At 66.8% G+C, this 57,671-nt stretch carries 52 protein-coding genes and 1 pseudogene (1 of these 53 running past the window's edge); 21 read left to right on the top strand and 32 right to left on the bottom strand.

Translation table 11 applies throughout. The features are described 5' to 3' along the window. Both AAFP30_RS00475 and AAFP30_RS00470 read left to right on the top strand, forming a co-directional pair. On the top strand, positions 1-51 hold the 3' end of the coding sequence (locus tag AAFP30_RS00475) for a sugar phosphate isomerase/epimerase family protein (protein WP_419227865.1). Its footprint begins 822 nt before the window's first position; 51 of the gene's 873 nt are visible here — the last part of the coding sequence; its start codon lies off the left edge, out of view; its stop codon occupies positions 49-51. Positions 52-314: 263 nt separating this feature from the next. Then, a complete protein-coding gene (locus AAFP30_RS00470) occupies positions 315-1,808 on the top strand; it encodes a CoA-acylating methylmalonate-semialdehyde dehydrogenase (protein ID WP_419227864.1) in 1,494 nt (497 codons plus the stop codon). Positions 1,809-1,941: 133 nt separating this feature from the next. Here the strand turns inward: AAFP30_RS00470 and AAFP30_RS00465 are convergent. The 3 genes and pseudogenes from AAFP30_RS00465 to AAFP30_RS00455 form a co-directional block, all read right to left on the bottom strand. Further along, positions 1,942-2,951 (bottom strand): annotated as a pseudogene (locus AAFP30_RS00465) (Gfo/Idh/MocA family oxidoreductase). Continuing rightward, the gene (locus AAFP30_RS00460; protein ID WP_419228622.1) at positions 2,948-3,979 is read right to left on the bottom strand and encodes a Gfo/Idh/MocA family protein; all 1,032 of its coding nucleotides are present in this window, start codon (positions 3,977-3,979) and stop codon (positions 2,948-2,950) included. The pseudogene AAFP30_RS00465 and the gene AAFP30_RS00460 overlap by 4 nt, the downstream one beginning before the upstream one ends. A gap of 111 nt (positions 3,980-4,090) precedes the next feature. Continuing rightward, positions 4,091-5,107 carry a Gfo/Idh/MocA family oxidoreductase gene (locus AAFP30_RS00455; protein WP_419227863.1) on the bottom strand — a complete coding sequence of 339 codons (1,017 nt, stop codon included), beginning with the start codon at positions 5,105-5,107 and terminating at the stop codon, positions 4,091-4,093. A gap of 114 nt (positions 5,108-5,221) precedes the next feature. On the opposite strand from AAFP30_RS00455, the gene AAFP30_RS00450 reads away from it, so the two are divergent. Then, positions 5,222-6,688 carry a sugar porter family MFS transporter gene (locus tag AAFP30_RS00450; RefSeq protein ID WP_419227862.1) on the top strand — a complete coding sequence of 489 codons (1,467 nt, stop codon included), beginning with the start codon at positions 5,222-5,224 and terminating at the stop codon, positions 6,686-6,688. Positions 6,689-6,767: 79 nt separating this feature from the next. On the opposite strand, the gene AAFP30_RS00445 is transcribed toward AAFP30_RS00450, so the two are convergent. Beyond that, complete coding sequence (locus AAFP30_RS00445; RefSeq protein WP_419227861.1) at positions 6,768-7,766, bottom strand: LacI family DNA-binding transcriptional regulator; 999 nt, start codon at positions 7,764-7,766, stop codon at positions 6,768-6,770. Between the two features lie 202 nt (positions 7,767-7,968). On the opposite strand from AAFP30_RS00445, the gene AAFP30_RS00440 reads away from it, so the two are divergent. From AAFP30_RS00440 to AAFP30_RS00430, 3 genes are read left to right on the top strand one after another with little or no spacing between them, the layout of a single operon-like run. After that, complete coding sequence (locus AAFP30_RS00440; RefSeq protein ID WP_419227860.1) at positions 7,969-9,033, top strand: Gfo/Idh/MocA family oxidoreductase; 1,065 nt, start codon at positions 7,969-7,971, stop codon at positions 9,031-9,033. Beyond that, entirely contained in the window at positions 9,033-9,812 is a 780-nt protein-coding gene (locus AAFP30_RS00435; RefSeq protein WP_419227859.1) for a TIM barrel protein, read from the top strand. Before AAFP30_RS00440 ends, AAFP30_RS00435 begins: the two co-directional genes overlap by 1 nt. 54 nt (positions 9,813-9,866) lie before the next feature. After that, on the top strand, positions 9,867-9,992 hold the full coding sequence (locus tag AAFP30_RS00430; protein ID WP_419227858.1) for a hypothetical protein: 126 nt from the start codon (positions 9,867-9,869) through the stop codon (positions 9,990-9,992). 35 nt (positions 9,993-10,027) lie between these two features. Here the strand turns inward: AAFP30_RS00430 and AAFP30_RS00425 are convergent, their stop codons facing one another. Then, positions 10,028-10,900, bottom strand: a complete 873-nt coding sequence (locus tag AAFP30_RS00425) for a LysR family transcriptional regulator (protein WP_419227857.1) — start codon at positions 10,898-10,900, stop codon at positions 10,028-10,030. A gap of 196 nt (positions 10,901-11,096) precedes the next feature. Between AAFP30_RS00425 and AAFP30_RS00420 the strand changes: the two genes are divergently transcribed. Both AAFP30_RS00420 and AAFP30_RS00415 read left to right on the top strand, forming a co-directional pair. Continuing rightward, positions 11,097-11,774 (top strand): hypothetical protein, encoded by a 678-nt coding sequence (locus tag AAFP30_RS00420; RefSeq protein WP_419227856.1) that lies wholly within the window; start codon positions 11,097-11,099, stop codon positions 11,772-11,774. 169 nt (positions 11,775-11,943) lie between these two features. Next, positions 11,944-13,215, top strand: a complete 1,272-nt coding sequence (locus AAFP30_RS00415; protein ID WP_419227855.1) for an MFS transporter — start codon at positions 11,944-11,946, stop codon at positions 13,213-13,215. 58 nt (positions 13,216-13,273) lie between these two features. On the opposite strand, the gene AAFP30_RS00410 is transcribed toward AAFP30_RS00415, so the two are convergent. Beyond that, on the bottom strand, positions 13,274-13,684 hold the full coding sequence (locus tag AAFP30_RS00410) for an Ig-like domain-containing protein (RefSeq protein ID WP_419227854.1): 411 nt from the start codon (positions 13,682-13,684) through the stop codon (positions 13,274-13,276). 163 nt (positions 13,685-13,847) lie between these two features. After that, on the bottom strand, positions 13,848-14,843 hold the full coding sequence (locus AAFP30_RS00405; protein ID WP_419227853.1) for a LacI family DNA-binding transcriptional regulator: 996 nt from the start codon (positions 14,841-14,843) through the stop codon (positions 13,848-13,850). A gap of 171 nt (positions 14,844-15,014) precedes the next feature. Between AAFP30_RS00405 and AAFP30_RS00400 the strand changes: the two genes are divergently transcribed. Both AAFP30_RS00400 and AAFP30_RS00395 read left to right on the top strand, forming a co-directional pair. Beyond that, complete coding sequence (locus AAFP30_RS00400; protein ID WP_419227852.1) at positions 15,015-16,433, top strand: sugar porter family MFS transporter; 1,419 nt, start codon at positions 15,015-15,017, stop codon at positions 16,431-16,433. A 35-nt stretch (positions 16,434-16,468) separates the two neighbouring features. Beyond that, positions 16,469-17,467 carry a sugar phosphate isomerase/epimerase family protein gene (locus AAFP30_RS00395; RefSeq protein ID WP_419227851.1) on the top strand — a complete coding sequence of 333 codons (999 nt, stop codon included), beginning with the start codon at positions 16,469-16,471 and terminating at the stop codon, positions 17,465-17,467. A gap of 89 nt (positions 17,468-17,556) precedes the next feature. Here the strand turns inward: AAFP30_RS00395 and AAFP30_RS00390 are convergent, their stop codons facing one another. The 6 genes from AAFP30_RS00390 to AAFP30_RS00365 all read right to left on the bottom strand — a co-directional run bounded on the left by AAFP30_RS00390 (position 17,557) and on the right by AAFP30_RS00365 (position 24,994). Further along, on the bottom strand, positions 17,557-18,756 hold the full coding sequence (locus AAFP30_RS00390) for a fatty acid desaturase family protein (RefSeq protein WP_419227850.1): 1,200 nt from the start codon (positions 18,754-18,756) through the stop codon (positions 17,557-17,559). A gap of 152 nt (positions 18,757-18,908) precedes the next feature. Beyond that, entirely contained in the window at positions 18,909-20,222 is a 1,314-nt protein-coding gene (locus AAFP30_RS00385; RefSeq protein WP_419228621.1) for a fatty acid desaturase family protein, read from the bottom strand. A gap of 304 nt (positions 20,223-20,526) precedes the next feature. Next, complete coding sequence (locus AAFP30_RS00380; RefSeq protein WP_419227849.1) at positions 20,527-21,630, bottom strand: GNAT family N-acetyltransferase; 1,104 nt, start codon at positions 21,628-21,630, stop codon at positions 20,527-20,529. Between the two features lie 47 nt (positions 21,631-21,677). Beyond that, positions 21,678-22,820: a ferredoxin reductase gene (locus AAFP30_RS00375; protein WP_419227848.1), complete on the bottom strand. Its 1,143-nt coding sequence runs from the start codon at positions 22,818-22,820 to the stop codon at positions 21,678-21,680. Between the two features lie 95 nt (positions 22,821-22,915). Continuing rightward, positions 22,916-23,482 (bottom strand): DUF6912 family protein, encoded by a 567-nt coding sequence (locus tag AAFP30_RS00370; RefSeq protein WP_419227847.1) that lies wholly within the window; start codon positions 23,480-23,482, stop codon positions 22,916-22,918. Between the two features lie 51 nt (positions 23,483-23,533). Next, complete coding sequence (locus AAFP30_RS00365) at positions 23,534-24,994, bottom strand: wax ester/triacylglycerol synthase family O-acyltransferase (protein WP_419227846.1); 1,461 nt, start codon at positions 24,992-24,994, stop codon at positions 23,534-23,536. Positions 24,995-25,140: 146 nt separating this feature from the next. On the opposite strand from AAFP30_RS00365, the gene AAFP30_RS00360 reads away from it, so the two are divergent. Beyond that, positions 25,141-26,217 carry a 2,3-butanediol dehydrogenase gene (locus AAFP30_RS00360; protein WP_419228620.1) on the top strand — a complete coding sequence of 359 codons (1,077 nt, stop codon included), beginning with the start codon at positions 25,141-25,143 and terminating at the stop codon, positions 26,215-26,217. 4 nt (positions 26,218-26,221) lie between these two features. On the opposite strand, the gene AAFP30_RS00355 is transcribed toward AAFP30_RS00360, so the two are convergent. From AAFP30_RS00355 to hpf, 3 genes are all read right to left on the bottom strand, one after another. Continuing rightward, positions 26,222-26,773: an Rv3235 family protein gene (locus AAFP30_RS00355; RefSeq protein WP_419227845.1), complete on the bottom strand. Its 552-nt coding sequence runs from the start codon at positions 26,771-26,773 to the stop codon at positions 26,222-26,224. A 158-nt stretch (positions 26,774-26,931) separates the two neighbouring features. Next, on the bottom strand, positions 26,932-29,799 hold the full coding sequence (gene secA, locus AAFP30_RS00350; protein WP_419227844.1) for a preprotein translocase subunit SecA: 2,868 nt from the start codon (positions 29,797-29,799) through the stop codon (positions 26,932-26,934). 136 nt (positions 29,800-29,935) lie between these two features. Continuing rightward, complete coding sequence (gene hpf, locus AAFP30_RS00345) at positions 29,936-30,733, bottom strand: ribosome hibernation-promoting factor, HPF/YfiA family (RefSeq protein ID WP_419227843.1); 798 nt, start codon at positions 30,731-30,733, stop codon at positions 29,936-29,938. A gap of 481 nt (positions 30,734-31,214) precedes the next feature. On the opposite strand from hpf, the gene AAFP30_RS00340 reads away from it, so the two are divergent. Continuing rightward, positions 31,215-31,889 (top strand): ComF family protein, encoded by a 675-nt coding sequence (locus tag AAFP30_RS00340; protein ID WP_419228619.1) that lies wholly within the window; start codon positions 31,215-31,217, stop codon positions 31,887-31,889. 31 nt (positions 31,890-31,920) lie between these two features. On the opposite strand, the gene lpqB is transcribed toward AAFP30_RS00340, so the two are convergent. Genes lpqB through mtrA form a run of 3 tightly spaced genes read right to left on the bottom strand, consistent with a single transcriptional unit; the run spans position 31,921 to position 35,976 of the window. After that, on the bottom strand, positions 31,921-33,660 hold the full coding sequence (gene lpqB / locus AAFP30_RS00335) for an MtrAB system accessory lipoprotein LpqB (RefSeq protein ID WP_419227842.1): 1,740 nt from the start codon (positions 33,658-33,660) through the stop codon (positions 31,921-31,923). Further along, positions 33,653-35,302 carry an MtrAB system histidine kinase MtrB gene (gene mtrB, locus AAFP30_RS00330; protein WP_419227841.1) on the bottom strand — a complete coding sequence of 550 codons (1,650 nt, stop codon included), beginning with the start codon at positions 35,300-35,302 and terminating at the stop codon, positions 33,653-33,655. The genes lpqB and mtrB overlap by 8 nt, the downstream gene beginning before the upstream one ends. Continuing rightward, positions 35,299-35,976, bottom strand: a complete 678-nt coding sequence (mtrA, locus tag AAFP30_RS00325; RefSeq protein ID WP_419227840.1) for an MtrAB system response regulator MtrA — start codon at positions 35,974-35,976, stop codon at positions 35,299-35,301. Before mtrA ends, mtrB begins: the two co-directional genes overlap by 4 nt. 81 nt (positions 35,977-36,057) lie before the next feature. Between mtrA and AAFP30_RS00320 the strand changes: the two genes are divergently transcribed. Together AAFP30_RS00320 and AAFP30_RS00315 are read left to right on the top strand one after the other, a co-directional pair. Further along, complete coding sequence (locus tag AAFP30_RS00320) at positions 36,058-36,693, top strand: dTMP kinase (protein WP_419227839.1); 636 nt, start codon at positions 36,058-36,060, stop codon at positions 36,691-36,693. A gap of 63 nt (positions 36,694-36,756) precedes the next feature. Next, positions 36,757-37,398 carry a hypothetical protein gene (locus tag AAFP30_RS00315; RefSeq protein ID WP_419227838.1) on the top strand — a complete coding sequence of 214 codons (642 nt, stop codon included), beginning with the start codon at positions 36,757-36,759 and terminating at the stop codon, positions 37,396-37,398. A 78-nt stretch (positions 37,399-37,476) separates the two neighbouring features. Here AAFP30_RS00315 and ahcY read toward each other — a convergent pair whose 3' ends face one another. The 10 genes from ahcY to AAFP30_RS00265 form a co-directional block, all read right to left on the bottom strand. Then, the gene (gene ahcY / locus AAFP30_RS00310) at positions 37,477-38,949 is read right to left on the bottom strand and encodes an adenosylhomocysteinase (protein WP_419227837.1); all 1,473 of its coding nucleotides are present in this window, start codon (positions 38,947-38,949) and stop codon (positions 37,477-37,479) included. Between the two features lie 127 nt (positions 38,950-39,076). Further along, positions 39,077-40,591 carry an amino acid permease gene (locus tag AAFP30_RS00305; RefSeq protein WP_419227836.1) on the bottom strand — a complete coding sequence of 505 codons (1,515 nt, stop codon included), beginning with the start codon at positions 40,589-40,591 and terminating at the stop codon, positions 39,077-39,079. Positions 40,592-40,710: 119 nt separating this feature from the next. Further along, positions 40,711-41,655 (bottom strand): LLM class flavin-dependent oxidoreductase, encoded by a 945-nt coding sequence (locus AAFP30_RS00300; RefSeq protein ID WP_419227835.1) that lies wholly within the window; start codon positions 41,653-41,655, stop codon positions 40,711-40,713. 28 nt (positions 41,656-41,683) lie between these two features. Beyond that, the gene (locus tag AAFP30_RS00295) at positions 41,684-42,613 is read right to left on the bottom strand and encodes a cation diffusion facilitator family transporter (RefSeq protein WP_419228618.1); all 930 of its coding nucleotides are present in this window, start codon (positions 42,611-42,613) and stop codon (positions 41,684-41,686) included. Positions 42,614-42,741: 128 nt separating this feature from the next. After that, positions 42,742-43,035 (bottom strand): WXG100 family type VII secretion target, encoded by a 294-nt coding sequence (locus AAFP30_RS00290; protein WP_419227834.1) that lies wholly within the window; start codon positions 43,033-43,035, stop codon positions 42,742-42,744. Between the two features lie 65 nt (positions 43,036-43,100). Beyond that, positions 43,101-43,415 (bottom strand): WXG100 family type VII secretion target, encoded by a 315-nt coding sequence (locus tag AAFP30_RS00285; protein WP_419227833.1) that lies wholly within the window; start codon positions 43,413-43,415, stop codon positions 43,101-43,103. Between the two features lie 141 nt (positions 43,416-43,556). After that, positions 43,557-44,939: a hypothetical protein gene (locus AAFP30_RS00280; protein ID WP_419227832.1), complete on the bottom strand. Its 1,383-nt coding sequence runs from the start codon at positions 44,937-44,939 to the stop codon at positions 43,557-43,559. Further along, positions 44,936-45,244 carry a type VII secretion target gene (locus tag AAFP30_RS00275; RefSeq protein ID WP_419227831.1) on the bottom strand — a complete coding sequence of 103 codons (309 nt, stop codon included), beginning with the start codon at positions 45,242-45,244 and terminating at the stop codon, positions 44,936-44,938. Before AAFP30_RS00275 ends, AAFP30_RS00280 begins: the two co-directional genes overlap by 4 nt. 76 nt (positions 45,245-45,320) lie before the next feature. Further along, the gene (locus tag AAFP30_RS00270) at positions 45,321-45,635 is read right to left on the bottom strand and encodes a YbaB/EbfC family nucleoid-associated protein (RefSeq protein WP_419227830.1); all 315 of its coding nucleotides are present in this window, start codon (positions 45,633-45,635) and stop codon (positions 45,321-45,323) included. A gap of 22 nt (positions 45,636-45,657) precedes the next feature. Then, the gene (locus AAFP30_RS00265) at positions 45,658-46,053 is read right to left on the bottom strand and encodes a hypothetical protein (RefSeq protein WP_419227829.1); all 396 of its coding nucleotides are present in this window, start codon (positions 46,051-46,053) and stop codon (positions 45,658-45,660) included. Positions 46,054-46,167: 114 nt separating this feature from the next. Here AAFP30_RS00265 and AAFP30_RS00260 point away from each other — a divergent pair, with 114 nt between their 5' ends. Both AAFP30_RS00260 and AAFP30_RS00255 read left to right on the top strand, forming a co-directional pair. Further along, complete coding sequence (locus tag AAFP30_RS00260) at positions 46,168-47,388, top strand: CaiB/BaiF CoA transferase family protein (RefSeq protein WP_419227828.1); 1,221 nt, start codon at positions 46,168-46,170, stop codon at positions 47,386-47,388. Between the two features lie 151 nt (positions 47,389-47,539). Next, positions 47,540-49,054 (top strand): MinD/ParA family ATP-binding protein, encoded by a 1,515-nt coding sequence (locus tag AAFP30_RS00255; protein WP_419227827.1) that lies wholly within the window; start codon positions 47,540-47,542, stop codon positions 49,052-49,054. On the opposite strand, the gene AAFP30_RS00250 is transcribed toward AAFP30_RS00255, so the two are convergent. Continuing rightward, positions 49,014-49,679, bottom strand: a complete 666-nt coding sequence (locus tag AAFP30_RS00250) for a DedA family protein (protein ID WP_419227826.1) — start codon at positions 49,677-49,679, stop codon at positions 49,014-49,016. The genes AAFP30_RS00255 and AAFP30_RS00250 overlap by 41 nt on opposite strands. Positions 49,680-49,871: 192 nt before the next feature. Here AAFP30_RS00250 and AAFP30_RS00245 point away from each other — a divergent pair, with 192 nt between their 5' ends. After that, the gene (locus AAFP30_RS00245; RefSeq protein WP_419228617.1) at positions 49,872-50,900 is read left to right on the top strand and encodes an alpha/beta fold hydrolase; all 1,029 of its coding nucleotides are present in this window, start codon (positions 49,872-49,874) and stop codon (positions 50,898-50,900) included. A 50-nt stretch (positions 50,901-50,950) separates the two neighbouring features. Then, the gene (locus tag AAFP30_RS00240) at positions 50,951-51,394 is read left to right on the top strand and encodes a TM2 domain-containing protein (RefSeq protein WP_419227825.1); all 444 of its coding nucleotides are present in this window, start codon (positions 50,951-50,953) and stop codon (positions 51,392-51,394) included. 12 nt (positions 51,395-51,406) lie between these two features. Here AAFP30_RS00240 and AAFP30_RS00235 read toward each other — a convergent pair whose 3' ends face one another. Continuing rightward, the gene (locus AAFP30_RS00235) at positions 51,407-53,344 is read right to left on the bottom strand and encodes a TIM barrel protein (protein ID WP_419227824.1); all 1,938 of its coding nucleotides are present in this window, start codon (positions 53,342-53,344) and stop codon (positions 51,407-51,409) included. A gap of 227 nt (positions 53,345-53,571) precedes the next feature. Here AAFP30_RS00235 and AAFP30_RS00230 point away from each other — a divergent pair, with 227 nt between their 5' ends. The 3 genes from AAFP30_RS00230 (at position 53,572) to AAFP30_RS00220 (ending at position 56,657) form a co-directional block, all read left to right on the top strand. Continuing rightward, positions 53,572-54,942, top strand: coding sequence for an MFS transporter (locus AAFP30_RS00230; protein WP_419227823.1), 1,371 nt, complete (start codon positions 53,572-53,574; stop codon positions 54,940-54,942). A gap of 75 nt (positions 54,943-55,017) precedes the next feature. Next, entirely contained in the window at positions 55,018-55,959 is a 942-nt protein-coding gene (locus AAFP30_RS00225) for a shikimate dehydrogenase (RefSeq protein WP_419227822.1), read from the top strand. A gap of 35 nt (positions 55,960-55,994) precedes the next feature. Then, positions 55,995-56,657: a TetR/AcrR family transcriptional regulator gene (locus tag AAFP30_RS00220; protein ID WP_419227821.1), complete on the top strand. Its 663-nt coding sequence runs from the start codon at positions 55,995-55,997 to the stop codon at positions 56,655-56,657. 124 nt (positions 56,658-56,781) lie between these two features. Here the strand turns inward: AAFP30_RS00220 and truA are convergent. Then, positions 56,782-57,671: tRNA pseudouridine(38-40) synthase TruA (gene truA, locus AAFP30_RS00215; RefSeq protein WP_419227820.1), on the bottom strand; the 890-nt coding region annotated here is incomplete at its 5' end.

Below are 57,671 nucleotides of genomic sequence, written 5' to 3'. Positions count from 1 at the left end.
TCGCGCTACCAACTCGCCACCATGAACGAGTACGTCAAGAAGTACAGCTGACCGATTCTGCCGCAAGTGATCTCGGTCAGAGGAAAGGCGACGCCGCACCCTTTTCCGCTGGTCGAGTAAGCCCGGCGACGAAGGAGCCGAGCGCATCGAGGCCACACAGTAACCCTTGCACCACAGGTGATCTCGATACACTCGTCGCTAGCGCTCCTCGCTACTCGATCAGCGGGAATGCGTTCGTCGCTAGCGCTCCTCACTTACTCGATCAGCGGGGGGCGACGCCCGCTCCTCCACCCAAACCCAACAGGAGAAACCCCATGTCCGACACCATCACCCACTGGGTCAACAACAAGGCCTTCCCCGGCACCTCGAGCAACACCGCTCCGGTGACCAACCCCGCCACCGGCGCTGTCACCGGCGAGGTCGCCCTGGCCAACGTCGAAGACGCCCGCGCGGTCATCGACGCCGCCGCAGCAGCCTTCCCGATGTGGCGCGACACCAGCCTCGCGAAGCGCACCGGCATCCTGTTCAAGTTCCGCGAGCTCCTCGAAGCCCGCAAGCCCGAACTCGCCGCGATCATCACCGCCGAGCACGGCAAGGTCCTCTCCGACGCCCTCGGCGAGATCTCCCGCGGCCAGGAAGTCGCCGAATTCGCCTGCGGTATCCCGCACCTGCTCAAGGGCGGCTACACCGAGAACGCCTCCACCAAAGTCGACGTCCACTCCGTACGCCAGCCGCTGGGCCCGGTCGGCATCATCTCCCCGTTCAACTTCCCCGCCATGGTCCCGATGTGGTTCTTCCCCGTCGCCATCGCCGCCGGCAACACCGTCGTCCTCAAGCCGTCGGAGAAGGACCCCACCGCCGCGATCTGGCTCGCCGAACTGTGGAAGGAAGCCGGACTGCCCGACGGCGTGTTCAACGTCCTGCAAGGCGACAAGACCGCCGTCGACGAGCTGCTCACGAACAAGGCCATCAAGTCGATCAGCTTTGTGGGCTCAACCCCGATCGCCGAGTACGTTTACGCCACCGGCACCGCCGCAGGCAAGCGCGTCCAGGCCCTCGGCGGGGCGAAGAACCACGCCATCATCCTCCCCGACGCCGACCTCGATCTCGCGGCCGACGCGATGGTCAACGCCGGCTTCGGTTCCGCCGGTGAGCGCTGCATGGCCATCTCCGTCGCCGTCGCCGTCGGTGATGTGGCCGACGACCTGGTCGCCAAGATCACCGAACGCGCCAAGACCATCAAGACCGGTGACGGCACCAAGAACTCCGACATGGGACCCTTGGTCACCAGGGTGCACCGCGACAAGGTCGCCTCCTACGTCGATGCCGGCGAAAAAGCCGGGGCCACTGTGGTTCTGGACGGCCGCACCGTTGAAGCTGATGGCGGAGCCGACGGATTCTGGCTGGGACCGACCTTGTTCGACAACGTCACCCCGGACATGAGCATCTACACCGATGAGATCTTCGGACCCGTCCTGTCCGTGGTCCGCGTGGAGTCCTACGACGAGGCGCTCGAGCTGATCAACTCCAACCAGTACGGCAACGGCACCGCGATCTTCACCAATGACGGTGGCGCGGCACGTCGTTTCCAGAACGAGGTCGAGGTCGGCATGGTCGGCATCAACGTCCCGATCCCGGTCCCGATGGCCTACTACAGCTTCGGCGGCTGGAAAGCCTCGCTGTTCGGCGACACCCACGCCCACGGCACCGAAGGCGTGCACTTCTTCACCCGCGCCAAGGCCATCACCACCCGCTGGCTCGATCCGTCACACGGCGGACTGAACCTGGGCTTCCCGCAGAACGCCTGAGCCCCAAGTTCTTCCCCCTGAAATCCAAAGATCCCCCGGTTGCACGCCGGGGGATCTTTGGGTTTGTGGGGGAAGAAGTTTCGTTGTCGGGGGCGCCCTTCGTGACGGCCCTCCGCTAGCGCTCCGGGCCTCCTCAGGGAGCAGAAGAGGGCACGAGGCCGTAGTCCACGCTCACCGTGCGGCCACCGTCGTTCATCGACTCGACGATGGCGTCGGCGACGAGCGCGGCGCGCAGGCCGTCGTCGGCTGTGGCCAAGGTCGGTGTGCGACCGACCGATAGCGCGTCGATCCACTCCGTCAGTTCCAGCCGGTAGGCGTCGGCGTACCGCGGACGCCAGTCGGCGGGATAGTCCACGGACCGGGTCCGCGCGGAGTCGATGACGACGGTCTGCGGCAGGGTGAGTGCGGCGACTCCGTCATCGCCGACGACCTCGCAGCGGGTGTCGTAGCCATATCCGGCGTTGAGGAACACCTCGACGGTGATCAGCACGTCGGAGTCGGTGCGCAGCAACATGATCTGTGGGTCGCGGCGGGGACCGCCGTTGCGGGAGGAGCGGCCGGCGTGCCAGCTGACTTCGGCGATCGGGAATCCAGCAGCCACGGCATGATGTCGAGTTCGTGGATAGCCGAATTGGTCACCGTGGCAGCGGAATCCCCACCCGGGCCGGCGGTCACAGTGCGACTGACGCAGTGCGCCACCAGGATCTCGCCGAGGTCTCCCCCGGAGACGGCGTGGCGGAGGTCAACGTAGGCCGGGTCGAAGCGGCGCATGAATCCGAGGGTGATCAACTGCCGACCCGTCGCGCGTTCCGCGTCGCAGACCGCACGCGACTCGGCAGCGGTGGGCGCCAACGGTTTTTCGCACAGCACCGGCTTCCCCACCGCGATCGCGGCGAGCGCCAACTCGGCGTGCGTGGAGTCGTGGGAGGCGATGATCACTGCGTCGACATCGTCGCTGGTGATCAGCTCGATGCCGTCCGTGCACACCCGCGCGTCCCGCATCTGCGCTGCAATGGATTGGGCAGCAGCCTGATTGACGTCGGCGACCGCGACCACTTCGGCGCCGTTGACCGACCGGTTGAGAGTGAGAGCGTGGTCGGAGCCCATGATGCCGACCCCGATGATTCCGACTCGGATGGTCATGACTGTCCCTCTCCGACGAAGACGATGTCGAGCTCGGACCGAATGGCGTCCATGGTGTGAAGGGTGGCCACAACGTTGGCGAGCGGGTGGGTCGTCGACTCAGTGTTGCCGGCCACGATCTCGCGGGCGGCATCGACGGCCGAGAAGTGCAGACCGGCCTCGTGGCCGCCGTGTTCTTCGATGTACCGCAACGTTTCACCCTTGCGTTGGCGAAGTTCGAACGGGCCCGGCTGATAAAACGGCCCGGGGATGGCGATGGTCGCGTCGACACCGCAGATCGCGGCGTCGGTGGGCGTATCGGACAGGATCGTGGTGTTGATCAGTGCCTGCGCGCCGGACGCGGTGCCGAGGATGGCCGAGATCTGGCCGTTCAGCTCATCATTGGCAGGTGTGCCGAGTGCCGCGACCCGCGTCGGGGAGCCGATGGTCCACTGCGCGAACGCGACCGGGTACGAGCCGAGGTCGAGCATCGGACCGCCGGCGAGCGCCGGGTTGTAGATGCGGTGATCGGTGGTGAAGAACTCGCCGTGATCGGCCATCACGGTGCGGATCTCGCCGAGCGCGCCGTCGTCGAGCAGTCGACGCAGCACGTCGAACTTGGGCAAGAACCGGGTCCACATGGCCTCGCCTGCGAACAATCCGGTCGCGCGTGAGCGGTCGGCGATCTCGCGTGCTTGAGAGGCATTGATACCCAGGGGCTTTTCCACCAGGACGTGCTTGCCCGCGTCGAGCACCGCGAGCGCGTTCGGCCGGTGCTCGGTGTGCGGGGTGCAGACGTAGATGATGTCGACCTGCGGATCGGCCAGCAGTTCCTCGTAGGAGCCGTGGGCCGCACCGATGCCGTGCTGCTGCGCGAACTCCTGTGCGCGCGGCAGCGACCGGGAGCCGACGGCGACCACCTTCTGTTCGGTGTGCGCATTCAGGGCGGCGACGAATCGGGCAGCAATCCAGCCGGGTCCGAGAATGCCCCAGCGCAGCACGGGCGCTGAACGCGGATCGGGAGTACGGGCGACGGGCAAAGTGGACAGCACGACACGTCCTTTCGACGCAGGGTTCGTGAGGCTTTCATCGTGTTACAGCCGACGCAGCAGTGTCAATAGTTTGTCTGGACATAAGGAGGAATCTGATTGCCGCGTCGGTTACAGCCGAACGGTGACCCCGTCGAGCGCACTCTCCCGCGCAGCGTCGAGTACTTCGAGCACGGCGATCGCCTCGACTGCCGGAACCGGCTGCGGCCCACCTCCATCGACCGCGGCGGCGAATTGCCGGTAGAACTCGTCGTAGCGACCCTGCGCCGACGGAATCGTTTCGACACCGGCGGCGGTGTGCAGCGTGCCCAACCGGCCGTCGCGCTCATAGCCCCAACCCGCGAGGTCATCGGCCGGACGTCGACCGGACTTGATCTGGTCGGTCTGCACGTCGGTGCCGTCGCTGACGTAGCTGCCCTCGGACCCGTAGATCCGCCACTGCCGCGCGGCGACGTGATTGATCTTGCTGGCGGCCACCGTCGAGTACACGCCGTTGCGGTGGGAGATGGAGACGGCGAAACCGCAGTCGGTGCGGCCTTCTGGCTGGTCCACAAAGTCCAGATGCGCACTCACCGACTTTGCCGGTCCGAAGGTCGTGAGCACATGGTCGACGAGGTGCGCCCCGAGGTCGCGCAGCAGCCCGCCCGACGGTCCGGCGTCGAGGCTGCCCGGCTCATCGAGATCGAACCGGGATTCGACCCGCCACACCTCTCCAAGTCGCGGCAGCACCTGTGCGATGGTCGCCACGTCGGTGTCCCAGCGTCGGTTGTGGAACACGCTGAGCAGCACGCCGGCCCGCTGCGCGGCGTCGGCGAGTTCCCGCCCGCCGGCGGCGTCCGGGGCGAACGGCTTGTCGGCGACGACGTGCACCCCGCGTCCGATCGCCTCGAGAACCAGATCACGTCGCGTGTCGGGCGGGGTGGTGATCGTGACCGCGTCGACGCCGGCGTCGAGCAGGTCGGAGAGCGAGTCGAACACCGGGGTGCCGGGCAGGTCGACGGCGAGTTCGTGGCGCCGTTGCGGGTTACGCGTCACCACACCCACCAGTTCGATCTCCTCCACCGCGGCGATGTACGGCGCATGGAAGAGACGGCCACCGGCGCCGTACCCGACGAGTCCGAGTCGCATGAAGTTCTCCTCAACCCTTGAAGTTTGTTAGGACATTATGACAGTATCGGGAAAGTTCGCGCGTGACCACCATCACGACGCCAACCGCAATGTAAGCCAACCCCGGGAGTGTCGATGTCCACAGCCGAGAGTTCGGAACTCGTCAAGGAAAGAAGGGCACTGCCACCACTGGGGCACGGACCTTTCCGGCGCCGCCTGCACTCGGTGGCCCTGATCGCAACCTTGGGCGGTTTGCTCTTCGGCTACGACACCGGCGTCATCAACGGCGCGCTGGAACCGATGAAGGAAGACCTCGGTCTGACCGCGTTCACCGAGGGCGTGGTGACGAGCTCGCTGCTGTTCGCGGCGGCCTTCGGCGCCATCTTCGGTGGCCGCATCGCCGATGTGCTCGGTCGGCGGAAGACAATCGTCGGGCTGGCGTTCCTGTTCCTCATCGGCGCGCTCACCTGTGTGTTCGCCCCCGGTTTCGAGGTGATGGTGCTCGGCCGCGTCATCCTCGGCCTCGCCGTCGGCGCGGCGTCGACCGTCGTCCCGGTCTACCTCGCCGAGGTCGCGCCGTATGAGATCCGCGGCTCGCTCGCCGGCCGCAACGAACTGATGATCGTCATCGGCCAACTCGCCGCATTCATCATCAACGCCATCATCGGCAATGTGTGGGGTGAGCACGAGGGCGTCTGGCGCTACATGCTGGCCGTCGCCGTGATCCCCGCCCTATGCCTCATGTTCGGTATGCTGCGGGTCCCGGAGTCGCCGCGCTGGCTGATCACTCAGGGACGCAACGACGAAGCGCGCGAAGTGCTCTCGACCATTCGATCGCAGCAGCGCGCGAAGGCCGAGATCGACATGGTCATCGAGATCCACGAGATGGAACAGAACCGCGTACAGGGCAGTTGGTCGGCCATCCGCGACAGTCACTGGGTCCGCCGCATCATCCTGGTCGGCATCGGACTCGGTGTGGCCCAACAGCTCACCGGTATCAACTCGATCATGTACTACGGGCAGTCGGTCCTGAAGGAAGCCGGCTTCACCTCCAACGCCGCACTCATCGCGAACATCGCACCCGGCGTCATCGCGGTGATCGGGTCGGCCATCGCACTCTGGCTCGCACAGCACATGAACCGCCGCACCACCCTGCTGATCGGCTACACCCTGACGACCGTCTGCCACTTCCTCATCGGCACCGCGTCGATCTTGCTGCCGGTCGGCAACCCGTTACGCCCCTACGTGATCTTGTTCCTGGTCGTGCTGTTCGTCGGTTCGATGCAGACCTTCCTCAACGTCGCGACCTGGGTGCTGCTCTCGGAGATCTTCCCGCTGCAGATCCGCGGCCTCGCCATCGGTATCTCGGTGTTCTGCCTCTGGATGGCCAACGCCTTCCTCGGCCTGTTCTTCCCCACCCTGGTGGACGCCATCGGCATCACCGGCACGTTCTTCATGTTCGGCATCGTCGGGATCTTCGCCTTGGCCTTCGTCTACACGCAGGCACCCGAAACCCGGGGTCGCACACTGGAAGAGGTCGAGGACGACGTCACCACCGGGCGCATCTACACGCATCATCTGCGGGCGAAGGCCGGACTCTGACCCTTCGAGGCTCGTCGCTTGCGCTCCTCGCACCTCAGGGAGCGGCAGGCCTCGTCGCTGTACGACGGCACCGCTCCGGTCATCGGGGCGGTGCTGTCGTTTCCCGCACGACGAGATGCGGACGACGCACGATCGCCGGTGGCGCACCACCGTTGATCATCGCCAGCGCGCCGATAACGGCATCTCGCGCCATCTCCCCGGCGTCCTGCGACACCGTGGTGAGCGGTACCGCCGCCGACGACGCCAGACGCGCGTCATCGTAGCCCACCACCGAGAGATCCTGCGGCACAGACAGTCCCGCACGAATCGTGGAATCGATGACGCCGGTGGCACATTCGTCGTTGAACGCGATAACGGCGGTTGGTCGCGTTGCGTCGGCCAGTAACTCACGCATCGCGCGGGCACCGTCGATCTGCCCGAGACCCCCGGCCACCACCCGGGGTTCGGCAACGCCATGGCGGGCCATCGCCGCCAAGAATCCCACCCGGCGGTCATCAGCGCCGGGTGCCGCGCCGCCGTCAACGTGGGCGATCGCGCGATGGCCCTGCTCAACAAGGTGATCCACCGCCTGAGCGACGCCCGCGGTGTCGTCGGAGCGGATGTAGCCCACCCCGTCGACCTCGGCCGCGCGGGCCACCACCAGCACCGGCAACCGACGCGCCAGCGCCGTCAGATCAGCATCGGGCATCCGGGAACCCAACAGGATTGCCGCTTCACACCGCTCACGCACCACCGTCTGCACGGCCGCGGACTCCGGGCGGCTCGGCGCGACGGCACTGATCACCACGTCGAAGTCGGAGTCGGCGGCCACCCGATACATCTCCTCGACGAGGTCGCCGTGAAACGGTTCACGCAACTCGAAGGTGACGCCGAGCAGCTTCGACGACGACTGCCGCAGTTTCCGTGCCCGCTGATCCGGGACGTACCCCATCTCGTCGGCAATGCGCAGCACCCGCTCGCGGGTCTCGTCGCTGGCGCCGGGCACCCCGCGCATCACGATGGACACGAGCGCCTTCGACACCCCGGCCTCACGGGCGACGTCGATCAGCGTCGGCCGCCCCCGCTTTGCGCTGCTCACCGCCCACCTCCGCTTCGACACCTCAGGGCTTGACCAGGTGTGGTCAAGCCCACTATCGTCATCGACTAGAACGTACTAGATGACCGGCGTTCCAGGCCAGCCGACTCGGAGCCACTCCTCCCCCGATTCGAAACCAACCTCACCGCCGCGTCACCTAGAACGTTCTACTAGAACGTACTACCAACATGTGACGGAGAACCTCATGACGATCAGCGCCTCCCCCGCACCTGTGGCGACGCGCGCCGATGCCGCTGCCCCGATCCGGGTGGCCACCATCGGCGCCGGCCGCATCGGCAGCAATCACACCGCCCTCATCGCCCGCCACGTGCCCGGCGCCGTAGTGGCCGCGGTTGCCGACCCGGTCGACGGTGCCGCCGCACGCCTCGCCGAGACTGTGGGCGCCGGATTCGCCACCACCGACATCGATGACGTGCTCGGCTCCCCCGACGTCGACGCTGTGCTGATCACCGCGCCGGCCCGTAGCCACAGCGAATTGGTTTGTCGCGCAGCCCAGGCCGGCAAGCACGTCTTCTGCGAGAAGCCGATGGCGGTCACCCTCGACGAGGCGGACCGCGCGATCGCCGCCGCGGACGCGGCCGGTGTGGTGCTGCAGGTCGGCTTCAACCGCCGCTTCGCGCCCGGTTTCGCGGCGGCACGCCGAGCGGTGGACGACGGTCGGGTCGGCACCCCGCAGTTGCTGCGGTCGTTGACGCGGGATCCCGGTCCGTGGCAGGCAGATCCGGCACGTGTCCCGCAGTGGACGATCTTCCTCGAGACCCTGATCCACGACTTCGACACCCTTTGCTTCCTCAATCCGGGCGCTCGACCGGTCCGGGTGCATGCGTTCGCGGACGCGCTCGTCCGCCCCGACGCGAAGACGAGCGGCCATCTCGACACCGCGGTCGTCACCATCACCTTCGACAACGGCGCCATCGCCACCGCCGAGGCCAACTTCTCCGCGCTCTATGGATACGACGTGCGTGGCGAGGTGTTCGGCTCCAACGGCATGGCGACCGCGGGCGACGGCCGCACCACCGACATGACGTTCTACGGTGCCGCGGGTGTCGAAATCGACACCGCGAGAGCGGATACCGTGCTCCTGCACTCGGCGTACGTCGGTGAGCTGACCGCATTCGTCGACGCGGTACGCACCGGCGGCGCGGCCGTGGTGGGCGGGGCGGATGCCCGCACGGCGTTGCAGATCGCGCTGGCCGCGATCCGTAGTGTGCAGACCGGCGCCACCGTCGAGATCGATGAGGTGCAGTGATGAGCGCCCCGTACTCGCTGGCAGCCAGCGCCGAAATGCTCTATCTGGAACGGCCTTTCGTCGACCGTGTCCGTGCCATCCATGATCGCGGCCTACAGGTGGAGATCTGGGACTGGTCGACCAAGGACATTGACGCACTCGTCGCAACTGGCGCCTCGTTCGTGTCGATGACCGGTTACCTCACCGGCAATCTCACTGAGTCCGAGGGCATATCCGCGTTCCTGGAGTCGGCCGAGGAATCGTTGAAAGTTGCGGCGCGACTGAACTGTCCGAGCCTGAACGTGCACGGCACCGGTCTCGGACCCGAGGGATTGCCGGTGCGGCCGGTCGAGGTGGTAACTCCCGAGATGTGGTTGACCGCCGCCGACACGTTGCGTCGTCTCGCCGAACTCGGCGAACGCCACGGACGGGTGTTCACGCTGGAGAACCTCAACCTCGCCGTCGACCACCCGGGCACCCCGTTCGCGACCGCGGCCGACACCATGGCGCTGGTGCGTGCGGTGGATTCACCCCATCTGCGGATGAACCTCGATCTCTACCACGCGCAGATCGGCGAGGGAAACCTGATCGAATTGACCCGCGCCGCATTGCCATTCGTCGGCGAGATCCAGGTGGCCGACGTGCCCGGACGTTGCGAACCCGGCACCGGGGAGATCCACTACCCCGCGATCGCCGCGGCGCTGAAGGACCTCGGATACACCGGCGTCGTCGGACTCGAAGGGTGGGCGCGATCGGACCCGGATGCGGCACTTGACGCGTTTATCGCTGCATTTGTGTGAGTTGTTTTTCGACGACGAGAACCCGATCCATCCTGCCAATGGCAGCATGGACGCATGATGGATGACGAGGTGCCGACAGTCGTCAATCGGGCCTTGCCGGCGACGGGCGAAGGCAAAGCAGATCTTCAGCTCACGTTGGCCGACTACGTCGCGCGTACCGTACCCGCGGCGGGCAGGTGATGATGGATCTCATCACCTGACCCGTCACAAATCGTTCACGAGGCAAACTGCAGCACCGCATCGAGCACGGCCCGCGCCGCATTCGACGGGGTGCGCTCGGAGGAGTGAGCGATCGAGATATCCCAGGTGAGTCGTTTGTCCGAGCACGGGATGATCGCCCCGTCGGACTGGGTGCGCGCCACCCCAACCGGCACCAGCGTGACACCGAAACCGTTGGCCGCCAGGCTCATCCCGAAAACCTGATCGGCCACCTCGATGACTGTCCGCCGGTGCGGGATCTCCCGGTCGACCACCGCGCGGGTACCCCAGCCGGGTGGATAGTCGATGACGCGCTCGTCGGCAAGATCGGCGGTGGCGAACGTGCCGGTCTCGGCGAACCGGTGATCGGGAGCGCACACCAGGACGAGCGGCTCGGACGCGAGCAGGTGCACGGTGATGCCCGGGATCGTCGTCGGGTAAGCACCCAGGAAGGCGAGGTCGAGGGTGCCGGATCGCACGCCGACGATGTTGCCTGCGCTGCCGCGCGGATTCTGGCGCATCGCGATGGTGATGCCCGGATGCCGACGATGCACTGCCGCGAAGGCGCCCGCCAGATCGATCGACACCACATTCACCAACGCGCCGACCGACACCTCGCCACGGATGTCGCCGCGCACGCCGGATATCGCGTCGAAGACGTCGGCGCGGGCCCGCTGGGCCGCCCGCGCCGGCTCGATCACCGCACGCCCGGCGTCGGTGAGTACCAGCACTGTCGACGTACGGTCGAAGAGCCGCTCGCCGAGTTCCTTCTCGAGCTTGGCCACCGCCGTCGACACCGCCGACTGAACGACGTGCAACGACCGCGCGGCTGCAGTGAACGTCCCGTGCTCGCAACAGGCGAGGAAGTAGTCGAGTTGTCGCAGCTCCACGCTCAGGAGTCTATTTCGCAGTTCGTCCGCCGGTTGCTCGTTCGTCGGCCACTTGCAGGTGACCGACGAACGGACAACAGGCGGAGGAACATTCGATCCACAGGTGGGGACGCGGGCCTGTGCATGGATTTTCGGCGACGACCCGGATCGGGGGCAGAATCCTCGGCATGGACGACTTCCACTGTTGGACCCCGACTTGTCCACCGTCCACTTCACCACCGCGACAACCGCCAAACGAACCGCGCATGGCATGGTGCATCAAGGAACGCTGAAGGATTCGGACCGCGTCACCATCGACGACATCCTGCTCACCTCGCGGTCGCGGTCAATCTGCGATACCGCGCGGATCGGGACCGTGGAGCAGGCGGTCTGCGCCCTCGATTCGGGATTGCACCTCGGGGTGCCGCGACACGAGATCGATGAGCAGGTCGAACGGCTGCGACGACATAATGGTGCGCCAATCCTTCGCGCGGCGATGCCACTCGTCGACGGGCGGGCCGAAAGCGTCGGCGAGACGGTGAGCAGGCTCGCCCTCGCGCAAGACCCGCAGATTCCGCCGCCCGATCTGCAAGTCGAGATATGGGTCGATCTCAATGGTCGGAAGCGGGTGCGCAGCGACTACGGGTGGCGCGACAAGTCGGGCAAGCTCTGCGTCGTCGGCGAGTTCGACGGACGGGTGAAGTACCACCGATCCAACCCGTTCAGTGATGAACTCCCCGAGGAAGTGATCTACCAAGAGAAACTGCGGGAGGACGCGATCCGCGACACCGGGCCTCGGGTCGTACGCTGGACGTGGTCAGAAGCCCGGCGACGACCCAGAACCCTCCACGCCAGGGTGCTCAGCGCACTGCGAGCCGAAGGCGTCATCCCATAGCGGCGCCACGCCACGTTCGTCCGCTACTTGTCCGTTCATCGGCCCCCAGCACGGGCCCGACGAACCAGCAACTGGCGGACGGACGAACCGAGGACTGCATCTCGAATAGTGATGCACACATCAAAATCTATCGCTTTTCAGAATGGACCGCGCCCGGCAGCATGGTCTCATGGCAATTTCTGCACCCACACCCACCGACTCCCGGTATCGGCTCAGTCGGTTTGTGGTGTTCCTGTTCGCGGTGACCGCCGGGTCGTCGGCGGGCTGCCTCTACTACCTGCAGCCGCTGCTGCATCAGATCAGCGTCGACTTCTCGATTTCCACGACCACCGCGAGCATGCTGGTCGCGGTCACCCAGGTCGGCTACCTGCTCGGTCTCGCGTTCATCGTCCCGCTCGGCGACTTCCTGAATCGTCGACGACTCGTCGTCACGTTGCTCGCGGTGTCGTGTGTCGCGCTGATCGTCGCCGGGCTGATGCCGACCTATGCGGGTCTACTGATCATGGTGTTCGCCGTCGGGATCTCCGCGTCGGCGGCGCAGATCGTGGTGCCGTGGGCGGCTGCGATTGCCGGGCCGGGCGAGCGTGGGACGGTGGTCGGCACCGTGATGAGCGGTCTGTTGATCGGCATCCTGTTCTCGCGGGTGCTGTCCGGGCTGGTCGCCGACGTCGGCGGCTGGCGCGCGATCCTTTTCGTCGCCGCCGCGCTGCAACTCGCGATGGCGGCCGCAGTGTGGTTCCGCGCGCCGGGCGGTGAGGTACACCCGTCCGATCCGTCGCAGACCTACCCGCAGGTGCTCCGATCCATCCTCACGCTCGTCACCCAGCAGACGGTGTTGCGGCACCGAATGGTGTTGGGCGCGTTGAGCATGGCTGCGTTCAGCGCCATGTGGACTGCGATCGCCTTCCTGCTCGCCGGCTCGGGCGACTCGCCGTATCACTTCAGCGAGGCCGAGATCGGACTGTTCGGTCTCGCCGGGGTGGCCGGCGCGCTCGGCGCACCCATCGTCGGCAAGCTCGCCGACCGCGGGTTCCTGCGGCACGCCCAATACGGTGCGTGGCTCACTCAGATCGCCGGTTGGCTGCTGCTGTGGATCGGTGGGCACAGCGTGGCCGCCCTGATCGTCGCGTTGCTGGTATTCGACTTCGGTGTCCAAGGTGTGCAGCTCGCCAACCAGACCGGGGTCTATTCGCTTGACGCCGAAGCACGGTCGCGATTGACGACGGCGTACATGGTGTCGTACTTCGCCGGCGGTGTCATCGGTTCGACCGTCGGCGGATGGGCCTACCAGACCGGCGGCTGGACGTTGGTGTGCGAGATCGGTCTGGGCGCAGCGATTCTCGGGCTCGCACTCTGGGCAACGTTCGCGTGGACCGAGCGGGATCATCCAGTCCAGGGGCGAGAAGCCCACCAGCACTTGCGCAATCTCGTGACCACCTGATCATCGCGACGGGTGGGGCCGACCAGGGGGAACGCCGGCCCCACCCTCGCGGTGTGGCTCAGAACACCAGGCACATACTGCCGAAGTTCATGCCTTGGCCGACCTGAACGGTCGTGGTGCGGGTCGGTCCGTTGCCGGTCCCCTGCTGTGCAGTGATGATGTGGGTGCCCGGGGTGGTGGGCGTCCATTTGACCGTGGCGGTACCGCCGGATACGGCGATGGGACCGCCACCGATGAGGACGCCATTGTCCTTGAACCGCACCGTGTTTGGTCCGGTCACCGCGGCGACGACGTCGTAGGTACAGGTGGTGCCGATCCGACCGCCCGGGCCTGGTGTGACCGAGACACTGGTGGCCTGGGCGGATGCGGGCGCGGCGAGTACTAAGGTGGCAGCGCCTGCTGCGGCGGCAAGGGTTGCGGCCGCAGCGGTTACGCGCGAGCGACGACGTGGGATCAATGACGTGGACATGGTTTCTCCTGGTGGGTGACTGTGCGGACCGGGGGGGGATTTCCACACAGGTCCAGGCTGGTCGGCGAGGGTTCGCGCGGCACGCGTATACGACTACGCGGGTTTCGGTCGACACTTACCCCCGTAGCGGAGCACCCCTACTCACCCGGCGCAGTGGCATGTCCTACACGGGCCGTGGAGCCCCCGTCGTCCCCCGCACCTTCAGCGACGGTTCCAGCACGATGTCGTAGCTGTCACGCGCGGTCTCCTCCAGCAGATCCACCGCGAAGTCGACTGCCCGACAAGCCAGTTCGTGCGGATCCTGGTGGATGGTGGTGAGATCGATGCGCGGGTTGTCCGAGAGCAGGCTGTCGTCGTAACCCATCAGGGAGATGTCGCCGGGGACGTCGAGCCCGCCGCGGGACAACACGTCCAGTAACCCGAACGCGCAGCGGTCGTTGCCGGCGAGGATGGCCGTCGGTAGCGCGGCTCCGGCCATGATCGCGCGACCGGCATCGGCGCCGGCGGCCTCGTTGTGCGCACCCGGTACCTCGGTGATGTGGTCGGCGAGGTCGTTGTCGCGCATGGCTTGTCGATAAGCGTCACGCCGATCGTCGGATCCGGGATCACCACCACCGTCGACGTGGGTGATGTCGCGGTGACCGAGTTCGACGAGATAGTCCACCGCCATCCGCATACCGGTGACATCGTCGGTACGCACCGTGGCCAGCGGGATCTCGGACGCACGTTCGGGCAGACGTTCACCGACGACGACCGTTGGCGCGCGCTGGGACAAGTCGCTCAGATACTCTGACGACGACCCGGGACCCAACAGGATCAGCGCACCACAGCGATGCGCGAGCAGCGCATCGATCGAATGCGCCTCCGGTTTGTCCGGCAGGTTCGCCGACAGCAGCACCTCGTACCCACGCTTCTCCGCGGCCGGATAGATACTCGTCACCATCGCCGCCTGGTGCAGCTGTTGCACATCCATCAACACGCCAAGGGTCCGCGAACGCCCTTGGGCCAGCACCCGCGCGGCGGAGTCGGGCCGGTACCCGAGTTCCTCGGCGACGGCCAGCACCCGCTGCCGGGTCTCGTCACTGGCACCGGGTTTGCCGTCGAGGATGAACGAGACCAGCGTGCGCGAGACTCCGGCCCGCTCGGCCACCTGTGCCATTGTCGGCCGCCGTCGGGACCTGTTCACTGCTGAGCTCGGTGGCACCGGATACCCCTTCTGTCGAAAGTGACTGTTGACACAGCCACGGGTTACCCACATCATAGTCCTAACGCGCGTTACTAACGCGCGTTAGATGACCAAAGACTTTCCCGGCGGAAGAGGTCCACCGACATGACCACCACCCCAGTCCCGACAGCGTCGCACGGGCGTTTCCTGACCAAACTGACCGTGATCGCCACGCTCGGCGGTCTACTGTTCGGCTACGACACCGGGGTGATCTCCGGTGCCCTGCTCTACATGAAGGACGACCTCGCGCTGACGTCGTTCACCGAAGCGCTCGTGGTCAGCTCGCTACTGTTCCCCGGCGCCGCGTTCGGCGCACTGTTCGGTGGTCGCATCGCCGACCGACTCGGCCGCAAACGCACACTGCTGATGTGCGGCGCGATCTTCCTCGTCGGCGCGCTGGCCTGCGCGTTGGCGCCCACGGTCGCGGCGATGGTCGTGGCACGCATCATCCTCGGGTTCGGCGTCGGCGCCGCCGCGGTGACCTGCCCGCTGTATCTGGCCGAGATGGCTCCCGCCGACCGACGCGGACGCATGGTCACCATCAACGAACTCATGATCGTCACCGGCCAGATGCTCGCCTTCGCCATCAACGCCCTGCTCAACCACCTGATCGACGACCCGCACGTCTGGCGCATCATGCTCGCCGTCGCCGCGATCCCCGCCGTCACCCTGCTCGTCGGCATGCTGTTCCTGCCCGACTCACCCCGCTGGTACGCGCTGAAGGGCCGGATGGACGACGCCCGCTCGGTACTCAACCTGTCCCGCACCCCGTCCGAAGCCGCCGCCGAATACGCGATCATCGACGAGCACACCCACCACATGCTCTCCACCAAGCGCAAGCCGCTCACCATCCTGCGCGACGTCCCCTGGATTCGACGGATCGTGCTCATCGGCTGCGGGCTCGCCATCGTGCAGCAGGCCACCGGCATCAACACCGTCAACTACTACGCACCCACCATCCTCGAACAGAGCGGCCTGGGCGTGAGCGCCGCGCTCGTGGCCACCATCGCCGTCGGTGTCACCTCTGTGGTCACCACCATCATCGGGATCGTGCTGCTCGGCTACCTCGGTCGCCGCACCATGCTGCTCATCGGGTTCGCCGGCGTCGCCGCCTCCCAGGCCGCCCTCGCCCTGACCTTCCTGCTCCCCGAATCCACCACCCGCAGCTACGTCATCCTCGCCTGCATGGTGCTGTTCGTCGCCTTCGTCCAAATGTTCATCGGCACCTGCGTGTGGCTACTGCTCTCGGAGATCTTCCCGCTCAACATCCGCGGATTCGCGATGGGCATCGCGGTGTTCGTCCTCTGGTGCACCAACGCACTGATCTCGTTCGTGTTCCCGCTGCTGAACTCGTCGCTCGGCTCGACCGGCACCTTCGGCCTGTTCGTCGCCGTCAACATCGTCTCCTGGGTGTTCGTCTACCGCATGGTCCCCGAAACCAAGGGCACCACTCTGGAAGAACTCGAAGAGCGCCTCGAGGTCGAGCACACCGACCGCTTCGCCGCCATCCCCGAAACCGTCTGAAACAAGCTCTCTACCAACACTATTGGAAGGACATCATGAAACTCGGCGTCTACACCGCCATCCTGCACGACCGCCCACTGCCCGAGGCGCTGGAGGTCATCGCGTCGGCCGGTCTGACAGGCGCGGAGATCAACGCCGGCGGCTTCCTCGGCACCCCGCACCTGCCGGTCCAGGAACTGCTGTCCGGTGAGATGACAGCCGCCGACTACCTGAAGATCTTCGACGGCACCGGGGTCTCGATTGCCGGGCTCAACTGCAACGGCAACCCGCTGCACCCCGACCCCGAGGTCGGACCCGAGGACGCCGACGACCTACGCAACGCCATCCGCGTCGCCGGCCTCCTCGGCGTCGACCGCGTGGTCACCATGTCCGGACTGCCGCAAGCACATCCGGGCGGACAGTGGCCGGCCTGGCACGTGAACACCTGGGACTCCGGCTACCTCGACTCCCTCGAATACCAGTGGGACGAGGTCGCTGTTCCGTTCTGGGTGGAGATCGACGCCCTGGCCCGCGAGAACGGCGTCAAAGTCGCCATCGAAATGCACCCGCAGAACCTGGTGTTCAACCCGCCCACTCTCAAGCGGCTCGTCGACTTCATCGGCGCCACCAACGTCGGCGCCGAGATGGACCCCTCGCACCTGTTCTGGCAGGGCATCGACCCCGTCGCCGCCATCGACTGGCTCGGCCCGCTGGTCTATCACGCCGCCGCCAAGGACACCCGGATCAACAAGAACTGCCAGATCTACGGTGTCCTCGATGAACGCTTCACCCGAATCCCATTGAGCGACAACCCCACCGGACTCGGCGGCAAACACGTCGTGAACAAGTGGCCCGAGGACTCGGCCTGGGACTTCGTCGCCGTCGGCCGTGGCCACGACGTCGAGTTCTGGGCGCGTTTCCTGCAGGCACTGGAGAAGGTCGACCCCGACATGTGGGTCAACATCGAACACGAAGACGTCGAGTTCGGGCCGCTGGAGGGACTGCAGGTAGCCGCGGACAACCTCACCGCCGCCAACTCTGCGCCCGTCGCCTGACCACGAAAGTTCTTCCCCCGCAAGTGCAAAGATCCTCCGGTTGTGCAATCGGAGGATCTCTGTAATTCGGGGGAAGAACTTTGGCGAGATCAGCGACGACGCCGCTTGCGCTCGCGGAGCTCGGCGATCGCCGACTTGAGTCCGCGGGTCTTCGGCATGCCGGCGAACCGCCGCTCCGACGCCGTCTCCGGAGCGTCGTCTGCAGTGGCGCGCAGGAACTGATCCGGCAACGCCAGTTTGTTGATGGTGCGCAACGTCTTCAGGTACTGCATCAGCAGCGAGCCCGTGGTGTAGGGCAGGTCGTACTTGTCGCACAGTTCGCGGACCCGCACCCCGATCTCCGCGTACCGATTACTCGGGAGGTCCGGGAAGAGGTGGTGCTCGATCTGGTAGCAGAGGTTGCCGGACATGAACGCCATCGCCGGGCCGGCCTCGAAGTTGGCCGTGCCCAACATCTGTCGCAGGTACCACTGCCCCTGCGTCTCCCCTTCGAGGGATTCGGCAGTGAACTTCTCCGCGCCGTCGGGGAAGTGACCACAGAAGATCACCACGTAGGCCCACAGGTTGCGGACCAGGTTGGCGGTGAGGTTGGCGGTCAGCGTGTGCCGGAAGTTGGGTCCGGTCAGAGCCGGGTAGAGGACGTAGTCCTTGGCGACCTGCTTGCCGACCTTGCGCAGGAACAGCTTGAGCTTGGGAATCGTGACCTCACGCGGACGCTCGCCCGCGCGGTACTCACTCAGATCGAGGTCGTGCAGCCCAATCCCCCACTCAAAGGTCAAGGCCAAGAACACATTCATGAACGGCTGAAGGAGTCGGCCCGGCTCCCACGGCTCATCGCGGGTGACCCGTAGAACCTTGTAGCCGACGTCGTGGTCCATGCCGAGGACGTTGGTGTACTTGTGGTGGATGTAGTTGTGCGAGTGCTTCCAATGCGGCGACGCGCACACCATGTCCCACTCGTACGTGGTGGAGTGAACCTCGGGATCGTTCATCCAATCCCACTGCCCGTGCATCACATTGTGCCCGAGCTCCATGTTCTCGATGATCTTCGACAGCGACAGCGCTGCGGTGCCGAGCAGCCACAGCGGCCGTTTGTTGCTGCCGATGAGCGCGGCCCGGCCGACGACCTCGAGTGCCCGGTGCGCGAGGATCGTGCGGTGCAGATAGCGGACGTCGCGTTCACCGCGGTCTGCCTCGATGTCTCGGCGCAGTGCGTCGAGTTCGGCGCCGAGCGCCTCCACGTCGGAGGTGCTCAGGTGCGCGTACTCATTGATGTCGGTGATCGCCATTGGGTTCCATTATGCCTGCCCGCCGGTTGAGCAGCTGTCGCGTTGTGGTTTCGACGGACGCCGCCTCGGCTAGCGCCTCGGAGGCTGCTCAACCAGCGGAGACGTCGCGCCTCGGCTGGCGCGTCGGAGGCTGCTCAACCAGCGGGGGATGTTCAGGCCGCGCGACGCTCGTCGGCGTAGGGCTCGGTCCGCATGCCGTGGACGCGCTTGCGGCCGCGCAACGCCTTGATCGCCGACCGCAGTCCGCGGCGGCGACCCGAACGCGGATCGACCGTCAAGTGCAGGTGTTCGCCCTCCGGCAGACCGGTCGTGAAGCGACGCTCGGACGCAGTCTCCGGAGCGTCGTCGCTGGTCGCCTTGAGGTACTTGTTCGGCAGCGACAGCTTCGCGATGGTGCGCCACGACTTGGCGTACTGCACCGGGAACGACCCGGTGGTGTAGGGCAGGTCGTACTTCTCGCACAGCGCCTGCACTCGCACAGAGATCTCGGCCAGCCGATTACTCGGCAGATCCGGGAAGATGTGGTGCTCGATCTGGTACGACAGGTTGCCGCTCATGAAGGCGAGCACCGGTCCCGACCGGAAGTTGGCACTGCCAAGCATCTGCCGCAGGTACCACTCGGCCTGGGTCTCACTGTCGACGTCCTGCTTGGTGAACTTCTCGGCACCATCGGGGAAGTGTCCGCAGAAGATCACCGCGTTGGTCCAGAAATTGCGGATCACGTTGGCCATCAGGGTGGCGGTCGCCGCCTTGCCCCACGCCTTGCCGTACCCGACCTTGTGACCGGTGGCCGCGGAGACCACCGTCGGCTGGATCACGTAGTCCTTGAGGACCTGACGTCCGACCTTGTGGCCGACGTCGGCGAGGTCACGCTTGAACTGCGCCTTCGCCTCCGGCGTCTTGCGCTTCTTGCCGAGCTCGAGATGCTGTGCAGCAACGCCATATTCGAAGAGGGCGGCGAGCAGCGTGTTGTAAACCAGGTTGCCCAGGTAGAACGGACGCCATCGCTGATCGCGGGTCACGCGCAGCAGGCCGTAGCCCACGTCGTCGTCCATGCCGAGCACGTTGGTGTACTTGTGATGGATGTAGTTGTGGGTGTGCTTCCAGTGCGCCGACGGGTCGGTGTTGTCCCATTCCCAGGTCGTCGAGTGGACTTCCGGGTCGTTCATCCAGTCCCACTGGCCATGCATGATGTTGTGGCCGAGTTCCATGTTCTCGATGATCTTGGCCACGCCGAGGGTGCCGGCGCCGGCCCACCAGATCGGCCGCTTGGACGAGCCGAAGATCATGGCCCGGCCGATGGCCTCGAGGCCGCGGTGCAGGCGGATCGTGTTGCGGATGTACCGCACGTCCCGCTCGCCGCGGTCGGCCTCGATCTCGGCGCGGATCGCATCGAGCTCCGCGCCCAGCGCTTCCACGTCAGAGGGCGACAGATGCGCGTATTCGGGGATGTCGGTGATCGCCACGAGTGCTCCCATCCAGGGTTTCGGTATCGGGTTTCAGACGGTGTCGGGTGGGTCTCACGCCGACCTACCATTCCGTAACTTACGCAAGCGTAGGTTAAGGGGCGGGGTTCTGTCCACCCTTTTGACGTCTCGATCCTCCGGATGTGAGAGATGCCACGCGTTGCCCATGTGGTAGTGGCGGGTCGGCAGCCCTTCGTGGCTCGGCTAGCGCCTCGCACCTCAGGGATCGGTACGGACCACCCGGCGCCTCGCACCTCAGGGATCGATGCGGCTAGCGCCTCACACCTCAGGGATCGAGGAGTCTTCAGGGTGTGAAGGGTTCGCGGAGCAGCTCGAACCCGACGAGGTCCTCGTAGACGCCGTCGGAAAGGGCGGCCAGTTCCTGGGTGCCGTAGCAGCGGAAGCCCGACGCCTGGGCGAGCTTCATGCTGCCGGTGTTGCTCGACGCGGCGAGCAGGGTGAGGCGGCGGATGCCGAGAACGTCGAAGCAGTGCCGAACAGCGGCCGGCATGGTCTCCGACAGCACGCCGGACCCGCGAGCGTCGGGGTGGGTGTAGAAGCCGATCTCGGCGCCGGTGGTCGGGTCGATCTTGAAGAGACTGATGTCGGCGAGGTAGGTATCGTCGTCCTTCTCGGTGACCACCCAGGTGCAGGTCTCGCCGCGGGCGGCGGTCCACCATTTACGGGTGCGTTCGGCAGTGGCGGCCGACAGGTTGAGCGGCGATGGACGCTCGAACAGGTACTTGCGGGAGATCGGGTCGTCGAGGGTCTCGCGGATGCGTTCGTCGTCGGACTCGCGCAGTGGTCGCATCCGGAAGCGTTCGGTTTCGAAAGCGGTTGTCCGCCAGACTGTTTGCGGTCCGGGCGGATCGTCGGCGCGACGTGAGACCAGCCAGGCGTCGTGGATGGTGCCGTGCAGATCGAGGCGGTCGGGCGCCAGCGCATCCATGCTGAACCCGCAGGCATGCGCGACCCGCAGGCTCGCGATGTTGCCGACGGTGCAACTCCCCCGGATCACCTGCTTGCCCTCGGCGAACGCGTGGTCGACAGCCAGTGTCACCGCACGCTTCATCAGTCCTTTGCCGCGAGCGTCGGGATGCAGTGAGTAGCCGAGGTCGACGACCGACCCGCTGCCACTGATGTCGACGTGCCCGACGAAGCGGCCCTCGTACTCGATGGCCCACACCATGCCGATGCCCTGATCCCAGGTCCGCGGCACCATGACCATCGCATACGCCTGCGCGTCGGCGCGGCGATAGGGAGAGAAGATCGGCGTCCACCGCAGCATCTCGGGGTCGGTGGAGAGTTCGATGATCCGATCCACATCGTCGGCGGCGTGCGCACGCAAGGTGACGACGCCGTCGGTGAGGACAGGGACGTTCAGCGGCCAGGCGGTGTCGGGTCGCACGGTGTCAGCGTAATCGACCCGGTACGCCTACGGCGCCCCAACCCTCATCAGACGTCGAGCGTGCAGTCCCCGGCCGCGGCGCTGACACAGGTCTGGATGCGCTCGCCCTCGACGTGTTCGACACCGGATCGCAGGTCGCGGACCGCGCCCCGGTCGAGCATGACGACGCAGCTCTGACAGATACCCATGCGGCAACCGAAGGGCATGATGACGCCGGCCTCTTCCCCGGCCTCGAGGAGCGTGGTGGCGCCGTCGACCTCGATGGACCGGTCCGCTTTCGTGAAGGTGACGGTGCCGCCCTGGGCGCCGGTCGCGCCGCGTTCGAGCGCGAACCGTTCGATGTGCAGATGCTCGCCGACGCCGCCGTCGACGTACATGTGGTGCAGCGCGTCGAGGAACCCCGACGGGCCGCACGCCCAGGTCTGGCGGTCGCGCCAGTCGGGCACCAGGTCGGCGAGGACCTCGGGGGTGACCTTGCCGGGGTTGTCCGAGCCGGCCCGCGTGTACTGCACGTGCAGGTCGATGACGCCGTCGGCGGCCATCTCGGCCAATTCGTCGGCGAAGAGCAGGTCGTCGGGGGTGGGGGTGGAATGCACCACTCGAATATCGCTGTGCTGCTTACGATGTCGGATCATCCGGAGCATCGAGATGATCGGCGTGATGCCGCTGCCCGCGGTGACGAACAGGATCTTCGCCGGCAACGGTTCGGGTAGGACGAACTCGCCCTGCGGCGCGGCGAGCCGCACGACGGTGCCCGCATGGACGCCGTTGACCAGATGCGACGACAGGAATCCTTCGGGCATCGCCTTGACCGTGATCGCGATGCTCTTGTCGTCGGACTCCTCGGCCGCGCCGCCGGTTCCCGGTGCCGAGGTGAGCGAGTACGACCGCCAGGTCCAGCGGCCTTCCATCAGCACGCCGATGCCGACGTACTGGCCGGGCGCGTAATCGAAGGAGAAACCCCAGCCGGGACGAATGCGAATGGTCGCGGTGTCCTCGGTTTCCTGGGTGACCGAGATGACCTTGCCGCGCAGCTCGCGGGCCGACCACAGCGGATTCGCCAGGTGCAGATAGTCGTCGGGCAGCAGCGGTGTGGTGATGCGGGCGAAAGCCGCTCGCGCCCAATGGGCTCCGCGACTGCGCGCGGCCACGTCACGCACCGGCTCTTCGAACCGTTCGAGCCAACTCACAGGGCATCCACCTCGTTCTTCGCTAAGTTACGCTTCCGTAGGTTAGCCCAGATCGACGTCGACGCAAAGGCGGAGCCGAGGTTGTAACCGAAATCTCAGAGCAGTTCGAGCAGGAACGGCAGCTCCTGGGTGGCGTACCAGGCGAGGTCGAAGTCCTCGATGTCGCCGACCGCGAGTTCGGCGTCCTCGTTGCCGAGGTCTGCGGCATCGATGACCACGACGGCCGCACGGACCTTGTCCTCGGCCTCGGCGACGTCGACGTGGACCGACGCGATGTCGCGCAGGGGGACGGGTCCGGAGATCTTGACGACGGCGTCGTCGAGTTCCGGATGCAGACCGACCTTGTCCACATCGGCGGCCACCACCACCCGACGCGGCGGAAGTTTGGGTGTGTCACCGGGTTTCGTGGCCGCCTCGTCGGCGGCCAGTTCGGCATCGGCCTCGGTATCGCCGGCTTCGGGCGCTTCGCCGGCGAGCAGCCGCAATGATGCCCGCGCCGCCTCACGCATCGCGACCTCGGAGAGTTCTTCGTCGTCGCCGGAGGTGAACGACTCCCGCAGAGCGGGCGTCAACGCGAAGCCGGTGCCGCCGATCGCCCGGAACTCCCCCGTCTCGGTCAGCTCGGCCAACATGGCCAGTGTCGCCGGTAGATACACTCTCATCGCATCCGTCCTCGTGGTCTCACTCGATCACCGAATTAGCTTGTCGCACAATCACTTGATCACCGACAGTTCCTCGAACGACTCGAGCACGTAGTCGGTCATCGCGGGCAGGTCGGGTAGCACTCCCCGGTCGGCGATGAACGCGAACTGCAGCTCGTCGCGGTAGTCGACGACGCTGATCGCCAGGGCCCGCTGCGCCATCAGCGTGGGGATGGCATACAGCTCGGTGACCGGGTTGCCCGCGATGAAGCGCGGCGCGACGGGCAGCGTGCCCATCGCGATCGGCACGTTGTAGTTGCGCCGGTTCAGGTTTCGGAAGGTGCGCGAGCTGAGCTCGGGGAACGGCACCACCCCGAGTTCGGGGAACCACGGTCGCGGTCCCATCGACAGCCGACGTGACGACTGCGCGTAGCGATTGGCCAGTCCCGCGACCTGCGCCAGGCGAACGGTTGGATTATCTTCGCCCACAGGAAGATCCGTGACGAAACTGGGCTTGCCGACACTGACCCATCGTCCTTCGGCATCGATGCGGCGTTCCACCGCAGGATCGCGTGCCGAGAGCGGCAGCACCACCCGGACCGTGTCGTCGGCCTGCACGTACTCGTGGACCGAGAGCATCCATCGCCGCAGCACGCCGGACACGATGGCGAGTTCGACGTCGTTGAGGGTGCAGTCGTAGCGCTCGGCGATCTTCGCGCACCCGCGTCGCGGGACTGTCGCGACCGCGAAAATGCGGGTCGACGTGGTGGCGTTGTTCAGCGGACTCGCCGGCGCCGAGTCGGTGATCTGTTGTACGACGTCACCGAACCGGCGTACCGCACCTTCCATCCCGGACCGCAACTCGGAGACGATCGAGTTCCCGCGCAAGACGGATTCGATCAGATCACCCGGTCGCGACATCGCCTCGGCCAGCGCGCCGAACGCGAGCGACGCCGCGCCGGGCGGCGAACCGGGCATCCACAGATCCTCGTCGAGGACCGGTTGCTCTGGACTTTCGTCGCAGATGACCTCGCTGATCTCGAGTGCGCCCGCACCGTCGACGAGGCAGCGGTGGGTCTTGGTGAGGATCGCGAGTTTGCCGTCGGGCAAACCTTCGATCAGGTACATCTCCCACAGCGGCCGGGTGCGGTCGAGGGGTCGGGACATGACGCGCGCGATGAGGTCCTGGAGTTGCCCGATGTCGCCGGGCCGGGGCAATCCGGATCGTCGGATGTGGAAGTTGATGTCGAAGTCGGGGTCGTCGACCCACACCGGCCGGGCGAGGCCCAGCGTCACCTCGCGCACGACCTTGCGATAGTTCGGCGCCAACTGCAGCCGGTTCTCGACGAGCGCGACGAGCCGCGGGTAGTCGAGGGTGGCGGGGGTGGTCGGTGTGTCGGAGTCGCTCGGCTGCTCCTCGTCGGCCGCAGCAGCGTGGGGATCGATGATCAGCAGCACTCCGAGATGGGTCGTCGCACCGGTCTCGTCGAGAAAGTAGAACATCGCGTCGCGCGGAGACAGTCGATTCACCACGCAGATGATCCTATGCGGTGCGGTCTCGGGCCCTCCCCCTGTGTCGCAACCCGCTGCAACCGTTGACCCGATCGCGGGGTGAGCGCCCAATGGCAGGTGATCGATCCGAACGTGGTCGATCCGGCGAACTCGACGAGGAGATCATCATGCGGGCAGCGCGCTATTACGACCGGGGCGACATCCGGATCGAGGACATCCCGGAGCCCGAGGTCGGCCCGGGAATGGTCGGCATCGACGTCGCGTGGTGCGGGATCTGCGGCACCGATCTGCACGAATACGCCGACGGCCCGATCTTCATCCCGCCGGCCGGGCATCCGCAGCCGATCAGCAAGGAGAGTGCACCGATCACGCTCGGTCACGAGATGTCCGGGGTGGTCTCGTCGGTCGGACCCGGCATCGACGACATCGCGGTCGGCGACCATGTCGTCGTCGAGCCGTACATCCTGCACGACGATGTCGACACCGGACCCGACAGCCACGACTACCACCTCTCGGCGGACATGAACTTCATCGGCCTCGGCGGCTGCGGCGGTGGGCTCGGCGAGAAGATCGCGGTCAAACGACGCTGGGTCCACACGATCTCCAAGGACATCCCGCTCGACCAGGCCGCGCTCATCGAACCGCTCTCGGTCGGCTATCACGCCGTGCAGCGCAGCGGCGCGAGCGCCGGGGCGACCGCGGTGATCACCGGTGCCGGTCCGATCGGATTGCTGACCGCGGCGGTGTGTAAGGCAGAGGGCATCACGACGATCATCAGTGAACCGAGTTCGTTGCGGCGGCAGAAGGCGGTCGACGCCGGTGTCGGCGACCATATCGTCGATCCAACCGCCGAGGACGTGGTGGCCCGGGTCCGGGAGATCACCGGCGGATCGGGCGCCGACGTCGGATTCGAGTGCACCTCGGTGCAGCCCGCGCTGGACACGCTCTTCGACGCCCTGGCACCGACCGGTGTGCTGGTGGTGGTGTCGATCTGGAGTCACCCGGGATCGGTGGAGATGCAGAAGCTGGTGCTCAAGGAGATCGACATGCGGGGCACGATCGCCTACGTCAACAGCCACCCGGCGGCGATCGCGCTCGTCGAGTCGGGCAAGGTCGATCTCGCGCCGTTCATCACCGGACGGATCGGGCTGGACAATCTGATCGACGAAGGCTTCGACACGTTGATCCACCGCAACGAGACCGCCGTCAAGATTCTCGTCTCTCCCTCAGGGGCCGGCGTCTGAAGAGTCAGACCATCGTCAATTCGACCAGCTGCCAACGATATTCAACGGTCCGGGGCAAGGCCGACCGGGTGCTGCCGGTGGCCGCGCGGACGCGGCATGGCATCTGCTCGATGCGCCCGGCGAAGGCCCGCACGCGACCGTTGCGTCGATAGTTGCCGAAGATCTCCGCGGCACCCGGCCCGCACATCTGGACGTGGACGCGCCGCACCGTGGCGGCCGACTCCGCGCCGGTGCGGCCGCTCATCGCGCGGGTCAGCGCGATGAGCTGTTCCTGCAGCGGCAGCGCGACGCGACCGTCGAGCTGGCTCATGTTGCGGCGCCGGTCGATGACCTCGAGTACCAGGCTGATGGTGGCGATCGCGAACTGTCGCGCCTCGAGTGTCGTCGCCGACGGTGCCCGCCCCCGCTGCGGTGGCGGCGGCGCTGACGTCGTGTCCGGTGCGGGCGGCGGGGCCGACGAAGCGACCGGTGGGGGTTCGTACGGCGGTGCCGGACGGATCAGGACTCGATGCGTCTCCATGAGTATCGGACGCAGCGGGGGTCGATCCGGTTCCACTTCCGCGGAAAATTCCTTCGGATGGTGGGTGCGGCCGGTTTCCGAGGTTCGGTCACCGGGCCCTTCGTGGCTCGCCTATCGGCTCGCACCTCAGGGAGCCTTACCGCCGGCTGAGGAGCGACGTGCGAGCCTGCGAGCCCGACGCGTCACGAAGCCCGTCAGCGACGTTTCTTGGACTTCGGCGGCTTGGCGCGGTTGCTCTTGGCGCTCTCGCGGGCGGCGGCGCGTCGTTCGCGACGGCTCGCGGAGACCAGTGCGGGGTCGTCGAGCTCCTCCTCGTCGGAGTGGATCTCGGTGCCACCGCCCTCGGCCGGGCCGGAGTAGGTCATCGGGACGTCGGACCGGTCCTGCACACCCGAGGCACGCAATGCGGCCGGAGCCTCCTGCTGCTCGGGCTCGGGCTCGGTCGGCGCCACCGGCGCGGCCGCCGGCACCGCCGACGATGCACCGTTGGGTGCGGCCGCGGTGGCCGCGGCCAACCCGGCCAGAGACGGGACGGGCGGGGGCGCCGGAGCGGCCTGTTCGGTCTGCACCTGCACGTTGTAGAGGAACCCGAGGGCCTCTTCCTTGAGGCCGTCGAGCATGCCGCTGAACATGTCGAAGCCCTCGCGCTGGTACTCGACGACCGGGTCGCGCTGGGCCATCGACCGCAGGTGAATGCCTTCGCGCAGGTAGTCCATCTCGTAGAGGTGGTCCTGCCACTTACGGTCGAGGACGGTCAGCAGGATGGTCCGTTCGAGCTGACGCATCGCGCCCTCGCCGGCAATCCCCTCGATCTCGGTCTCCCGCTTCGCGTAGGCCGCGTGGGCGTCGGCGAGCAGGATCTCCTTGAGTTCGTCGGCGCTGATGTCGTCGCGTTCGCCGTATTCGTTCTCGCCGACAACCTCTTTCGGGTTCAGCTCGACCGGATACAGGGTGCGCAGCGCGGTCCACAACTGGTCGATGTCCCAGTCCTCGGCGTAGCCCTCGACGGTGGCGCCGTCGACGTAGGCCCCGACGACGTCGTCGATCATGGTCTGCACCTGCTCGCTGTGGTCCTCGCCCTCGAGGATGCGGCGGCGCTCACCGTAGATGACCTTGCGCTGCTCGTTCATCACCTCGTCGTACTTGAGGACGTTCTTACGAACCTCGAAGTTCTGCTGCTCGACCTGGGTCTGCGCACTCCGGATGGCCTTGGTGACCATCTTCGCCTCGATCGGCACATCGTCGGGCAGGTTGACCCGGTTCATGATCGACTCGAGCGCCGCGCCGTTGAAGCGCCGCATGAGTTCGTCGCCGAGGGACAGGTAGAAGCGTGATTCGCCGGGGTCGCCCTGACGACCGGAGCGACCGCGCAGCTGGTTGTCGATGCGTCGTGACTCGTGTCGCTCGGTGCCGAGCACGTAGAGTCCACCGGCCTCCTTGACGGCCTCGGCCTGCTCGGACGCCTCGTCGCGCGCGGTCTCGATGGCCTCCGGCCACGCCTCCTCGTACTGTTCGGGCGTGTGCACCGGATCCAGCCCGGCCTTGCGCAGGCGGGTGTCGGCGATGATGTCGGCGTTGCCGCCGAGCACGACGTCGGTACCGCGACCGGCCATGTTGGTGGCGACGGTGACCGCGCCGAGACGACCGGCCTCGGCGATGATCTGGGCTTCCTGCTCGTGGAACTTGGCGTTGAGCACGCTGTGCGGGATGCCACGACGCTCGAGCTGACGCGATAGATACTCCGACCGCTCCACGCTGGTGGTACCGATCAGGACCGGCTGCCCCTTCTCGTGGCGCTCGGTGATGTCGTCGGCGACCGCGTCGAACTTGGCCTCTTCGGTCTTGTAGATCAGGTCGGTCTGATCCTTGCGGATCATCGGCTTGTTCGTCGGGATCGGCAGTACCCCGAGCTTGTAGATCTGGTCGAACTCCGCGGCCTCGGTCTCGGCGGTACCGGTCATGCCCGCGAGCTTGTCGTACATGCGGAAGTAGTTCTGCAGAGTGATCGTGGCCAGGGTCTGGTTCTCGGCCTTGATCTCGACGTGTTCCTTGGCCTCGATCGCCTGGTGCAGGCCCTCGTTGAAGCGCCGGCCGTCGAGCACACGGCCGGTGAACTCGTCGACGATGAGCACTTCACCGTTGCGGACGATGTAGTCCTTGTCGCGGTGGAAGAGTTCCTTGACCTTGATCGAGTTGTTCAGGTAGCTCACCAGCGGCGAGTTGGCCGCCTCGTACAGGTTGTCGATACCGAGTTGATCCTCGACGAACTCGACACCGGCCTCGTGCACACCGATCGTCTTCTTCTTGATGTCGACCTCGTAGTGCACATCTTTTTCCAAAAGCGGTGCGATACGGGCGAATTCGGCGTACCACTTGCTCGATCCCTCGGCCGGGCCGGAGATGATCAGCGGAGTACGGGCCTCGTCGACGAGGATGGAGTCGACCTCGTCGACGATGGCGAAGTTGTGGCCGCGCTGGACCAGTTCGGGCAGCGAGTGCGCCATGTTGTCGCGCAGGTAGTCGAAGCCGAACTCGTTGTTGGTGCCGTAGGTGATGTCGGCGGCGTACGCCTCGCGCCGTGCGTCGGAGTTCATGCCGGTGAGGATCACGTCGGTGGTCAGACCGAGGAAGCGGTGGACGCGGCCCATCCACTCGGAGTCACGTTTGGCCAAATAGTCGTTGACGGTGACGACGTGCACGCCCTCGCCGGACAGTGCGTTGAGGTAGGCGGGCAGCACACAGGTCAGGGTCTTGCCCTCACCGGTCTTCATCTCGGCGATGTTGCCGTAATGCAGCGCCGCGCCACCCATGATCTGGACGTGGAAGTGTTTCTGTTCGAGCACGCGCCAGGCCGCCTCACGGGCGACGGCGAAGGCCTCGGGCAGCATTTCGTCGAGGGATGCCCCGTCGGCGATGCGCTCCTTGAATTCGTCGGTCTTGGCACGCAATTCGGTGTCGGTCAGCGCCTCGACCTCGTCGGAGAGTCCTTCGACGTGTGATGCGATCGCATCGAGTCGCTTGACCATCCGGCCTTCACCGATGCGCAGCAGCTTGTTCAGCACGGTGGATCGAGTTCCTCACTCTTGTCGGCAACACACGAAATCCGACCTGCGCGGGAAGCACAGGCCGGATTCCATGGTACTCAGGTCGCCTTAGCGCAACCTGATCGGTCTGGGCCGATCGGTCTGCGACCGGGCCTCAGGCGAGGCGGATCAGTCCGTAGTCGAACGCATGGCGGCGGTAGACGACCGACGGCTTGTCGCTCTCCTTGTCGTGGAACAGGAAGAAGTCGTGCCCGACGAGTTCCATCTCGTAGAGCGCGTCGTCGACCGACATGGGCACCGCGTCGTGCTCCTTGATGCGCACGATCGTGCCCGGCTCGTGCGGATCGACGCCGTCGTCCCATTGTGGCTCGATCGGCCCCGATGTCTCCGGGACCACGCTGACCTGGTTCTCCTTGAGTGGCGGCGCACCGATTTCGGTGGCCTCGGCGACCGAGATGGGCCGACGGTTGCCATAGGAGACCCGGCGGCGGTCCTTCACGCGGCGCAAGCGCGACTCGAGCTTGTCGAGCGACGATTCGAGTGCTGCGTAGAAGTTCTCGCCGTGGCCCACCGACCGGGCCTTGGGGCCCTTGCCGATCGCGGTGATCTCGACTTGTTGACAAACCTTGGACTGCCTGCGGTTGCGTTCGTGATTCAGCTCGACGTCGAAGCGGAAAATTGAGGGGTCGTACCGCTCGAGACGGGCGAGCTTGTCGCCGACGTAGATGCGGTAGTGGTCAGGTATCTCGACGTTGCGGCCGTTGAAATCGACCTTCGCGTTGGGTTCGGCAGGCTCGGATTCCTCACCGTCGGGGCCGGGTGGCCGGACGAATGCGAATGCGGGATTGAACGCGTCGTCGATCGAGTCCTGCGACGCGGTGTCGGTGCTCTCTGCTCTCGGTTCACCGACCTTCGATTCGCGATGGCCCTTGCGGTGGATGACAGATGACATTCAACTACCTCCTTCGTTTGCTCCCGATCCGCCCTCACATCACCATCGCGCCCGCCGGACCTGCTCACTGGTACTGGCGGCATGCTGCCGCTGTGAGCGTCGTCGCCGTCGACCGCAGGAGATGTCCGGGATGGTGCCGCGGGTGCCCGCACATCGTGGCCTGCTCGGGGCGATTGTGAAATCCGTTGTCGCGCTGATGATCTCGTAGTCACATCGGGAATCGATGACATACCAGCCGACGGCTGGCACTCAGGCGCAGAAGGCCTCACCTCCTTGGAGAAAGTTGGCGGCTACCTGTTGTGCCTTCGACCGTAGCCGGAAGTTCGCCTGCAGGCCACGTTTATGCGCAACGCGACACGTATCCATCAGATGTCGGGACCGAAGACCCCGTGCCGACGGGCCCTGTGGATGGATCTGCGGGGTCGGCCCCACGAGATGCGACGATGCATGCGTGACCCTGTGGAGCCGGGCGACCGAGGTGATGACGGAGGTTTTCCGGTCCGGCTCGGATCTGGTGGTGCCGATCGTCTGCGGCGGCTGTGAACGGCCGGGCGTGTCGTGGTGCGCCGACTGCGCGGCCGCGCTCGCCGACGACCCGATCGCAACGACCCCACGCGTGGAGGTCGGGGTGCCGGTGTGGGCGCTCGGCCACTATCGGGGTCCGCACCGCGACGCCCTGATCGCCATGAAGGAACACGGACGACTCGACCTGACCGCGCCGTTGGGACGCGCACTCGCCCGGGGTGTTGCCACCCTGGCCCGGTGGGGTGAACTGCCCGACGCCCCGACGCTGGTGCTCGTTCCGGCACCCACCCGTGCGTCCTCCGCGCGTCGGCGTGGCGGGGATCCGGTGACCGCGATGGCCACCACTGCGGTCCGCGTCCTCGGTACACACAGTCACGTCGCTCCCCTGCTGGTCACGTCGGCCTGGACCAGGGACTCGGCCGGTCTCGACGCCCGCCGGCGCGCGCAGAACCTGTCCGGCGCGATCCGTGTCCGCGAGCGTGGCGCCCACGCTCGGGAGCGGGCACGACGGTCGTGCGTGATCCTCGTCGATGACGTCGTCACGACCGGTGCGACGGCCGCTCAATCGGTCCGGGTGCTCGCCGGGATCGGGGTGGAGGTGGATGCGGCGCTGGTGGTCGCGGCGGCGTGACCCGCCGGGGCCGTCCGCGGGGCGGCTCGGATCAGGGCAGGACGGGGATCGCGTCGGCGGTCATCGCCGGTTCGACCTCGGTCCAGTACTGATCGGGTTGCCCGTTGGTGCTGCCGAGTCGCAGCACCCCGCGGGTGTCGCCGACGTACACCGTGTTCGCGTTGGCGACCACGGCCCGCACCGGCGGCGAGAGGTTGCCGCTGAGCAGTCCGACCGCAGGCGTGCCGTTGATGGACAGCTGCACCACCGGCGATTCGACGGCATCCCGGGCGATCATCAGGGTCGTGGGTGACGCCCAGTCCAGCGACATCGCACGGTTACCGATGTTGTAGGCGGCGATGCGCGGGCTGGTCAACGACACTCCGCCGTCGGCGTTGGTGGTGATCACCGCGAACACCACCTGCCCGCCGACGATCATCGCCACCCGCACGCCGTCGGGACAGACCTGCAGTTCGGTGATCGGCCCGCGGGCCACCGTCGCGACGGACGCGGCATCGACGGTGGTCAATCGTTCGCCGTTGCCGGATTCGTCGCGCACCCACTGCACCGGGCGGCCGTCGATGACCGCCCAGACGGTGTTGGCGTCGACCGCGAACGACGGTCGGGTGATGGTGTCGCCGGACAGGATGATGCCCGGCTCGGCGCCGTAGGGGCCGATGGCCAGGTCGAGCCGCGGTCCGGGGCCGGTGTGCGCAAGGGCTGCGGCGACCCGCTGCCCGTCGGGCGAGATGACGCTCGACCGCACCGCGCGGCTGGTGCCCAGCGACCCGCCGACCGGCACGGTGCCCGAGTCGGTGATCTTGAGCAGCGCTCCCGACCGGATGATGTTGAGCCCGACGTCGGTGGCGGGTACCGCCGTCGGGTCGAAGGACTTCACGTCGGCGAGTTGCCAACCCGACGCCCGTTCGGCGATGAGCGGACCGCCGTCGGCGTTGATCAGGTATGGCCCGCCGATGTCGGCGGCGTCGAGGGTCCAGATGATCTGTGCGGCAAGGGCGGTACGGTCCCGCACCGACGCCGACCCGATGCCGGTGAGCTCCACCCGCACGCCGCCACCAGGCAGGGATGCCACCGGGCCGCGTAGCGCGGAACCGCTGGGGAAACCACTGTCCACCGAGCCGTCGAGGTCGGCGGCCTGACCGGCGATGAGGTGATCGATGAGGACGGTGGGTTCGGTGTCCTTGCCTGCGTAGAGCCAGCGGGGATCGGCGACGAGCCGCGTGCGGTTGCGGTCGGTGAAGTAGAGCGTGGCCGATCGGTAGGTCGCGTCGAACTGTCGCCGATCGATCATCGTCCCGTTGGGCAACGGGCCGTCGATGCGCCACTGGTTGTTGACCTTCACCAGCGACAGCGAGGTCTCGACCCGGCCGGTCGCCGGCAGTAGCTCCCCGTCGGACTTCAGGGTGCCGACGTTGTCGCCGATGAGCCGCAGCCGGACCGTCTGTTCGCTGCGCTGGTCCACGAAGACGTTGATCTCGTCGACGACGAGCATGTCACCGCGGTCGTCCCACTGGTCCGACGACGCGGTGGTCAGGAAGTTGCGGGCGGCGCGGTGGCCGGAGTCGGGGTCGGCGGTGGCCTTGAGGAAGGAACGCACCAGCGACTCGGGGTCCATGTCGGCCTGCGGAGTGGGGATCGCGTTGGTGGGGCCCTGCCGGGCGAACGCGGTGATCGGTTGCGGCGACGAGTCGGTCGGGATCGATGAGCAGCCGCCGAGTAGAACGGCCGCCACGATGGCGGCCACCGCACCGATGAACCTGCGGTCAGGCACTGCCGCCCCCCACGGTGGTCGACGACGTCTTGGTGCCGCCGACCGGCTTGAGGGGCAGCGGACTGCCGAGCACCTTGTGCCCACGGACCAGCGGCAGGGTCAGCCGGAAGCACGCTCCCTTACCGGGCTCGCCCCACGCTTCGAGCCGCCCCTGGTGCAGGCGAGCGTCCTCGATGCTGATCGCCAGGCCGAGGCCGGTACCGCCCGAGCGGCGGAACCGCGACGGGTCCGACCGCCAGAACCGGTTGAACACCAACTTCTCCTCGCCGGGACGCAACCCGATGCCCTGATCGCGCACGGTGATCGCCACGGCGTCGCCGTCGGACCGCATGGTCAGTGTCACGGGCTTGCGTTCTCCATGGTCGATGGCGTTGGCCAGCAGGTTCCGCAGAATCCGCTCGACGCGCCGCGGATCGATCTCCGCGATGACCGGTTCGGTGGGCAGGTCGAGCACGAGTTCGGTGTCCATCTCCTCGGCGAGGTGACTGATGGTCGCGAGCGCGCCGTCGATCGGGATCGCCATGTCCATCCGTTCGGCCGCCAGCTCGGCCATACCGGCGTCGTGGCGGGAGATCTCCAACAGTTCGTTGAGCAGCGTCTCGAACCGGTCGAGTTCCTTGTCGAGCAGTTCGACGGACCGCTTGCGCACCGGGTCGAGCTCGTCGCGGCCCTCGTAGAGCACGTCACTGGCCATGCGGACGGTGGTCAGCGGGGTTCGCAGCTCGTGGCTGACGTCGGAGGTGAATTGTCGTTGCAGCCCACCGAATTCCTCGAGGTGGGTGATCTGCTTGGAGAGGCTCTCGGCCATGTCGTTGAACGACATGGCCAGCCGCGCCATGTCGTCCTCGCCGCGCACCGGCATGCGTTCCTTGAGCCGGCCGTCGGCGAACCGGACCGCGATTCGCGACGCCGACCGCACCGGCAGCACCACCTGCCGAGACACCAGCCACGCGATCGCGGCCAGCAGTCCCATCAGCACCAGGCCACCGGTCAGCAGGGTGCCGCGCACCAGGTCGACGGTGTTCTGCTCGCTGGTCAGCGGGAACACCAGATAGAGCTCGAGGCCGGGCACCGACGAGTTCGTCGGTGTGCCCATGACCAGCGCGGGTTCGCTGCCGCCCGACTGATTCGGGATCGATGTGTATTGGTAGGCCACCTGCCCGCCCTGGACCATGTCGCGCAGGTTGTCGGGGATCTCCGATGTCGGACCGATGCCGCTGTCCTGTCCGTCCGCGCCACTGCCCGGCACCACCAGCACGGTGTCGAAGGTGCCGACGGTACCGGCGTTGTCGCTAGCATCGACGTCGCGATCGGTGAGCAGGGACCGCGTCTGCCGCAGCCGGTTCTGCACCGACATGTTGCCGTCGCTGCTGGAGAGGTCGCGTTCGACGGCGACCCGCGCCCGCTCGATCTCCTCGGTCGCGGCGGCGAGTTTCACGTCGAGCAGGCGGTCGGTGATCTGGCTGGTCAGGACGAAACCCAGGATCAGCAGCACCACGAACGACAGCACGAGGGTGGACACGACGATGCGCAGCTGCAGTGAGCGACGCCAGATGTGGCCGAGAGATCGACCGAAACCGCTGGCGCTCCGAGAAATTCGACCCAGGGTGCCGTTGACGCGCCGCCGGGGTCTACCGATCACGGCGGGCCGGCCTTGTAGCCGACCCCCCTCACCGTCAGCACGACTTCAGGATTCTCGGGGTCGGTCTCGACCTTGGCACGGAGACGCTGGACATGCACGTTGACGAGTCTAGTGTCGGCCGGGTGGCGGTAGCCCCACACCTGTTCAAGGAGCACGTCGCGGGTGAACACCTGACGCGGCTTGCGGGCGAGCGCGACGAGCAGATCGAACTCCAGCGGGGTCAGGGAGATGGGCACCCCGTCACGGGTCACCTTGTGCGCCGGGACGTCGATCTCGACCGGACCGATGGACAGCAGCTCGGCGGGTTCGTCGTCGGTCCGGCGCAGACGGGCGCGCACCCGGGCGACGAGTTCCTTCGGCTTGAACGGTTTGACCATGTAGTCGTCGGCGCCGGACTCCAGACCGAGGACGACGTCGACGGTGTCGGACTTCGCGGTCAACATGACGATCGGGACACCCGAGTCGGCCCGCAAGACCCGGCACACGTCGATGCCGTTCATGCCGGGCAGCAACAGATCGAGGAGGACGAGTTCGGGCCGGATCTCCCGGACCGCGGTCCGCGCCTGGGTGCCGCCGCCGACGACGAACGGTTCGAAGCCCTCGCCCCGCAAGACGATCGTCAGCATCTCGGCGAGGGCGGCGTCGTCGTCGACGACGAGGATGCGAGGCTTCATGTTCCAATGGTGACACTTTCGTGACCGAACCGGCGAGATGACGCGCCGGATCGGGGTCATGCGGCCGATACGATCGCCCACGTGGGCCAACTCATTGCCGTCGAAGGGCTCGACGGCGCCGGCAAGAACACCTTGGTGACTGCGCTCGTCGACCAGTGGCAGCGCAGCGGACTGCGGGTCTGGACGATCACCTTCCCGCGGTACGGCGAATCGCTGCACGCCGACATCGCAGCCGAGGCGCTGCACGGCGGACACGGCGATCTCGCCGACAGTGTCTATGGCATGGCGCTGCTGTTCGCGCTCGACCGCGCCGGCGCCAACGCCGAGATCCGCGCGGCACTCGCCGCGCACGACATCGTGCTGCTCGACCGATACGTCGCATCCAACGCCGCCTACAACGCCGCCCGCCTCGGCCAGGACGCCGACGGCGAGGTGGTGCGGTGGGTGGCCGATCTGGAGTTCGGCCGCCTCGGCCTGCCGGTCCCCGACCGCCATCTACTCCTCGGCGTGCCGGCCGAGGTCGCGATGGACCGAGCCGCCCGTCGCGCGGAATCCGATGCGTCCCGGACCCGCGACCGCTACGAGCGCGACCACGATCTACAGCACCGCGTCGATGCCGTCTATCATCAACTGGCGCAATCGAATTGGATGTCGGACTGGATGGTCACCGGCGACGCGGACATCACGGAGCTCGCCGTACATCTGTCGACCGAATGACCGTCGGAACCGCGCTCCATACTTTTGAGTACCCTGGCACCACCAACCCGTAAAGGACCTGGCATGACCTTCCCGCCCCCCGGGCAGCACTTCGGCCCGCCGCCTCCGATGGGCGGCGGCGCGCCCGGATATCCGCAGGGGTATCCGCAGCAGCCGTACGGGATGGGTTACTCGCCGTATCCGCCGCCGCAGCCGCCGCGTCGCCCGCGCACCGGGGGGCTCATAGCCGCAGGGGTCCTCGGTGGTGTCGCGATCTTCGCCGTCGTCGTGCTGCTCGGACATCTGCTGGGTGCGAACTCCGACCCGGACACGACGGCTTCCCCCGACACCATGCCCACGGTGACCGCCCCGACCCCGCCCGGCGGGGATCCGTCCGACGCGAACGGCACCGACGTCGCGGGCATCCAGGCGGCCATGCAGAAGTTCGTCGACGCCGTGAACTCACGCAACGTCCCGCAGATCCAGGCGGCGGTGTGCACCGCGGTCCGCCCGCAGGTGATCAAGCCGGTCGATATCACCGGCAACGTCGTCCTCGAAGGCCTCGGCAAGGTGACCGTCACCGGTAACTCCGCCCAGTCCCAGGTGATGACGCACCTCGAGGTCGGCGCACAACGCTCGACCTCCAAACAAGAGGACGAGAGTTTCACCAAGGAAAACGGGACCTGGTTTGTGTGTCCGGGAGCCGAGCCGGATATCGGTACGTAAGCCGAGCACCCAACGCGATAGCACCACCGAAACGCCCCCGTCAATCGACGGGGGCGTTGAGAGTCGGGGCGCTGATGTTCAGTAGCGGTAGTGCTCGGGCTTGTAGGGCCCTTCCACGTCGACGTTGATGTATTCGGCCTGCTCCTTGGTGAGCCTCGTCAACGAACCGCCGAGGGCTTCCACGTGGATGCGCGCGACCTTCTCGTCGAGATGCTTGGGCAGGCGGTAGACCTCGTTGTCGTACTCGTCCTTCTTGGTCCACAGTTCGATCTGCGCGATGACCTGGTTGGAGAAGCTGTTGCTCATCACGAACGACGGGTGTCCGGTGGCGTTGCCCAGGTTGAGCAGACGGCCTTCGGACAGCACGATGATCGACTTGCCGTCGTCGAAGATCCACTGATCGACCTGCGGCTTGATGTTGATCCGCTTGGCGCCCGAGCTCTCGAGGCCGGCCATGTCGATTTCGTTGTCGAAGTGGCCGATGTTGCCGAGGATGGCCTTCTCCTTCATCTGCTTCATGTGCTCGAGCATGATGATGTTGAAGTTTCCGGTCGAGGTGATGACGATGTCGGCGTCGGCGATGGCCTCCTCGACGGTCACGACGTCGAAGCCGTCCATCAGCGCCTGCAGCGCGTTGATCGGGTCGATCTCGGTGACCTGCACGCGGGCGCCCTGACCGGCCAGCGACTCCGCGCAGCCCTTGCCGACGTCGCCGTATCCGCAGATCAGCACCTTCTTGCCGCCGATGAGGACGTCGGTGCCGCGGTTGATGCCGTCGATCAGCGAGTGCCGGGTGCCGTACTTGTTGTCGAACTTCGACTTGGTGACCGAGTCGTTGACATTGATCGCCGGGAAGACGAGCTCACCGGCGGCGGCGAACTGGTAGAGGCGCAGCACGCCGGTGGTGGTTTCCTCGGTGACGCCCTGGACCGACTCGGCGACGGTCGACCACTTGGTCTTGTCCTGCTCGAAGCTGTTGCGCAGCAACTCCAGGAAGACCTTGTACTCGGCGGAATCGCTGTCGTCGGCGGACGGGACGACACCGGCCTTCTCGAACTGGGCGCCACGCAGCACCAGCATGGTGGCGTCGCCGCCGTCGTCGAGGATCATGTTGGCCGGCTCATTGGGCCAGGTCAGCATCTGCTCGGCGGCCCACCAGTACTCCTCGAGAGTCTCGCCCTTCCAGGCGAAGACCGGCACACCCTTCGGCTCGTCCTGGGTGCCATGTGGGCCGACGACGATCGCGGCGGCCGCGTGATCCTGGGTGGAGAAGATGTTGCACGACGCCCAGCGGACCTCGGCGCCGAGCGCGACCAGCGTCTCGATGAGCACGGCGGTCTGGACGGTCATGTGCAGCGACCCGGAGACCCGCGCACCCTTGAGGGGCAGCACGTCCGCGTACTCGCGGCGCAGTGACATCAAGCCCGGCATCTCGTGTTCCGCGAGTTCGATCTCCTTGCGGCCGAAGTCCGCGAGGGACAGGTCGGCAACCTTGAAGTCGATTCCGTTCTTGCTGTCGGCCTGCAGTCCAGCGCCCTGCGCAGTCGTCATCTGATCCCCTTGTCGTTCGCCAATGGTCGGTGCCATCCGTGCGCTGCGCGATGCAGCCCGGAAATACGTTCGACCCAGGCTATCGGACTCCTACGACGGGGTTCACATCGAACCTGCCCGGCACCGGCTACGCCGTATCGACCGACTCCACTTCGCCGCGCTCGCGCTTGCCGACCATCGAATGGCGTTGGCTGTAGAGGAAGTAGATCGCCACGCCGAGGACCATCCAGATGACGAACCGGATCCAGGTGAGCGCGGAAAGGTTCAGCATCAGCCATAGGCAGGCGAGGATCGCGAGGACCGGAATGACCGGTCCACCCGGCACGGTGAATCCGCGTTCGAGGTCCGGCCGGGTGCGCCGCAGCATGATCACGCCGCCGGCCACCACGATGAACGCGAACAGCGTGCCGACGTTGACCATTTCTTCGAGCTTGTTGATCGGGAAGAAGCCGGCCACCAGGGCGACGACGACGCCGATCAGGATTGTCAGACGGGCCGGAGTACCAAACCGTGGATTGGTCTTCGACATGCCGCGTGGCAGCAGTCCGTCGCGGCACATCGCGAACAGGACGCGCGACTGACCGAGCATCAGCACCATGACGACGGTGGTCAGGCCGGCCAGCGCACCGATGGCGATGACCTTTTCCGCCCAGGTGATCCCGTTGAGGGCGAACACGTCGGCCAGGTTCTTGGCCTCGCCGTCGCCGGTCGCCAACTGCTTGTAGTTCACCATGCCGGTGACCACGATGGTGACGAGCACATAGAGCACGGTGACGATGGCCAGCGAACCGAGGATGCCGCGCGGGACGTCGCGCCTCGGGTTGCGCGTCTCCTCGGCGGTGGTGGCGACGACGTCGAAGCCGATGAAGGCGAAGAACACGATCGATGCGGCGGCCAGCACGCCGAACCAACCGTAGGACGTGTCACCGTGGCCGGTGATGAGGGAGAACAGGGTCGAGTCGACGGACGCCTCGGACCCCTTGCCGGTTTCGGCCGGCGGGATGAATGGCTTGTAGTTGTCAGTCTTGATGTAGAAGAAACCGAGGACGATCACCAACAGCACGACACCGACCTTGATGGCGGTGATGATGGCACTGAAGCGTGACGACAGTTTGGTACCGAGTACCAGCAGGACCGTGACGATCGCGACGATGACCAGCGCTCCCCAGTCGACCGTGTGCGAGCCGATCGCGAAGGTCGCGGATTTCTCTCCGCCGGCACCGTGGAAACCGAAGACGTTGGCCAGGTAACTCGACCAGCCCTTCGACACCACCGCGGCACCCACGGCGAACTCGAGGATCAGGTCCCAGCCGAGAATCCACGCGAGGAACTCACCGAAGGTGGCATAGCCGAAGGTGTAGGCCGAGCCCGCGACCGGGACGGTCGAGGCGAACTCGGCGTAGCAGAGGGCGGCCAAAGCACAGGTGATAGCGGCCATCACGAACGACAGGGAGATCGCGGGACCCGCCTTGTCGCCGGCGGTCGAGACGGTGATGGTGAAGATGCCGGCGCCGATGACGACGGCGACACCGAAGACGATCAGATCGAAAACACCCAGGTCTTTGCGGAGTTTGTGGTCCGGTTCGTCCGTGTCGGCCATCGATTGCTCGACCGACTTCGTGCGGGTGAGCGGATTTGCCATCCGTGAGTCCTCCCGGATTCCCAAGTCGGGACGGGATCGCCGCCCGACTCGCAGTCGCCAACGTAGGGGTGAAGCGTTCACAAACGCTATCCGAACCTGTTGCTTCGCGAGTGGATTTGTCAGGACTCGCGGGTGTCCCGATGCGACGTCGTGACTCCGCGGAGATGTGGCGCGACTTCGGTACCGAAACGGTGTAGCTGCTCGATCGGATCGGCAAGGGGCCAGATGAACACCCCGTCGACGCCGGCGTCGGCGTATCGCGTCAGGGTGGCGACGCCGGAGTCCGCCGAGCCGATCAGCACCTGCTGGGCGAGATCGACGGTGTCGCGCTTGAGCATTCGGGCCAGCGTGTCGAGCCGCTCGTGCTGCGCCGCCACCGAATCGGTCAGGTAGGTCCACATCGTCGCGAGGACGATCGGGAGGTCGCCCACGTCGCGTTCGACGGCACCGACCTCGTCGAGGAGCAACCGCCGTCCGGCGGCAAGCCGGTCCGGGGTGGTGTTGTAGGCCGACGCGATCCACGCGTCGCCGTGGCGGGCGACGCGGCGTAGACCGGCGGCCGAACCCCAGCTGCCGATCCAGATCGGAACCGACCGCGGTGGTCGCGGCGCCAGATCGGGGACGTCGTAGAACTGTCGTGGACCCGGTTCGCGGTCGTCGGTCAGGGACGCCCGCAGCACCCGGACCGATTCGTCGAAGCGTGGCCACCGCTGCGCGAACGGAATCCCGACGGCCGCGTAGTCGGCGGCTGACGACCCTGGTCCGAGACCGAGGACGAACCGACCGCCCGACACGACATCGAGGGCCGCTGCGGTCTTTGCCAGGACCGCCGGTCCGCGGATCACCGGCAGGGCAACGGTGGTCGCCAGGGTCAGGTCGGCGCTGCGTTCCACGACGCTGGACAGCGCGACGAGGCCGTCGAGCCACGGGCGGCCGAACAGCACATGGTCATTCGCGCTGATCGCCCGGAAGCCGGCGGACCGCGCGGCATCGACGAAGCCGGCCAGCAGTGCGGGCTCCGTGATGTCGGGGTCGATCAGTGGTAGGTGCGCACCGAACCACACTCACGGATCGTAACTCCGCCACGAGCCGTCACGAGGTGGGTGCGACGCCCCGATCGATGTCCGGTTCGAGATAGATGACGCGGGCCTGCGGCACCGCCGATCGGACTCGCGCCTCGGCGGCATCGATGGCAGCCGCAACCGCGGTGACATCGGTGCCCGCCGGGATGGCGATCTTGGCGGCAACGAGGAGCTCCTCGGGACCGAGGTATTGGGTCTTCATGTGGATGACCCGGTCGACGCCGTCGGATTCGAGGGCGCGCAGCAGTGCCTGCTCTTCGGCGTCGGTGGCACCCTCCCCGATCAGCAGGCTCTGCATCTCGACGATCAGGATGATGGCGATGACGCCGAGCAACACGCCGATGCACACGGTGCCGATACCGTCCCAGATCGCGTCACCGGTCAGCATCGTCAGTCCGACACCACCCAACGCCAAGACGAGACCGATCAGCGCGCCGGTGTCCTCGAGCAGCACGACCGGCAGTTCGGGCGAGCGGGTGTTGCGGATGAACCGCCACCAGCTCGCATTGCCCTTGAGCGGCTTGGACTCTCGATAGGCAGTCGCGAAACTGTAGCCCTCCAGCGCCATCGCGATGAGCAGGATGATCACCGCGACCATCGGCGACTCGAGTCCGTGGTCGTGCGCGTGCCGGATCTTCTCGACACCCTCATAGAGCGCAAACAGCGAACCGAGACTGAAGATGACCAGGGCGACGACGAAGGAGTAGAAGTACCGACTTCGCCCGTACCCGAACGGGTGCAGACGATCCGCCTTCCGCGCCGCCCGGTTCTGGCCGAACAGCAGCAGCCCCTGATTGGAGGTGTCGGCGACCGAGTGCACCGATTCGGCGAGCATCGACGACGACCCGGTGATCAGGAAGCCGACGAACTTGGCCACCGCGATACCCGCATTCGCTGTCAACGCGGCGACGATCGCCCGCTTGGAACCCTCGGCTGACACCTTCGTCATCTGCCTGCTCCGGCGTCCGGTGCGGCACACCCGACTCATCGGTTTGTCGAGTGGTGACTCTACTGCGCAGTGCCTACTCTGGTGCGCGCCGAGCGACCGTCACGTGCGTCAGCCGGTGGTCAGAGGAAGGTCTGCCCCACCGCACGGTCGGTGCCGGCCATCGTGTTCGACGCGTTCTGCACTCCCCGGCTGAGGCCGTTCAGCCGGGCGCGGGCCTCCTCGAACAGCTTGTCCCAGTGCAGTTGCGCGGCCTGGTAGGCCTCCGCGCCGTGCTGCGAGGTCCAGTTGGCGCCCAGTTTGGTGACTTCTCCCTTGAGTTGGTGGGACAGTTGCTCGAGCGCGCTGAAGTGCCGGCCGAGATCGCCGGAGAGGGTTTCGAGACCGGCGAAGTCGTACTTGATGAGATCGGACATGGTGTTCTCCTTGATGGTCGGTGGCGGGGTGTCGGTGGCGTGGTCGTTGGCGGTCGGTCGATCGCTCAGAGGCTGAGGGTGCCGCCGGTGCTCGACGCGATGGCCGAGGCGATCCCGGAGTCGTGCTCGTCGTAGCCCTTGAACCCGGTGGTCAACCGCGCCTCGATGTCGTTGAGCGCGGCCTGCAGTTTCGCGGCCGTCCCACTCCAGTCGGTTTGCGTGCTGTCGAACGACTTCGACGCCTGGCCGTGCCACGTCGCCATCCCGGTCTGCGACGACGTCTGGATCTGTCGCAGAATGCCGTGCATCGCGTCGACGATGCCGCTGATCGATTTCGACGATGCTTGTGCGGCAGCCACATCGAGATTCAACCCGGTCATAATTGGTTCCTCCTTCAGGTTGTGGCACCGCACGTCGTCGATGCCCTGGCGGCACCGAGACTCCGATACCGTGATCGCTTCCCGCACCGATCGGCTGCACCGATGATCCGGAAACTCTTGTTGCGCCGGTTGATTCGATCCTCAGATCGGCAGCTGCGCATCTGGCGGCGGTCCGAGACGCAAGCCGATATCCGCCGGCAGAACTGCGGGTTCGGCGTCGTGACCGAGAACTGCGGGCGCCACGTCGGGCACGCTGCCGACGACGCACCGCCCGTTTCCGGGCGTCACCAGATACTCCGGCAGTATGTGTTGTTCATTGGACGCAGCGGCACCACGAACGGTTCCCTTCGCACCGACCGGCGCCATGGCGGCCGCAACCGGACCGGGTGTGGCGGTTGGCGTGCGCGGCGTCTGCTGCGGTGCGTAGCCGGCGGGTTCGGTGGTGCCGGGCAGGGGCGAGGACACCGCCCGCGCCGCCGACAGCGGAGTGGCCTGGAGACCGGCGACACCCGGGGCGGCGATCCCCGCGGGTTGGGTTCGCCCGGCGTCCCCCGCGATCCCCGCGCCTGCCGCGCCGCCTATACCGCCTGCGCCGGCGATGACGCCGGCTGGAGCACCGGACGGTTCTGTGCCACAGCCGGATACCGGTTTCGACGTGCCGGGATGTGCCGGGGTGGACGCCGGGGTCGATGATCGGACACTCGACGTCGGGGTCATCGCGGCGGGTAGCCCGGCCAGCGACGACACGACCGGCGCGAGGCCGTCGATGACGGCGCCGGCGATCGCGAACGGCGATGGTCCGGGCGCGGGTGCGTGGGTGATCGGTACGGGCGCACCATTCGCGGTCATCGTCGCGGTGGGACCCAGCAGCTGTGCGCGGGTGGCCGCCACCGCGGCGGTGGCCTCCGAGAGTCCCTCGGTGGCGAATCCGACCGCGAGTGCCTGTCCGGCCGGGGTGGCGAGGATGGGGACGGTGCCGGCGATCTTGCTGATCGTCGCAGCGATGATGCCCTGCAGCGTGGCCACCCCCGCGCCGACGATGGCCGCCGCGGCCTGCAGGTCGATCGAGATTCCGGTCCCCTGCGTCGCGACCTTGCCGGTGTCGGCGGTCGTCTGCGCCGCCTTGGCCGTCGCCGCTGTCGAGGCGGTGCCGGTCCACAGCTTGTCAAGGGCCTTGCACGCCGCCGACCCCACCGACATCGACGCCTCGAGCGCGGTGGACAGACTCTTGAACACCGCCGACGGATCGAGTCCACCCGCCGCCAGGTCGCCGGTGCCGAACGCACCGAGGAGATCGGTGATCGGTTTGATCAGCAGGGTTAGGTCCAGCGGCGGGAGGGGTGGCAGGCCCGGCAGTGGCGGGAGCGCCGGAAGTTGCGGCAGCGGCGGCAGGCCGAGACCGGCCAGCACCTCGCCGACCGGCCGCTCGAGGATCGGTCCGAGTGGTGTCGCATCGATCATGTCGCGCACCGACATGTCCATGCACGCAACCGCTTTCGTGGGTGCGGGGCCGGCCACGCTCATCGTGCTCCGCGGATCACGGCGCTCGCGCCGGCGTCATCGGACTGCAGACGATCCAGGCCCGAGAAGGTCGCGGCCGCGGTTCCGGCGTGCACGGCGGCCAGATTTCCCACGGCCAGAAGGTGATTGGCTTGCGCTGCGATGAACGACGCGAGGAACTCCTGACCGATCAGCCCGAACACGGGGATCATCGCCGCCGTCTGGGCCGCCGCGTTCACCGAGCCCGCGGCGAGGACCGCACTCGCAGTGCTCGCGCTCGTCGCCCCGAATGCCTCGACGGCCGCGGGGACCACCGTCACCTCGCCCATGGGTACTCCTTCCGCAGTTTCGGTCTCACCAGATCAGACGCACCGACCGGCAATCCGGTTCCGTTGGTGTGCACCATCATCCGTTCGGAGGACGCGTGGCGACGAGGTCGCCGAAGGACACGCGGAACTCGTCGGTGATCGCGACGTGCCGGGCAAAGGCCTGCGCCGCGGCATGCCCGGCGGTCGCAACAATGAGGTCGCCGAGCCGCTGACCGCCGAGTGCGGTCGCGGCGTCGGCCAGCCACAGCCCGGTGAGCGCTCCGGTGCCGTCGACCTGCACCGTGACCAGGCCGTCGTCGGAGGTCTCGCGTACCCGGATCGACGACAGAGCGTCGTTCAGTTCGTGCATTCGGTCGAGTTGTGCACTCGCCCGTGCTTCGATCTCATCCATCGCCCAACTCATGGCACGCCGCTCAGACCGGCCGCAGCCACGATGTGCGATCGGCCAGTTCGTGGTCGTCGCGGTGCTCGGCGCGGGCGAGATCGTCGATGGTCGGCAACTGCATCGCGGCCACCACGTCGCGATCGACCCCGGAGCCGATCAGATGCTCGCGCAATCGAATTCCCGCCACCATCGCCGACTGGCGACAGAGCCGGAAGATCTCCTCGGCCAGCGCCGCCGGTTCTCGATCAAGCGCCCTATCCGAGATGCGGACCGACAGCGGCAAACCCTGCGGGGTGGTGGTGACCGCGAGGGCACCCGTTGTCGATCGGGCCGTCGAGGTCGTCGCCGCGGGATCGTAAGCCGTGGGATCGTGAGCCGTGGGATCGTCGGCCGCGGGGTCCACGGCGGTTGGATCGTCGGTCATGGGTGTCATGTCGGTTTCTCCCCTCCGATCATTGGACGCACGCCACCTGAATCCGGTTCCACTTTTCCCTGCCCCGATCTGTCGGAGGTCCGGTCGATCGGTAATGCTGTCTGGGTGAGCACTCCTGACGAATCCCCGCGCGGCGCACTCGACGGCGTCCGGGTTCTGGAACTGGGCACCCTGATCGCCGGACCGATGGCCGGTCGTCTGCTGGGTGACATGGGCGCCGAGATCATCAAGATCGAGGCCCCGGGGTTGCCCGATCCGATCCGCACGTGGGGTCAGGCCGAGGAGAACGGCGAACGCGTCTACTGGACGGTGCATGCCCGCAACAAGAAGGCGATCACCCTCGATCTCCGGTCGACCGAGGGTCGAGGCATCTTCCTCGACCTCATCGACCGCTCCGACATCGTGGTGGAGAACTTCCGTCCCGGCACGCTGGAGCGATGGAATCTGGGCTATGACGTGCTCGCCGAACGCAATCCGGGAATCATCCTGGTGCGGGTCTCGGGATACGGGCAGACCGGGCCGGCCGCCGGCCGCGCCGGGTACGCCTCGGTCGCCGAGGCCGAGAGCGGGCTGCGCTATCTGAACGGCTACCCCGGGGAGGCACCACCGCGGCTGGCGCTGTCCATCGGTGACACCTTGGCCGGGATGTTCGCCACGCAGGGTGCGCTGGCCGCGCTGTATCGGCGGACGGTGACCGGGACCGGGCAGGTCGTCGACACCGCACTCACCGAGGCATGCCTGGCGGTGCAGGAGTCCACCATCGCCGACTACGACCTGGCCGGGGTGGTCCGCGGTCCGTCCGGCACCCGGCTCGACGGCATCGCGCCGTCGAACCTCTATCTGGCGGCCGACGGATTGCGGGTGGTGATCGCCGCCAACCAGGACACCGTGTACCGACGGTTGTGCGCAGCGATGGACCGGCCGGAGCTGGCGACCGATCCCCGATTCGTCGACCATCACGCGCGCGGCGTCAATCAGGACGAACTCGACGACATCATCGCCGGCTGGGCCAAACAGCACACCAGCGACGAGCTGATCGAGAAGCTGGGCGCGGCCGGCGTCGTGGTGGGCCCGGTGAACACGATCGCCGAGGTCATGCGCGATCCCCAGTTGCAGGCCCGGGACATGTTCGTCCCGCACCACGACGAACGCATCGGCCGCGACATCCTCGGGCCCGGGATCGTGCCCAAATTGTCGGAGTCACCGGGCACAGTGGTCTCGGCGGGGCCACCGCGACCCGGCTATCACAACGAGGAGATCTACCGCGGCTTGCTCGGCCTGAGCGACGACACCCTCGCGGCCCTCACCGAGGCGGGCGTCATCTGATCGCACCACCCCGACTCCGGGATCGCGGCTGGTCAGCGAGCTCACCCAGGCCGGATCGGGTCGTCGACGGATTCGGCCCGACCGGCCGGGTGCCCTAGACTGCCCTGCAGGTGATACACACGGGCAAAGTTTCGCAGGGGGACCATTCCGAATGACGTACGACAACTCCGACGCCACGGAGAACTCTGGTCAGCCGGCTCCCCCGCCCTGGTTGCAGTTCGCCCCCGAACCCGCCGACGATTCGTCCCGGACCGATGGCCGGCACGAGAATCGGGCCTTTCCGGACTCACTGCCTCCTCCGGCCCCGCCCACCGGCATGCCGTACGCGCCGCAGCAGCCACACCCGCATCACCCGCCGCACCACCAGGCGCCGCCGCCCGCGCACCAGCAGCCGGGACCCCAACAGCCGGTGCCCCAGCCACCGGCAAGCCGACCCCCGGTAGCCCAGCAGGCCGCACCCCAGCCCCCGGTAGCCCACCCCGGGCCGCCCCAGTCGGGACCACCCCAGCCGGGACCACCCGTGTCAGGACCACCCCAGCCAGGACCACCCCCGACCGGCCCGAACGACGCGATCCCGCCACAGTCCTTCCCACCACACTCGCCCGCGCCACAGTCCTTCCCGCCGCCCGGCCGGCCGATGCCGCCGAACGGGTTCCCGACCGACGCCCCGGCCCCCGGCTTCGGGCAGCCGCAGAATGGACCAGGACTCGACGAGGTGGCGCTGATCCGCAAGGCCCGCCGAGCCCCGAGCCGCGGCTGGCGACGTGCGGTCCACACGATCTCCGCCGGCACCATCAACCCCGGCGAGTCGTCGGCCGACGTCGAGTACAAGCAGCTCCTCGAGCGCGTCAACCGCCCGGTGCGGGGCGATTACCGGATCGCGGTGCTGTCGCTCAAGGGCGGCGTCGGCAAGACCACCACCACGGTCGGGCTCGGCTCCACGTTCTCCTCGTTGCGCGGTGACCGGGTGATCGCCGTCGACGCCAATCCCGACCTCGGCACGCTCGCGCAGCGCATCCCGCAGCAGACCCGATCGACCGTGCGCGATCTGCTCGCCGATACCAACGTCTACCGCTACTCCGACGTGCGCGCCCACACCTCGCAGGCACCGAGCCGTCTGGAAGTGCTTGCTTCCGAACGTGATCCGGCCGTGGCCGAGGCGTTCAGCGAGGACGAGTACCGCGGTGTCGTGCAGATCCTGCAGCGTTTCTACAACATCATCATCACCGACTGCGGAACCGGACTGAGTCACTCGGCCATGAACGGTGTGCTCGACCTGGCGAACTCGATCATCCTGGTCAGCTCACCGGCGCTCGACGGTGCGCGCAGCGCAGGCTCGACGCTGGACTGGCTCGAGGCGCACGGCTACGGACATCTCGTATCCGGTGCGGTGGTGGTGCTCAGTTCGTCACGGCCCGGCGCCTCGACGATCGACACGAACCAGCTCGCCGCACACTTCCTCACCCGCTGCCGTGCCGTGCACCAGATCCCGTTCGACGACCACCTCTCCGAGGGCGCCGATATCGATCTCGATCTCATCGGCAAGCCGACCCGGCGCGCCTTCGTCGAACTGGCCGCCACCGTCGCCGACGACTTCACCTCGGGCGGCAACGAATACCAACCCACTACTGCTGATCAGGGTTTCGCCGGGCCGTTCCATCCCTGACGCCGGGCGCCTTCGTTGCCGACCGCCGGGTGGCCCGCCATCGTCGGCCGAAGTGGATCGCCGTCGGTACGACGACGGTGAGTACCGACGCGATGATGAACAGGTCGATGTTCTCGCGGATCACCGTGACCTGTCCGAGGAAGTACCCAAGCAGGATGATCCCGGCCGCCCACACGATGCTGCCGAGGACGCTGAACAGGGTGAACACGCGATAGCGCATGCCGGTGAAGCCGGCGACGATCGGGGTGAGAGTGCGCACGATCCCGATGAACCGGGCGAAGAACACGGTCAGCGCGCCGTAGCGTTCGAAGAACCGGTGGGTGCGGTCGAGGGGTTCGGGACCGATCGCCCGCATCAGCCGACCCTCGACGACGCTGGAGCCGAGCCGTCGGCCGATGAGATAGCCGAGTTGGTCGCCGAGGATCGCCGCAAGCGGTACCAGCAGGCACAGCAGCCACACGGGTGCGAACGGATCGGGCTGCGCGGCGAACACACCGGCCGTGAACAGCACCGAATCACCGGGAAACACGAATCCGATGAGCAGACCGGTCTCGATGAAGATCAGGCCGCATAGACCGAGCAGGCCGGCGGTGGCCAGGAAAGTGTCGATGTCGAACGGGTTCATCGACCTCCACCCTACGAACCCTTGCGTTAACTCAATGCAACATATTCGGCACGATGTCCCAACGTAGGGTTTACTCGTAGGCGTCACGTCGCCGTGATGTGAGGAGCCACCGTGACCGGAACCACGAAACCGCCCGAAACGGGTGCGCGGACCCCAGCGCGCGCCGGCAAGAAAGCCGGCAACGGGTCCACCGTGCTGCGTCCGGTGTCCAACACGCAGGTCCGTGTCGAGTACCACACCATTCACGGGTATCGGCGCGCCTACCGCATCGCCGGCAGCGGACCCGCCCTGCTCCTGATCCACGGCATCGGCGACAACTCGTCGACCTGGAACGAGATCATCCCGATGCTCGCGCAGCACTACACGGTCATCGCGCCGGACCTGCTCGGGCACGGCAAGTCCGACAAGCCCCGCGCCGACTACTCGGTACCCGCCTTCGCCAACGGCATGCGTGATCTGCTCGTCGTGCTGGGCATCAGCAAGGTCACCGTCGTCGGACACTCCCTCGGCGGCGGCATCGCCATGCAGTTCTGCTACCAGTTTCCGCGGTTCGCCGAGCGGCTGATCCTGGTCGCGGCGGGCGGGGTCACCCGCGACGTCAACCCGGCCCTGCGGCTCGTGTCGATGCCGGTGGCCCACGAGATCCTGAACCTGCTGCGGGTGCCCGGCGTGATGCCGTCACTGACCCTGGCCGCCCGCACCCTCGCCGCCGCCCCGCACCTGCCCGGGCTACCGAGCGCCGTGTCGCCGAAGCGGATGCTCAACGACCACGAAGATCTCATGCGGGTCCTCGGGGATCTGACCGACCCGACCGCATCCGCGGCATTCCTGCGGACCCTGCGCGCCGTGGTGGACTGGCGCGGGCAGGTGGTCACCATGATGGACCGCTGTTACCTGACCGAACGCCTCCCCGTGCTGCTGGTGTGGGGCGACCACGACACCGTGATCCCCTACCACCACGCCCTGTTGGCACACTCCGCGATTCCCCATTCAGAACTCGAAACCTTCGGCGGTGCAGGACATTTTCCGTTCCACGACGACCCGGAACGGTTCGTCCGCATCGTCGCCGACTTCATGGACCACAACCAGCCGGTCGACTTCGACCCGACCAATTGGCAGCGTCTGATGTCCGAAGGTCAACGGCCTGAGGACTTCACCGGCGACGACGAGACCGTCGAGGCCGTACTCGAGGCGATCGAGGACGAGCGCAGCGCAACCTGAGTACCGCCTCCGGGTTCACCCGGCCCGGACATGCATGGGACCATGGGTCCATGACCAACCCGTATGGTGGCGACCCGATGGGACAAGAACCCTGGCGGCAGCAGTACCCGCCTGCACCCGGCTATGGTTTTCCCCCGCAACCCGATCCCGCATTCGGGTATCCGCCGAATCCTTACGGAATGCAGCCCTTCGTGGATCCGATGGCGCCCTACGGCCGTGATCCGTTCACCGGCGAAGCGCTCTCGGACAAGTCGAAGGTTGTCGCCGGGCTCCTCCAGATCTTTCTGGGAACGTTGGGCATCGGGCGCTTCTACCTCGGTCACACCACAATCGGCGCCATTCAGCTGGCCCTGACCGTCTTCGGGTTCCTGACGATGATCTTCCTCATCGGCTTCGTTCTGCTGGCAGCCGTGGGCATCTGGGCTTTGATCGACGGGATCCTCATCCTCACCGGAAGCGTTCCCGACTCCCGCGGGCTCAAACTCCGCCCCTGACCATCCGCGGCGTTACTCCGAGCCCGGGAGGTCCGTGCCACCACGAGCCAACTCGGCCGCGACCCGTACCGGCGAGTTCGGCTCCCCGTAGCCTCGGTAACTGCCTCGGCGACAGACGATTTCGAAGAAGAGATCTTCGCCGATCGTCGGCGTGAAGAAGTGGAAGAACTCGCCGCCGTCGGAGTCGGCGTCGTAGAGGATGTCGTAGGTGCGCAGCTGTGCGACGAGATCATCGGGCAGGTCGAAACGCGCGGCGAGGTCGTCGTAGTAGTTGTCCGGGATGGGCAGTGCCACCAGGCCACGCTCCCGGCAGGCCGCGGCGGTTGCGACGATGTCGGTACAGGCGAACGCCGCGTGGGTCAATCCACCTCGACGACGCAGGGGCCCGTGCCCGTCGAGCTGGGTCGGCACCATCGACGCGACGATGCGCACCGCCGATCCCGAGTCGGTGTCCATGGTGAGCGCTTGACTGCGCATGGTGCCCACGGCGTCCGGAACGTCGAGTCCGTCGTCGACAGACATCCGGAACACCGAGCGCAGCAACAACATTGCGCCCTCCCATGCGGCGGTGCCGATGCCGAGACCGACGTGGTCGACACCGGTGAACAACTCGGCGGGCGGGCGGGCGTCGCGCGGCACCAGGTCGAAGCGACGCTGCCAGTCGTCCGCGGATTCCGGGGAACGCAAGTCGATCGACAGCGTCTCGGTGACGTTGAGTCGCACCACTTCCGTGTCGGAGTCCGCGCCCGCAGTGGCGCCTGGCGCGGCGACCGGTGCGACCGGCACGTCGAATCGCGCTGCACGGTCCGCCCACGCGACGGGATCGTCACTGCGGATACCGATTTGGGCGATGGTCGGCATGTCAGGCGCGATCCCCGGGGCACTCCACACGGTGCCGACCGTGGTGTCCACGACGACGGCGACCTCGGCGTCGCGATAGAGCCGCAACCCGGTCTCGCTGCCGACACCCTGCAGGTCGAACCCGATGTGCGACAGCGTCTTCGCTACTTCCGGCGCCATCTGCGGGCCGGCCGCGACGCGAATGGAGACGACGTCTCGGGCCGCCGACGGGGTACTCGGTCCGGCCTCGGTCGCGAGCTCTGCGAGGTAGCGCAGCGACCGTTGCGCGTCGCGTGCGGTTCGATACGGGTCGGCGTGGCGGAACACGTCGCTGAAGATCTCCAACGACCACGGACCCCGATAACCGGACGCCTGGACTGCGCGGATGAACGTCTGCAGGTCGAAGTTGCCCTGTCCGGGCAGACACCGGTGATGGCGGCTCCACTGCAGGATGTCCATCGACATACGTGGCGCGTCGGCGAGTTGCAGGAAGAAGATCGACTCGGCGGGCAGGTCGGCGATCGGCGCAGGGTCGTCGCCGCGGGAGAGGATGTGGAAACTGTCGAGGCAGGTACCCAGGGCCGGGTTATCCACAGCGGCAACGATGTTCGCGGCGTGCCGGTAATCGTTGACCGCGGTCCCCCAGGCCAGCGCCTCGTAGGCGATGCGCTTGCCGCGGCGGGCTGCGATCTGCGCGGCGGCGCCGAGCTGCTCGATCAACAGTGCGTCGTCGTCAACTGCGGAGGTCAGCGGCGACGAGCACACCAGCAGCAGGTCGCAGCCGAGTTCGTCCATCACATCGAACTTGCGCTCCAGTCGCACCAGGTTGCGGGCGAATCGGTTGGGGTCGACGTGGTCGAGGTCGCGGAACGGTTGGTAGAGGTCGAGGCTCAGGCCACGATCAGCGGCGGCACGCGCGAGCTCGGCCGGCCGCATCGGCGCAGCGACGAAGTCGGGTTCGAACACCTCGACGCCGCCGAAGCCGGCCGCAGCGGCGGCGTCCAGCTTCTCGGCCAAGGTGCCCGACAGGCAGACGGTGGCGATGGATGTGCGCGGCATCGACCCCGCGGTATCCGACATCTCGCGGGTTCCCGGTGCTGTAGCGGTCATCGCATCCTCCTCGTGTGGCGGCTGACACAGTGGCGATAATGTACCAAACAGTTCATTCTTGGCACCAGGGTCGGAACATTCGGGCGGAGATTCCGACCTCTATACCTGGGCAAATAAAGAATTTATGAACTATCTGGTTAGTTGCCTTGACGTGGCTTGAGTCGCTTTGTAGTCTCAGTCACACGCTGTTGACAGATGTGGCAGCCCGCACCACTTCAGGAGGACTGATGACCGCCACCCCCGAGGCCGCGCCGGCTGCACAGCCGCGCAAGGCCGCACTCGCCAGCTTCATGGGGAGCCTGGTCGAGTACTACGACTTCTTCATCTTCGGCACCGCGTCCGCGCTGGTGTTCAACAAGATCTTTTTCCCCGAGTTCAGCTCGGGTGCAGGCACTCTCGCAGCCTTCGCCACCTTCGGCGTGGCCTATGTCGCCCGACCGATCGGCGCAGTGATCCTGGGCCACTACGGCGACCGGATCGGCCGGCAGCGAGTCCTCGTGTTCACCCTGGTGCTGATGGGTGTGGCCACCTTCCTCATCGGCTGCCTGCCCGACTATCACGCCATCGGCATCGCCGCTCCGATCGCGCTGGTCGTCCTACGACTGTTCCAGGGCCTGTCGGCCGCAGGTGAGCAGTCCGGGGCGAGTTCGCTGACCGTCGAGCACGCCGATTCCGGCAAACGCGCCTTCTACGCCAGCTGGACACTCAACGGCACCCAGGCCGGCCTGCTCGTCGGCACGCTCGCGTTCCTCCCGGTGGCCGCGCTGCCCGAGGACATCCTGCTCAGCTGGGGTTGGCGCGTGCCGTTCTGGTTCTCCGCCGTCGTGATGATCGTCGCCTACCTGATCCGCCGCACGCTGCCCGAGACCCCTGTCTTCGAGCAGGCCAAGGAAGCCGACGCGATCTCCGACATCCCGCTGCTGGTGCTGCTGCGCTTCCACTGGCGCGCCCTGGTCCGCGTCATCCTGTGCGCCACCGTGTCCGTCATGAGCACCCTGTTCTCCACCTTCGCCCTCAAGTACGCCACCACCGACTTCGAGGTGTCCAAGAGCTCGATGCTGATCATCAGCATCATCGCGAACCTGACCATGCTCGTGAGCCAGCCGCTGTGGGGCATCGCGGCCGACCGCATCGGACGCAAGCCGGTATTCATCGGCGGCGCGATCGGTTGCGCGGTACTGGCCTTCCCGTACCTTGCGATCATCACCACCGGATCGTTCTGGGCCATCCTGTTCGCCACGCTGATCATCCAGTCGGTCATCTACGCCGCCGCCAACGCCATCTGGCCGTCGTTCTACTCCGAGATGTTCCCGGCCCGCGTCCGCTACTCGGGTGTCGCTATCGGTACCCAGATCGGCTTCATGGCCTCGGGTTTCCTGCCGCTGATCGCCTCGGCCATCCTCGGTGAGGGTCGTATGGGCTGGCTGCCGGTCGCCGTGGTGGTCTCCGCGTTCGCGGTCGTCGCCGCCATCGCCGCGGCCACCGCGAAGGAGACCAACAACGTCGACACCATGGCACTGGGTGAGAAGGGCGGCGCGACCGCAGCCACCCCGACCGGCACCGTGAATCCGACGACCTCCGCCACCGTCACCGCCTGAGCCCTCCCCTGTTGCTCCCCGAGGTCCCCGCACCTCGGGGAGCAACGCAGCCGCCACCGACGAAAGAGACTGGAGATGTTCGACTCCGAATTCGCCACCGCCACAACCCAAGTCACTGACGGAGCGGTGGTCTGCGCCCTGATCGGGCAGGGCATCACCCGATCACTCACCCCGCCGATGCACGAGCGCGAGGCCGCCGCCCAAGGCATCGACTACACCTACCTCACCCTCGACGTCCGGTCGTCGGCGATCGACTCCATCGACCTCGCCGACGTCCTCGACCGCGCCCGCCGAGCGGGTATGCGCGGTCTCAACGTCACCCATCCGTTCAAGCAGCGGATCATCGCCCATCTCGACGAGCTGTCGCCGGACGCCCGCCGACTCGGTGCGGTGAACACCGTGGTCTTCGACGACGCGGGCCGCACCGTCGGCCACAACACCGACTGGTCCGGATTCGCCCGCAACTTCGATCTGCACTTCGGAGCCGAAAGTCGTGAACCGGTGTCGCGAACCAGTGTGGTGCAGCTCGGTGCCGGCGGCGCCGGATCTGCCGTCGCCTACGCGATGCTCTCCCGCGGCGTCGATCGTTTCCACCTCGTCGACCACGACCCAACCCGCGCCGACACCCTCGCGGCCACCTTGCGGCCGATGTTCGCCGACGTCGAGATCACCGCGAGCGGCACCGCCGACGCGATCGACCGGATCGCCGACGCCGACGGACTCGTGCACGCCACCCCGATCGGCATGGCTGCCCATCCGGGCATGGCGATCGACGCATCGGCACTGCGCCCCGACCTCTGGGTGGCCGAGGTCGTCTACCGTCCGGTCGTCACCGAACTCATCGCCACCGCCCGCACTATCGGCGCCCGCACCCTGACCGGCGACGGCATGGCAGTGCACCAGGCCGTCGACGCGTTGGCGCTGTTCGCCGGCATCGAACCCGACGCCGACCGGATGACCCGGCACATCGGTGAGCTCATCGCCGCCGAGGACGCCGGCCTGCGACGATCGGCGTGACCGGCGACGTCTGTACGAACGATAGAGTTCATAGCGTGACCACCGAGGCCGTCCGCCGGCGCGACGCCGACCGCACCAAGGCGAACATCGTCGCCGTCGCGACCAAGGAGTTCTCCGACAAGGGGTTCGCGGGCGCACGCGTCGACGAGATCGCCGCGAAGACCCACACCACCAAGCGGATGCTGTACTACTACTACGGCGACAAGGAGGGCCTCTACCAGGCGGTCCTCGAGGCGTCGTACGGCAAGATCCGCCGCCTCGAGCAGCGGGTCAGCCACATCGAGGACGATCCGGTGACCGCGATCCGCCAACTCGCCGAGATCACCTTCGACCACCACGACCGCAACCCCGACTTCATCCGTATCGTCGCAAACGAGAACATCCTGAAGGGCGCACACATCAAGAACTCGGCGGCGGTGCAGAACCTCGGCAGCCCCGCCGTCGACATCCTCGGCCGCATCCTCGAGGTCGGCCGCACCCGCGGCCTGTTCCGCGATGACGTCGACGCCCTCGACGTGCACCAGCTCATCAGTAGCTTCTGCGTTTTCCGGGTCGCCAACCGCTACACGTTCAAGACACTCTTCGGCCGCGACCTCACTGCCGCCGACCACCGCGCGCAGCAGCGAAAAATGCTGGGCGACATGGTCGTCGCCTACCTCACCGCTGACCCCGCCGCCCCCGCCGACAGCAACCACTAATCCGCCGACAGCAACCACTTTCTCACCCACAGCAACGACCGCTGGTTGCTGTGGACGGGAAAGTGGTTGCTGTGGGTGGGAAAGTGGTTGCTGTCGACGGGAAAGTGGTTGCTGTCGGCGTGGGTCAGCCGCCGCAGCAGCCACCCGTGGAGGTCCGCACGTCCCGGGTGATCTCGTTGCGGGCGGCGAGTTCGTCGTCGGCGGGATAGTCGACCCCGACGAGACACAGCCCCCGAGCCTCGGCGACGGGGATGCGGCTGTTGCGTTCGGTCTCTCCGAGAAGTCCACGGCACCAATCGATGTCGCGCCGTCCGTCACCGACACTGGCCACCGTACCGACCAGGGAACGCACCATCGACCAGCAGAAGGCGTCGGCGCTCACCCGGCCGACCAGCACACCCTCGTCGTCGCGCTGCCAGTCGAAGCGCTGCAGATCGCGGATGGTCGTCGCCCCTTCGCGTCGACGACAGAACGCGGCGAAGTCGTTGAGCCCCACCAGTGTTGCCGAGGCCGCGTTCATCGCGTCGACGTCGATCGGCCGCCGCCATTCGGCCGTGGTGCGCGCATGGATCGGCTCGGCCCCCCACTGCGCGTCGGTGAGCCGGTAGACGTAGTGCCGACGCAGCGCGGAGAACCGGGCGTCGAAATGGTCGGTGACCCGGACGATCTCGCGCACCCGGACGTCGTCGGGCAGCATCTTCGCCAACCGCCCCACCAACTTCGACGGATCGCCGGCGATCGATCGGGTGTCGAGCGCGGTTTCCGGGATATCGGTATGTGCCACTTGGCCGGTTGCGTGCACCCCGGCGTCGGTGCGTCCGGCGACGGTGAGCCGCACCGGGATACGCAGCACGGTCGCGAGAGTGGACTCCAGGGTTTCGCACACCGTCCGTTGCCCGATCTGGCGTGCCCAGCCCGCGAAATCGGTGCCGTCGTAAGAGATGTCGAGACGCAAACGGAAGGACCCCGCGGCCCCCGGCTCCGGGGCGGGCGCGTCTGTCTTGGGTTGCGGGC

Source organism: Gordonia sp. CPCC 205515, from assembly GCF_048537925.1.
GTDB lineage: Bacteria > Actinomycetota > Actinomycetes > Mycobacteriales > Mycobacteriaceae > Gordonia.
Note: the sequence above shows the minus strand (reverse complement) of the source record. Positions and strands in the feature narration are given on the sequence as shown.

What these genes read in the sequence shown, in the direction of transcription:
- AAFP30_RS00470 (WP_419227864.1), top strand. Translation starts at nt 315, where the DNA reads ATGTCCGACACCATCACCCACTGGGTCAACAACAAGGCCTTCCCCGGC.
- AAFP30_RS00455 (WP_419227863.1), bottom strand. Translation starts at nt 5,107, where the DNA reads ATGCGACTCGGACTCGTCGGGTACGGCGCCGGTGGCCGTCTCTTCCAT.
- AAFP30_RS00450 (WP_419227862.1), top strand. Translation starts at nt 5,222, where the DNA reads ATGTCCACAGCCGAGAGTTCGGAACTCGTCAAGGAAAGAAGGGCACTG.
- AAFP30_RS00440 (WP_419227860.1), top strand. Translation starts at nt 7,969, where the DNA reads ATGACGATCAGCGCCTCCCCCGCACCTGTGGCGACGCGCGCCGATGCC.
- AAFP30_RS00435 (WP_419227859.1), top strand. Translation starts at nt 9,033, where the DNA reads ATGAGCGCCCCGTACTCGCTGGCAGCCAGCGCCGAAATGCTCTATCTG.
- AAFP30_RS00430 (WP_419227858.1), top strand. Translation starts at nt 9,867, where the DNA reads ATGATGGATGACGAGGTGCCGACAGTCGTCAATCGGGCCTTGCCGGCG.
- AAFP30_RS00415 (WP_419227855.1), top strand. Translation starts at nt 11,944, where the DNA reads ATGGCAATTTCTGCACCCACACCCACCGACTCCCGGTATCGGCTCAGT.
- AAFP30_RS00410 (WP_419227854.1), bottom strand. Translation starts at nt 13,684, where the DNA reads ATGTCCACGTCATTGATCCCACGTCGTCGCTCGCGCGTAACCGCTGCG.
- AAFP30_RS00405 (WP_419227853.1), bottom strand. Translation starts at nt 14,843, where the DNA reads ATGGCACAGGTGGCCGAGCGGGCCGGAGTCTCGCGCACGCTGGTCTCG.
- AAFP30_RS00400 (WP_419227852.1), top strand. Translation starts at nt 15,015, where the DNA reads ATGACCACCACCCCAGTCCCGACAGCGTCGCACGGGCGTTTCCTGACC.
- AAFP30_RS00395 (WP_419227851.1), top strand. Translation starts at nt 16,469, where the DNA reads ATGAAACTCGGCGTCTACACCGCCATCCTGCACGACCGCCCACTGCCC.
- AAFP30_RS00390 (WP_419227850.1), bottom strand. Translation starts at nt 18,756, where the DNA reads ATGGCGATCACCGACATCAATGAGTACGCGCACCTGAGCACCTCCGAC.
- AAFP30_RS00370 (WP_419227847.1), bottom strand. Translation starts at nt 23,482, where the DNA reads ATGAGAGTGTATCTACCGGCGACACTGGCCATGTTGGCCGAGCTGACC.
- AAFP30_RS00360 (WP_419228620.1), top strand. Translation starts at nt 25,141, where the DNA reads ATGCGGGCAGCGCGCTATTACGACCGGGGCGACATCCGGATCGAGGAC.
- hpf (WP_419227843.1), bottom strand. Translation starts at nt 30,733, where the DNA reads ATGTCATCTGTCATCCACCGCAAGGGCCATCGCGAATCGAAGGTCGGT.
- AAFP30_RS00340 (WP_419228619.1), top strand. Translation starts at nt 31,215, where the DNA reads ATGACGGAGGTTTTCCGGTCCGGCTCGGATCTGGTGGTGCCGATCGTC.
- mtrA (WP_419227840.1), bottom strand. Translation starts at nt 35,976, where the DNA reads ATGAAGCCTCGCATCCTCGTCGTCGACGACGACGCCGCCCTCGCCGAG.
- AAFP30_RS00315 (WP_419227838.1), top strand. Translation starts at nt 36,757, where the DNA reads ATGACCTTCCCGCCCCCCGGGCAGCACTTCGGCCCGCCGCCTCCGATG.
- ahcY (WP_419227837.1), bottom strand. Translation starts at nt 38,949, where the DNA reads ATGACGACTGCGCAGGGCGCTGGACTGCAGGCCGACAGCAAGAACGGA.
- AAFP30_RS00305 (WP_419227836.1), bottom strand. Translation starts at nt 40,591, where the DNA reads ATGGCAAATCCGCTCACCCGCACGAAGTCGGTCGAGCAATCGATGGCC.
- AAFP30_RS00290 (WP_419227834.1), bottom strand. Translation starts at nt 43,035, where the DNA reads ATGTCCGATCTCATCAAGTACGACTTCGCCGGTCTCGAAACCCTCTCC.
- AAFP30_RS00285 (WP_419227833.1), bottom strand. Translation starts at nt 43,415, where the DNA reads ATGACCGGGTTGAATCTCGATGTGGCTGCCGCACAAGCATCGTCGAAA.
- AAFP30_RS00280 (WP_419227832.1), bottom strand. Translation starts at nt 44,939, where the DNA reads ATGAGCGTGGCCGGCCCCGCACCCACGAAAGCGGTTGCGTGCATGGAC.
- AAFP30_RS00275 (WP_419227831.1), bottom strand. Translation starts at nt 45,244, where the DNA reads ATGGGCGAGGTGACGGTGGTCCCCGCGGCCGTCGAGGCATTCGGGGCG.
- AAFP30_RS00270 (WP_419227830.1), bottom strand. Translation starts at nt 45,635, where the DNA reads ATGGATGAGATCGAAGCACGGGCGAGTGCACAACTCGACCGAATGCAC.
- AAFP30_RS00265 (WP_419227829.1), bottom strand. Translation starts at nt 46,053, where the DNA reads ATGACCGACGATCCAACCGCCGTGGACCCCGCGGCCGACGATCCCACG.
- AAFP30_RS00255 (WP_419227827.1), top strand. Translation starts at nt 47,540, where the DNA reads ATGACGTACGACAACTCCGACGCCACGGAGAACTCTGGTCAGCCGGCT.
- AAFP30_RS00250 (WP_419227826.1), bottom strand. Translation starts at nt 49,679, where the DNA reads ATGAACCCGTTCGACATCGACACTTTCCTGGCCACCGCCGGCCTGCTC.
- AAFP30_RS00240 (WP_419227825.1), top strand. Translation starts at nt 50,951, where the DNA reads ATGACCAACCCGTATGGTGGCGACCCGATGGGACAAGAACCCTGGCGG.
- AAFP30_RS00235 (WP_419227824.1), bottom strand. Translation starts at nt 53,344, where the DNA reads ATGACCGCTACAGCACCGGGAACCCGCGAGATGTCGGATACCGCGGGG.
- AAFP30_RS00230 (WP_419227823.1), top strand. Translation starts at nt 53,572, where the DNA reads ATGACCGCCACCCCCGAGGCCGCGCCGGCTGCACAGCCGCGCAAGGCC.
- AAFP30_RS00225 (WP_419227822.1), top strand. Translation starts at nt 55,018, where the DNA reads ATGTTCGACTCCGAATTCGCCACCGCCACAACCCAAGTCACTGACGGA.